The 57,671-nt window shown below is 43.5% G+C and carries 55 protein-coding genes and 2 pseudogenes (2 of these 57 cut by a window edge); 3 read left to right on the forward strand and 54 right to left on the reverse strand.

The features are described from left to right. The 49 genes and pseudogenes from P6N53_RS09945 to P6N53_RS10185 form a co-directional block, all read right to left on the reverse strand. Nucleotides 1–817, reverse strand: the 5' portion of a protein-coding gene (locus P6N53_RS09945; protein ID WP_304542700.1) for an HD-GYP domain-containing protein. 350 nt of this gene lie to the left of the window's left edge; the window shows 817 of its 1,167 coding nt (coding positions 1–817); its start codon is at nt 815–817; the stop codon falls past the left edge of the window. A gap of 269 nt (nt 818–1,086) precedes the next feature. Next, nucleotides 1,087–2,127 (reverse strand): stalk domain-containing protein, encoded by a 1,041-nt coding sequence (locus tag P6N53_RS09950; protein WP_304542701.1) that lies wholly within the window; start codon nt 2,125–2,127, stop codon nt 1,087–1,089. A gap of 142 nt (nt 2,128–2,269) precedes the next feature. Further along, nucleotides 2,270–2,674, reverse strand: a complete 405-nt coding sequence (locus P6N53_RS09955) for a coiled-coil domain-containing protein (RefSeq protein WP_304542702.1) — start codon at nt 2,672–2,674, stop codon at nt 2,270–2,272. A gap of 243 nt (nt 2,675–2,917) precedes the next feature. Then, entirely contained in the window at nt 2,918–3,160 is a 243-nt protein-coding gene (locus P6N53_RS09960; protein WP_304542703.1) for a TlpA family protein disulfide reductase, read from the reverse strand. 330 nt (nt 3,161–3,490) lie between these two features. Further along, nucleotides 3,491–4,093, reverse strand: coding sequence for a DUF3793 family protein (locus P6N53_RS09965; protein ID WP_304542704.1), 603 nt, complete (start codon nt 4,091–4,093; stop codon nt 3,491–3,493). A 436-nt stretch (nt 4,094–4,529) separates the two neighbouring features. Then, nucleotides 4,530–5,222 carry a DUF2325 domain-containing protein gene (locus P6N53_RS09970; RefSeq protein ID WP_304542705.1) on the reverse strand — a complete coding sequence of 231 codons (693 nt, stop codon included), beginning with the start codon at nt 5,220–5,222 and terminating at the stop codon, nt 4,530–4,532. Between the two features lie 74 nt (nt 5,223–5,296). Next, nucleotides 5,297–5,533 (reverse strand): FeoA family protein, encoded by a 237-nt coding sequence (locus tag P6N53_RS09975; protein WP_304542706.1) that lies wholly within the window; start codon nt 5,531–5,533, stop codon nt 5,297–5,299. Nucleotides 5,534–5,691: 158 nt separating this feature from the next. After that, entirely contained in the window at nt 5,692–5,904 is a 213-nt protein-coding gene (locus P6N53_RS09980) for a hypothetical protein (RefSeq protein ID WP_304542707.1), read from the reverse strand. Between the two features lie 20 nt (nt 5,905–5,924). Beyond that, complete coding sequence (locus P6N53_RS09985; protein WP_304542708.1) at nt 5,925–6,524, reverse strand: HMA2 domain-containing protein; 600 nt, start codon at nt 6,522–6,524, stop codon at nt 5,925–5,927. Continuing rightward, a complete protein-coding gene (locus P6N53_RS09990) occupies nt 6,521–8,626 on the reverse strand; it encodes a heavy metal translocating P-type ATPase (protein WP_304542709.1) in 2,106 nt (701 codons plus the stop codon). Before P6N53_RS09990 ends, P6N53_RS09985 begins: the two co-directional genes overlap by 4 nt. 18 nt (nt 8,627–8,644) lie before the next feature. Beyond that, complete coding sequence (locus P6N53_RS09995; RefSeq protein WP_304542710.1) at nt 8,645–9,148, reverse strand: HMA2 domain-containing protein; 504 nt, start codon at nt 9,146–9,148, stop codon at nt 8,645–8,647. 3 nt (nt 9,149–9,151) lie between these two features. Further along, nucleotides 9,152–9,457: an HMA2 domain-containing protein gene (locus tag P6N53_RS10000; protein ID WP_304542711.1), complete on the reverse strand. Its 306-nt coding sequence runs from the start codon at nt 9,455–9,457 to the stop codon at nt 9,152–9,154. Nucleotides 9,458–9,892: 435 nt separating this feature from the next. Continuing rightward, a complete protein-coding gene (locus tag P6N53_RS10005; RefSeq protein WP_304542712.1) occupies nt 9,893–10,144 on the reverse strand; it encodes a hypothetical protein in 252 nt (83 codons plus the stop codon). Between the two features lie 32 nt (nt 10,145–10,176). After that, nucleotides 10,177–12,072: a ferrous iron transport protein B gene (gene feoB, locus P6N53_RS10010; RefSeq protein WP_304542713.1), complete on the reverse strand. Its 1,896-nt coding sequence runs from the start codon at nt 12,070–12,072 to the stop codon at nt 10,177–10,179. 14 nt (nt 12,073–12,086) lie between these two features. After that, nucleotides 12,087–12,314: a FeoA family protein gene (locus P6N53_RS10015; RefSeq protein ID WP_304542714.1), complete on the reverse strand. Its 228-nt coding sequence runs from the start codon at nt 12,312–12,314 to the stop codon at nt 12,087–12,089. Between the two features lie 23 nt (nt 12,315–12,337). Continuing rightward, nucleotides 12,338–12,562, reverse strand: coding sequence for a FeoA family protein (locus P6N53_RS10020; protein ID WP_304542715.1), 225 nt, complete (start codon nt 12,560–12,562; stop codon nt 12,338–12,340). Nucleotides 12,563–12,597: 35 nt separating this feature from the next. After that, a complete protein-coding gene (locus P6N53_RS10025; protein ID WP_304542716.1) occupies nt 12,598–13,524 on the reverse strand; it encodes a methyl-accepting chemotaxis protein in 927 nt (308 codons plus the stop codon). 357 nt (nt 13,525–13,881) lie between these two features. Continuing rightward, nucleotides 13,882–14,715 carry an FAD/NAD(P)-binding protein gene (locus P6N53_RS10030; protein WP_304542717.1) on the reverse strand — a complete coding sequence of 278 codons (834 nt, stop codon included), beginning with the start codon at nt 14,713–14,715 and terminating at the stop codon, nt 13,882–13,884. Nucleotides 14,716–14,737: 22 nt separating this feature from the next. Further along, on the reverse strand, nt 14,738–15,742 hold the full coding sequence (locus P6N53_RS10035) for a 4Fe-4S dicluster domain-containing protein (protein ID WP_304542718.1): 1,005 nt from the start codon (nt 15,740–15,742) through the stop codon (nt 14,738–14,740). Nucleotides 15,743–15,759: 17 nt separating this feature from the next. Then, the gene (locus P6N53_RS10040) at nt 15,760–16,707 is read right to left on the reverse strand and encodes a 4Fe-4S dicluster domain-containing protein (protein WP_304542719.1); all 948 of its coding nucleotides are present in this window, start codon (nt 16,705–16,707) and stop codon (nt 15,760–15,762) included. Between the two features lie 11 nt (nt 16,708–16,718). Then, on the reverse strand, nt 16,719–17,141 hold the full coding sequence (locus P6N53_RS10045; RefSeq protein ID WP_304542720.1) for a hydrogenase iron-sulfur subunit: 423 nt from the start codon (nt 17,139–17,141) through the stop codon (nt 16,719–16,721). Between the two features lie 265 nt (nt 17,142–17,406). Then, nucleotides 17,407–20,430 carry a CoB--CoM heterodisulfide reductase iron-sulfur subunit A family protein gene (locus P6N53_RS10050; RefSeq protein ID WP_304542721.1) on the reverse strand — a complete coding sequence of 1,008 codons (3,024 nt, stop codon included), beginning with the start codon at nt 20,428–20,430 and terminating at the stop codon, nt 17,407–17,409. Between the two features lie 127 nt (nt 20,431–20,557). Beyond that, nucleotides 20,558–21,766 carry a (Fe-S)-binding protein gene (locus tag P6N53_RS10055; protein WP_304542722.1) on the reverse strand — a complete coding sequence of 403 codons (1,209 nt, stop codon included), beginning with the start codon at nt 21,764–21,766 and terminating at the stop codon, nt 20,558–20,560. 114 nt (nt 21,767–21,880) lie between these two features. Beyond that, a pseudogene (locus P6N53_RS10060) lies at nt 21,881–22,000 on the reverse strand (hypothetical protein); the annotation flags it as partial. A gap of 7 nt (nt 22,001–22,007) precedes the next feature. After that, nucleotides 22,008–23,033: a type I glyceraldehyde-3-phosphate dehydrogenase gene (gap, locus tag P6N53_RS10065; RefSeq protein WP_304542723.1), complete on the reverse strand. Its 1,026-nt coding sequence runs from the start codon at nt 23,031–23,033 to the stop codon at nt 22,008–22,010. Between the two features lie 193 nt (nt 23,034–23,226). Beyond that, nucleotides 23,227–23,673, reverse strand: a complete 447-nt coding sequence (locus tag P6N53_RS10070) for a hypothetical protein (protein WP_304542724.1) — start codon at nt 23,671–23,673, stop codon at nt 23,227–23,229. Nucleotides 23,674–23,817: 144 nt separating this feature from the next. Next, a complete protein-coding gene (locus tag P6N53_RS10075; protein WP_304542725.1) occupies nt 23,818–24,075 on the reverse strand; it encodes a hypothetical protein in 258 nt (85 codons plus the stop codon). Between the two features lie 40 nt (nt 24,076–24,115). After that, nucleotides 24,116–24,850 carry an NADH-quinone oxidoreductase subunit NuoB gene (gene nuoB / locus P6N53_RS10080; protein ID WP_304542726.1) on the reverse strand — a complete coding sequence of 245 codons (735 nt, stop codon included), beginning with the start codon at nt 24,848–24,850 and terminating at the stop codon, nt 24,116–24,118. A gap of 12 nt (nt 24,851–24,862) precedes the next feature. After that, nucleotides 24,863–26,365 (reverse strand): hydrogenase large subunit, encoded by a 1,503-nt coding sequence (locus tag P6N53_RS10085; protein ID WP_304542727.1) that lies wholly within the window; start codon nt 26,363–26,365, stop codon nt 24,863–24,865. Nucleotides 26,366–26,368: 3 nt separating this feature from the next. Further along, nucleotides 26,369–27,832, reverse strand: a complete 1,464-nt coding sequence (locus P6N53_RS10090) for a hydrogenase 4 subunit F (protein ID WP_304542728.1) — start codon at nt 27,830–27,832, stop codon at nt 26,369–26,371. A 6-nt stretch (nt 27,833–27,838) separates the two neighbouring features. Further along, the gene (locus P6N53_RS10095) at nt 27,839–28,453 is read right to left on the reverse strand and encodes a hydrogenase (RefSeq protein ID WP_304542729.1); all 615 of its coding nucleotides are present in this window, start codon (nt 28,451–28,453) and stop codon (nt 27,839–27,841) included. 18 nt (nt 28,454–28,471) lie between these two features. Then, on the reverse strand, nt 28,472–29,368 hold the full coding sequence (locus P6N53_RS10100; protein ID WP_304542730.1) for a respiratory chain complex I subunit 1 family protein: 897 nt from the start codon (nt 29,366–29,368) through the stop codon (nt 28,472–28,474). A 2-nt stretch (nt 29,369–29,370) separates the two neighbouring features. Continuing rightward, nucleotides 29,371–31,389 (reverse strand): hydrogenase 4 subunit B, encoded by a 2,019-nt coding sequence (gene hyfB / locus P6N53_RS10105; protein ID WP_304542731.1) that lies wholly within the window; start codon nt 31,387–31,389, stop codon nt 29,371–29,373. Nucleotides 31,390–31,762: 373 nt separating this feature from the next. Then, nucleotides 31,763–33,199, reverse strand: coding sequence for a sigma-54-dependent transcriptional regulator (locus P6N53_RS10110; protein WP_304542732.1), 1,437 nt, complete (start codon nt 33,197–33,199; stop codon nt 31,763–31,765). A 21-nt stretch (nt 33,200–33,220) separates the two neighbouring features. Continuing rightward, nucleotides 33,221–35,140 carry a PAS domain-containing sensor histidine kinase gene (locus P6N53_RS10115; protein ID WP_304542733.1) on the reverse strand — a complete coding sequence of 640 codons (1,920 nt, stop codon included), beginning with the start codon at nt 35,138–35,140 and terminating at the stop codon, nt 33,221–33,223. 143 nt (nt 35,141–35,283) lie between these two features. Beyond that, nucleotides 35,284–37,119 carry an aldehyde ferredoxin oxidoreductase family protein gene (locus P6N53_RS10120; RefSeq protein ID WP_304542735.1) on the reverse strand — a complete coding sequence of 612 codons (1,836 nt, stop codon included), beginning with the start codon at nt 37,117–37,119 and terminating at the stop codon, nt 35,284–35,286. Beyond that, the gene (locus P6N53_RS10125; protein WP_304542737.1) at nt 37,112–37,600 is read right to left on the reverse strand and encodes a 4Fe-4S dicluster domain-containing protein; all 489 of its coding nucleotides are present in this window, start codon (nt 37,598–37,600) and stop codon (nt 37,112–37,114) included. Before P6N53_RS10125 ends, P6N53_RS10120 begins: the two co-directional genes overlap by 8 nt. Before the next feature lie 28 nt (nt 37,601–37,628). After that, a complete protein-coding gene (locus tag P6N53_RS10130; RefSeq protein ID WP_304542739.1) occupies nt 37,629–38,639 on the reverse strand; it encodes a zinc-dependent alcohol dehydrogenase in 1,011 nt (336 codons plus the stop codon). Between the two features lie 15 nt (nt 38,640–38,654). Then, complete coding sequence (locus P6N53_RS10135; RefSeq protein ID WP_304542741.1) at nt 38,655–39,947, reverse strand: TRAP transporter large permease; 1,293 nt, start codon at nt 39,945–39,947, stop codon at nt 38,655–38,657. Between the two features lie 19 nt (nt 39,948–39,966). Further along, a complete protein-coding gene (locus P6N53_RS10140) occupies nt 39,967–40,452 on the reverse strand; it encodes a TRAP transporter small permease (RefSeq protein ID WP_304542743.1) in 486 nt (161 codons plus the stop codon). Nucleotides 40,453–40,526: 74 nt separating this feature from the next. Beyond that, complete coding sequence (locus tag P6N53_RS10145; protein ID WP_304542745.1) at nt 40,527–41,576, reverse strand: TRAP transporter substrate-binding protein; 1,050 nt, start codon at nt 41,574–41,576, stop codon at nt 40,527–40,529. Between the two features lie 181 nt (nt 41,577–41,757). Further along, nucleotides 41,758–42,513: a GntR family transcriptional regulator gene (locus P6N53_RS10150; RefSeq protein WP_304542746.1), complete on the reverse strand. Its 756-nt coding sequence runs from the start codon at nt 42,511–42,513 to the stop codon at nt 41,758–41,760. A gap of 110 nt (nt 42,514–42,623) precedes the next feature. Continuing rightward, nucleotides 42,624–43,820: a diphosphate--fructose-6-phosphate 1-phosphotransferase gene (locus P6N53_RS10155; protein ID WP_304542748.1), complete on the reverse strand. Its 1,197-nt coding sequence runs from the start codon at nt 43,818–43,820 to the stop codon at nt 42,624–42,626. Nucleotides 43,821–43,855: 35 nt separating this feature from the next. Then, complete coding sequence (locus P6N53_RS10160; RefSeq protein WP_304542750.1) at nt 43,856–44,707, reverse strand: class II fructose-bisphosphate aldolase; 852 nt, start codon at nt 44,705–44,707, stop codon at nt 43,856–43,858. A gap of 189 nt (nt 44,708–44,896) precedes the next feature. Next, nucleotides 44,897–45,643, reverse strand: a complete 747-nt coding sequence (locus tag P6N53_RS10165; protein WP_304542752.1) for a GntR family transcriptional regulator — start codon at nt 45,641–45,643, stop codon at nt 44,897–44,899. Between the two features lie 273 nt (nt 45,644–45,916). Beyond that, nucleotides 45,917–46,657 (reverse strand): M15 family metallopeptidase, encoded by a 741-nt coding sequence (locus tag P6N53_RS10170; protein ID WP_304542754.1) that lies wholly within the window; start codon nt 46,655–46,657, stop codon nt 45,917–45,919. 274 nt (nt 46,658–46,931) lie between these two features. Next, the gene (locus tag P6N53_RS10175; protein WP_304542756.1) at nt 46,932–47,465 is read right to left on the reverse strand and encodes a VanZ family protein; all 534 of its coding nucleotides are present in this window, start codon (nt 47,463–47,465) and stop codon (nt 46,932–46,934) included. A gap of 22 nt (nt 47,466–47,487) precedes the next feature. Beyond that, nucleotides 47,488–48,372, reverse strand: a pseudogene (locus P6N53_RS10180) (HAMP domain-containing sensor histidine kinase); the annotation flags it as partial. 458 nt (nt 48,373–48,830) lie between these two features. Next, nucleotides 48,831–49,496 (reverse strand): response regulator transcription factor, encoded by a 666-nt coding sequence (locus tag P6N53_RS10185; RefSeq protein ID WP_304542760.1) that lies wholly within the window; start codon nt 49,494–49,496, stop codon nt 48,831–48,833. Nucleotides 49,497–49,694: 198 nt separating this feature from the next. Between P6N53_RS10185 and P6N53_RS10190 the strand changes: the two genes are divergently transcribed. After that, complete coding sequence (locus P6N53_RS10190; protein WP_304542762.1) at nt 49,695–50,210, forward strand: nitroreductase family protein; 516 nt, start codon at nt 49,695–49,697, stop codon at nt 50,208–50,210. Between the two features lie 63 nt (nt 50,211–50,273). On the opposite strand, the gene P6N53_RS10195 is transcribed toward P6N53_RS10190, so the two are convergent. After that, nucleotides 50,274–51,032 (reverse strand): MerR family transcriptional regulator, encoded by a 759-nt coding sequence (locus tag P6N53_RS10195; protein ID WP_304542763.1) that lies wholly within the window; start codon nt 51,030–51,032, stop codon nt 50,274–50,276. A gap of 202 nt (nt 51,033–51,234) precedes the next feature. Here P6N53_RS10195 and P6N53_RS10200 point away from each other — a divergent pair, with 202 nt between their 5' ends. Then, nucleotides 51,235–51,780: a DsbA family oxidoreductase gene (locus tag P6N53_RS10200; protein WP_304542847.1), complete on the forward strand. Its 546-nt coding sequence runs from the start codon at nt 51,235–51,237 to the stop codon at nt 51,778–51,780. A gap of 297 nt (nt 51,781–52,077) precedes the next feature. Here P6N53_RS10200 and P6N53_RS10205 read toward each other — a convergent pair whose 3' ends face one another. Together P6N53_RS10205 and P6N53_RS10210 are read right to left on the reverse strand one after the other, a co-directional pair. Next, a complete protein-coding gene (locus P6N53_RS10205) occupies nt 52,078–52,794 on the reverse strand; it encodes a YwiC-like family protein (protein ID WP_304542765.1) in 717 nt (238 codons plus the stop codon). A gap of 125 nt (nt 52,795–52,919) precedes the next feature. Continuing rightward, entirely contained in the window at nt 52,920–55,631 is a 2,712-nt protein-coding gene (locus tag P6N53_RS10210; protein ID WP_304542768.1) for a cation-translocating P-type ATPase, read from the reverse strand. 189 nt (nt 55,632–55,820) lie between these two features. Here P6N53_RS10210 and P6N53_RS10215 point away from each other — a divergent pair, with 189 nt between their 5' ends. Then, complete coding sequence (locus tag P6N53_RS10215) at nt 55,821–56,567, forward strand: stalk domain-containing protein (RefSeq protein ID WP_304542770.1); 747 nt, start codon at nt 55,821–55,823, stop codon at nt 56,565–56,567. Between the two features lie 96 nt (nt 56,568–56,663). Here P6N53_RS10215 and P6N53_RS10220 read toward each other — a convergent pair whose 3' ends face one another. Next, nucleotides 56,664–57,221 carry an HPP family protein gene (locus tag P6N53_RS10220; protein ID WP_304542772.1) on the reverse strand — a complete coding sequence of 186 codons (558 nt, stop codon included), beginning with the start codon at nt 57,219–57,221 and terminating at the stop codon, nt 56,664–56,666. Between the two features lie 93 nt (nt 57,222–57,314). Continuing rightward, a protein-coding gene (locus P6N53_RS10225) for an MFS transporter (protein WP_304542774.1) crosses the window boundary here: on the reverse strand, nt 57,315–57,671 show its final stretch. It continues 864 nt past the right edge of the window; only the last 357 of its 1,221 coding nucleotides appear in the window; the start codon falls outside the window, past its right edge — the gene reads right to left on this strand; its stop codon occupies nt 57,315–57,317.

Consider the following 57,671-nt stretch of genomic DNA (forward strand, 5'->3'; position numbering starts at 1 on the left):
CCAGTTTACCGTTTTTATTTAAGATCGCTTCCGGGACTCCTATTTTACCGATATCATGCAGTAATGCCCCATATTCAATACTTTGAATTTCCTGATTACTAAGTTTTAGCCCTCTGGCAAGGGAAACAGCCAGCTTTGCCACATTTTTAGAGTGATTGCGGGTGTATTTGTCCTTGGCATCAATTGCTGTAACCAATGCTTCAATGGTTTTTAAAAAAACTTCTTTCTTACCATTTTCTAATTTTAAAAGGGTATTATGCAGTACCAATGCTGCCTGGTTAGCAAAGACAGAAATAGTAGCAATATCCTGGGGTAAGTAATTTGCCAAATGCTCCTGATCCCCAGAATTCTTCCTATGCATTAATACTAAAATTCCTATAGCCTTTCTTTCTACTATCAGTGGTACAGAAATAAAGGATAGTAGCTCAGGATCTGCCTTGAGCATCTCTCGGAAACAGCTACTGGTATTGTTTAATGAAATTACATCCTTTACTGCCCCAGACTTCCTTATAAATTCAGCTTTATCAAGAATGCTCTGAAATTGGCCGTCGCTTAGATCTCCTCGAACCAGCATAATCCTAGCTTCCTTGGTAAAATGATCCGTTAATAATACGCCACCGGCTTCACTCTTTGTAATTTGAATAGCCAAATCTAAAATCGCTGCTAGAGTACTGTCCATGTCATTGTTTTTAATCAGTGTTATTAAGACTTCATTTATAAACTGCATTTCACGAAGCCTTTTTATTAGTTCAGATTTATTGGTGTTGGAGTAAAAACTAGCATTTACTGCATTTAGTATTCCAGTTTGCAAAGACATTTCGGCACCTCTTTTTTCTCATGTGTTGTATTTCCCTTAAAATATTTTGGCTTAACCCACATTAGCTAGTTAAAATATACCAACTTATAGGGTAATGATAATGATAATCTTTATCGCTGTCAAGTTAAATATTTCACACTCCTAACAAAACTAACCCCCTAAATTAATTCTGGAGGGTTAGTTAATGTCGAAGTATTTACTCCGACATTTCAAAATTGAAAGTGGACCTATTATATCATCCTGTATATTTGATTAGTCATCCAACATTATTAAGGTGAATAGACTACAGTTACCTCATTTGAATTTTGGTTCCAGTATACACTGCACCCCATGTTTTCAGCTATGAACCTAATTGGGAGCATAATTCTCCCCGGTTCGACGACAATAGGCTTTACCTTTGTGTTGCTGGAGTCAATTAGCCTAGCTTGGCCATTTACCCTAGCTGTGTTATTTCCGATCCATAGTTCTATTACATTATTCTTCATGGTTATAGTAACCTTTTGCTGAGGATTATCCCAGGCTGCTTTGGCTCCAAAAGCCTCTGCCACATAACGTATAGGTAGGTAAGTTCGGGAGTCTCTAATGATTGGTTCGGTATCCATTGTTTTTTGCTTGCTATTAACATAATATGTGTTTTGACCTATTATCAGGCTGATGATTGTGTCTTGGTCACCAGTGGTGGCATTAGCTTCATTAGAGTAGGGTGACTCACCTGCGTTATTATATGCCCTCACCCTATAGGAGTATTTGATTTTATTAGCTAAGCTGCTATCAGTATAAGCTGTAACATTTGGACCAAGGGTCTTGATTTCCTTATAACCTTCACCCGGTCTTTTTCTCTCAATTTTAAAACCTGTTTCGTTTTTGGAATTATCTAACCAGGTCAGGGTAATTTGCAAAGGCGTCACAGTCTCGGCGGTTAATTTAGACGGTGCGACAGGGATACTACCCATAATGGCGCTTACCTCGTTGGAGAAGGACGAATTAATTTCGGAATTATAAGCCCTTACTCTATAGAAGTGCTTGGTGTTATTGTAAGGCTCAGAATCTATATAAGAGGTAGCATCCTCTTTAACCTTTGCTATTTCCGAATAGCTACTGTCTAAAGTTTTTCTTTCAATAATAAAACCTGTTTCATTTTTTGAATTATCTTTCCAGGTCAGCTTAATCTGTGATGCATCAAGATCAACTTCCGCCCGCAAATTAGTTGGTGCCGTAATTTTAGGCAGTTCGTCCTGTTTTGCCCAGATCGGATTGGTCATAAGACAAAAGGATATTACAACTAGTAATAGGAATGCAATTTTTTTCATCTTAACCCCCCTTTAACAAAAGTTGTAACCTATATAAAAACAAAAAACCTCTCTAAGAAATCGTAATTTCTCAGAAGGTTTCACCCACAGAAGTTCCCTCAGCTTTTTTATAAAAGTTGACTACTCATATCCGTATACCAGGTCAAAGCTTCTTTTCTTTAATAGTTAGACGATTATCAAGCTTTAGAATATCATCCCAAATAGCATTAACAGATTTGTTTAATTGCGTAACGTCCTTCTGTAGCTTCCTCTGACCTTTTTCTAAGTTAATTTGACCCCGTCTTAAGTCAAGTATGCCCTGCTCCAGGTTATCCATCCGCTCATTTGTGGACTGTAGCCCTTCTTCAAGGGAACGTTGTCCTTCTTCAAGGGATTTTTGCCCTTCTTCAAGGGATCGTTGTCCTTCTTCAAGGGATCGTTGTCCCTTTTCAATTGTATCGAGCTTTTCATTTATTGGCTTTAATTCCTGCCGTAATTCCTTACGAACTGTCTGCATTTCTTCCTTAATGATCCCTCTAAGCAACTCGGCAATTTCGTTATTCTGCATATTATTCTCCCCCCCCATTTCCTTAGGCTTCACTTCATCAATTAAGACCTTCTAATGTAATTATAGTATAAAATTACATAGAACTGGGGGAAATTCATAATTGTCTGTTCACCATTTTGGAGCATGTCCACCACTAATTTACTGCATAACCTCAGCAACAGGTCCAAATTTGGTGGCTTTTTTCAATACAGAAGTCCAAGGCTACTAATAATGAGAAACCAAAGTTTCCTGCCAGTAATATCTCTAAATCAGGCGTTTACTTATCACCTGTTCTATGGCTTTGCTGACTTCCTGACTGTTTAGCTCACCTAGCCACCGATGTAAAACATTGCCCTCACCGTCCAGCAGAACCAGTGCCGGAGGAATTTGCACTTTCATATCCTGGGATATTTTCTTTAATTGATCGTATTCAGTCTCACTATAAAGGGAAGTATCAATCCAGGCAAAATTAACTTGATCACGGTATTTCTTTTCTAGTTGCTGCACCACCGACCGGTGGCGGGATAAGTACTCCTTAGTACTGGGTCAGCAGTCCGATTACATCACCCCATTTTTACCAGTATGTCCAGGCATTGTGACCAGTACAATACCCCTGTGTGGCTATATCACCGCTGGTGCTGCTGGTTTAATGGTAAGTGAATATTGATATAATTATACCATGTCATATATGGAGGTGCAGTATTAGCCTCCTGATTATATATTACTGTCCCATAATCAATCTTGTGTTTGTCCAATTAGTCATTAACACTTCTTTAAGTATCTGGTTGAATAAAAATACTCAAATTCCAGCATTGGCTGGAATTTGAGTATTTAAACTTACATCTGCTCACAAACCTTATCTTGCTTAACAAGGGCAATGGCAACATTATTCCTCGCTGTGTCGTAAACATTGAACATATATTGGGCACGACGGGGATTTGAATAAACCTTCCAGTACCTGCACATAAGACATGCTTTACCCTTATGTTTAATAAAGCCTTCCACATCCTCAACTGGTATACCTAAAAATATACCGACCTCATGGGGGCAAAGCTCAGTAAACCTCGTCTTTAACACTTGCAGCTTCTGCTCCAGGGACATTGCTTCTTCATAACCCATGTTAGCCAGCACCTGCAGGCTGCGCCTGTTGCTGACATACCAATTGAGCATTTTCGTCCTATAGAATAGTACTAGCAAACTGCCATCTCCTTCTTTCAGCTCAAAATATTGCAGGTTTAGCTTTAGGGAGATCTCTTTTTTGTATTGTTTCCATAGGTTTAGGGTATCTTTTCCTCTGTTATTAAAAGAAATAAGGGACGATGGTTTTTTGTCTTTTAAAGTTGGCGCGGCCCGAAAAGCTATAACTGACAAAATATATTCTTTTCCCTCCAACCTGTTTAAGGCCTCAAAAAACTTGACCTTAAGCCCTTTATCCAGCAATACCAACACTCCTCATTCTGCCTATTTGCCATTATATCAACTACTTATATGATATTGATTATCATTATCATTGTCAATATAAAAGTATTTGTCCAAAAGAGGTAAATGCTGGCAGCTAATATATCTCCTGTTCAAAAACAAGAAACCCTTTTCAAGATTGATATTTCTTAAAAGGGTTCACCCGCAGAACTTCCTTTCAGGTTTTTGTAGTAAGAAAATAATATCTATCTTAAGTCGCCCCCTCCACGCTCCTTTACCTTGATCTCCTCTGCGCACTTACGGCACATGAATTTACCGTTGTCACTTGGCTGGCGACAGATGATGCATTTTACTTTTCGTGTAAACTTCCTGTCATTCACCCCTTTGATAAACTCTGGTTTAAGCAAGTAAAACCGCCTCCTCGGACCAAACTGAGCCAAACCAACATTATTGTTAGCTATCGGATAGCCTCCGTTATTCCCGTGATACTGGATGATGTTAGCATTTTAAAGGGTTTTCCGTGCTTTTTGCATAGCTTCTTGACACTTACGCAGGCATTATGGCTATTACAATCCACAGGACAGAGCACCAAATCACTTCTTTTTATTTTATTGTCAAGGACTCTTTCTCCGCCCTTCATGTATCCATCCAGGTAATCAAATTCCCCACCCTTTTGTTCAATTAAATCCTTATAAGCTGATTTAATTTTTGTTATGCCCCCAACAATTAGTATCCTTTTTGAACAAAGTTCGAAGTTTGTACAGTCCTTACTGCAGTTTTCAAATTCATCTGCTTTGTACTGCTGGGAGTAATATTGATCTTTTATTTCCCTTAATTTACATTGCAACTGGTCAATGATAAACAGTAGTTTTAGATTTTCATCCTCCAGACCTTTAACCTTAGCCTCATACTCACTCAAGTCCTCATCAACAGTATCCAGGATGGTCTTTAATTCTTCATTTTCTTGTTGCAGCTTCCGCTTTTCCTGTTCCCAGGAGCTATGGCTTGAGGGGTTGTTTGCTTTTGCCATTTCAAAGAGATTTAAGCAGTGACCTATCACAGGACAACAATGTCCAAGGTCACTCTCCCACAGCCGCAGTAGGTTATAGGTTTCTTCAAAGGAACTAGCTTTGGTTGTCTGTGATAGCATAGATATCATCTCCTTATACTGGTATGAGTCTGCCTTATGTACAAACTTCAATCTTCAGGTCAATTCCTATTCTCTTAACTATTCTGTAATTCCAGCTTAATCATTTCAGCCTCGTTTTTTCTTACTAATAGGTGATAACCCCTGATTTTAATTTCAATGGGATCCCCTAATGGCGCAAACTTTTTTACTTCTACCGACACTCCTGGCACCACGCCCATGTCAATGAGACGTCGATGAACCTGACCCTTGCCATTCACTGCTAATACCGTACCAATTTCACCTGGCCGCATCTGTCCCAAGGTTTTGACCATGAGAATAACTCCAATGGATAATCAATAATGATAATCATTATCATTAACTGGTTATATTTTAATGTAAATAACTGTGTTGGTCAACCCTATTTAGTAAAAAAATTCCCGGCAAGTCTAATACTGACTTAACCGGGGATTGCATGACCAAGCTGTAATATTTATGAAGGTGATACTTGTTTTTCCGCAATCAAATCTTCCAAGCGCTCCTTCTGCCTCATTAATTCCTCCAGTTGAATATCCCCTGCCTCTAACCTGGGGGCCTCCAGTAAAGTATTTATTTTATCCTTATTTTCGGTAATTACTTTATAGCCCAATACGCCGGTTACCAGGCCTACTCCTAGGCCAATCCAAAAGTCTGCTTTATTAAACATATTTTGACCTCCATATCCTTTTATAAGGTTGCACATTTATTGTTGTATTTTGGCCAGCCAAAGACGATCTCTATAAAATTTAAGAACCAGGTGACAAACATACCCATCAAGGCCCTATCCCGTTCCAGGGAGAAGATGCTGAAAAGGCCGGCCAGGGTATCCAGGTGCAGCGACTTGTTCCCGCAATTAACCATATCCCGGTGGCTCAAAACAGTATAGCCTGTAATCCCCGCCGCCAGGTATTCCAGATGATTTACCCTTTTATTGGGTTCCTCCACCCGGCTTTCATTACTCCTTCTTAAGCCATAGGCGGCTAAGAGAGAGGCCCCTGCCAGCAGAGACCAAAATAGGTCCTTTTTATTAATATCGGGGTTAGGGTATAGACTACTTTTATTAACTTTGTCTTGTGTAGCTATGGTGTTTAGGATTGCCGCCTGATCAATTAGTTCAGGCTCATAACAGATCAGCATTGTTTTAAGGACATGGTTAATACCCACCTGGGTAACACCCGGCAATACCTTCAGCGTTGCACCGAGGTTGTCCAATTCAACATTTTGTGTAATCAATAATCGCAGCCTTCCGGGTAAGGAGTGCCTGATTTCATAACCTTTACCACTCATCTGCTGTTCCCCTTTATCAGTATCCTGGTGCTGTTCAACACTACACCGATGGTGGCCATATTGTGGATTAGGGCAGATACCAGGGGATTTATTTTTCCCATGGCCCCAAGTAAAATGGCTGCTGTATTAATAGTAATGGTGGCAGCAAAATTCTGCCGAATGATACCCATGGTCTGTTTAGCCAGACTTAAAGTCTCGGGCACCGACAAGGGATCATCCACATTGATGGTTATATCCGCCGCCTCCACCGCAACATCTGTCCTGCTGCCCCCCATAGCCACACCAACATCGGCAAATGCCAGGGCCGGGGCATCGTTAATTCCATCACCTATCATCATCACCTGGGAGCCGCGCTGCATCCTTGCTACCAGCAGTGCCTTGTCCTGGGGCATAACTTCCGCCTGATAGGAGTCAATACCAAGATTACTGGCTGTTTGCATGGCTACCTTTTTACTATCACCCGTCAGCATTACCACTTCATCAATGCCTAAGCGCCTCAGCTTATTAATTGATTTTTTCATTTTTGGTCTGATGGGATCGCTAATAGCTAAAACACCCAGAACCTGTCCTTTCCTGGCTACATAAACCACATTACGCCCTTGCTCCCTGTGCTTTGCCTCTATAGTTTGAAATATTTCATTACTTACCTTGCTTTCATTCATAAAGGCAGAGCTGCCCACCAATACCAGTCCACCCTCAATAGCCTCAGTCTGAGGTAAATATGCTTTAATCCCCCTGCCAACAATTGTCTCTGTGCTGTCGTGGGGGGGGATTTGCCACCCCGCCTCTTTTACACGGGATAGGATAGCGGTAGCTAAGGGATGGGTTGAGTGGTATTCTGCCGCAGCCGCCAAGAGCAAAACTTCTTGCTCGTTGGCATCTCCGGTTGTTTCCACCTCCACCACCACAGGCCTTCCGGCGGTAATTGTGCCGGTTTTATCCAACACTACCGTGTCGATGTTGGATAGGGATTCAACATAGTTGCCCCCTTTGATCAGCACTCCCCTACTGGCTGCCCGTCCTATGGCAGCAGAAATAGCTGTAGAGGTTGATAGCTTTAAGCCGCAGGAATAATCAATAAAAAGCATATTTAACACACGCTGCCAATCCTTAGTTACCCCGTATACCAAACCAGCAGTTACAAAGGATAGGGGTACCAGCATGGTGGATATCTTATCCGCAAAGCTTTGAACAGGCGCCTTTCTGGTATGTGCCTCTTCAACCAGATGAACAATCCTGGATAGGGCTGTCTGATCGCCAACCTTTTCGACTAGAATTCTTAAAAACCCACTTTTTACAATGGTGCCGGCATACACCACATCATCGTTCGTCTTTTCCACAGGCATATACTCACCTGTAATGGAGGATTGGTCTACCGAAGCTTTGCCCTCAGTTACCCTTCCATCAACGGAAATCTTTTCTCCTGTATGTACACAAACACTATCACCAATCTGCAAAGATTCAACGGGAACCTTTACTTCTCGTCCCTCGGCATCAATTTTCCAGGCCATCTGCTGATCCAGTTTTAGCATCCTAGAAATGTGGCTGCGAGTTTTTTCAGCGGTATAGACAGTCAGCAGCTCTGCGGCATTAGATAGCATAATAATGGTCAAGCTGGATTCAGGCCTTCCTCCCAGGACTGAGGCAACAACAGCGGTTGCTGTCAGGGTGTCAGCATTTGGTCTTAAATCTGTAAATAAACTCTTCAGTCCGCTCATCAGAAAATTTCTAGAAATAATTAATACCAGGGCGCTTCTAGCAGCATACATTCCACAAAAGGCTGCCGGGCTTATCCTTTTAACCAGCTCCAATCCAGCTAAGCTTACTGCAGAAGTCAGCAAGCCATTCATGTTTTTGGATATTTCTTCTTTGAGTTCAGCATTACCTGGGACATTCTCCCTAGGGCTGATCCTGAATGCTTTTAAATACTTAACTACAAGTCCGGCTGATTTTGAAGTCATGCAGGCCACCTGTAGTATTCCTTGGTCATTTATATAGGCACTAACCACGTCCGGCAAGGACCTAAGCTTGGCTTCCAAAAGGGATTTCTGTGGCTTTGTTAATCCTCCACTTACTTTGATACATAACTTCGTATACTTCATTTAGTTACCTTCCATGAATTAGTGGGCTTTCTTCAGAAGATTATAGGACCACCACATCATTTGGGACCCGTTGGGCCATTGCTTCAACCTTATTGTTCTGCTTAATCCCAGGACTAAAAAAATTCCCGCTAAGGAAGTGGGTAAATCCAGGTTCCCTCCGGTTGTCCTGTATAAGGATTTATTTATATGACTAAAGATAAAATGGACCCTTTTTCTTACATTACCCTTTCCAGGAAAGCCGCCGAATTTTCTGAATACTTTGTCTACAGTTTCTTCTGGGCAACTATATGTTATTACTATTGAGCCGGTTAGTCTATTAAGGGTGACCTTGTTTATTTCTGTTACCTTTGTTAAGTAACTTTCAATCTTTTTGGCATAACCATTGTCCCACTTAATTCTGCCGTCATAATAGCGCCTTCTGCCAGAAATGCTATGTACTAATTTTATATCCCCATTACCAGCAAATTTGCGCATTTGTTCAGCCGCCATACTGCCTAGGGCTAGCCCTGCCAAATAACTCATGGGTCACCTCCTGTCATACCTGCTAACAATTAGCTTTTCTATCTCTTGCAGAAATTTATTGCCGGCCACAGCTTCGGGAGAATACTCAATCAACACCGTACCTGTTTGATGATTTACAGTAAAGCTCCTAATCTCCTTAAAGCCGCCTAAATAATTTCTCAGTTCCTCGGCTTTAGCTGGGCTATTGTATATTTGCCGGAAGTAAATTCTCACCCGTCCAGGTATGTAATGTAAAACTTGAACTCCGGCAACATGTTGAAGCATCTTTTTCCTTAATGATCCGCTTAACTCTTCCAGTATATTATTCATCCTGTCCCTCTCCTTCCTCAGATGCCTATGCAAACCCCTGCGGTAATGATGAATATGCACAAAGGATAATCCAGAGAAAATTATCCCTGCTGCTTTATGTCCCTTACTGCTAAGGGGTAAGGAGGTCAGGCAAAGGACCAGAGAAGCTAACATCCCTAGACTCAGCTTTGATTTTGAAGGTTCTAACAGGATCACCTACTCTTAGAGTTGATAATGATAATTATTATCATTATCAACTCTAATTATTCCATTAAAAAACAAATTCTTCCCATTGATGCCAGCTTTTCTAGCAGCATTTTTTCCCTGTATTATTTAATGTCTTAATATACTCTTCTAAAGCTATATCTAGGGTCTTAGATTTAACTTTCATCTCTTCGTGGATCTGTATAAGTTTTTCCACCGCCTCCCTTAATTCTGACAGGGCTATCACCTCACTTATACCTTTAATAAACGTGAGACAAACCGGCTAAGGGTATTTTTTTCTTCGGATTCATTCTGCTGATTTTCACCGTGACTTCCCTTGCCGCTGCAACTTCCTCCGCAACAACCATCTGAACTGCAACCGCCCGATCCACAACAACTGCCGTTTTTAATATTGGCTGCTTCTTTACGTAATCCCTGAATGGTAATGAATCCAATGCCCAGGGCCAAAATCCCTGTAACTAACATCCCTGTCATACTTTCCATATTTCACACCTCCAAAAAGGTATCCTTGCTAACTAGCCGCCAAATCCCAGCAGCATACCAATCTGATAAATAAGTAGAGAAACGATCCAGGCCAAGGCGAAGGGATAGCCTGCTGCAAATAAAGTCCACTTCCAGGAGCCAAGTTCCTTTTTTACTGTACCGATAACTGCCATGCAAGGAGTGTACAGCAGGGTAAAGACCATGAACGCATAGGCAGAAAGACCGGAGAACGCTACACTAATGGATGCTTGCAACTGGGCTGCAACTTCCACTGTTTCTTCAGCTAACTCACTGATACCGTAAATTACACCTAGGGTGGATACCACTGCTTCCTTGGCTAATATACCTGTTAGTACGGCAACACCAGTCTCCCAGGAACCAAAGCCGTGGAAGGCAAAGAGGGGAGCAATTATACCACCGATGGTAGCCAATAAGCTTTCTTGGATTTCTGCCGGTCCCGAAAGGTTAAAACTGCTTAGGAGCCAAATAACCACCGACATGCTGAAGATAATAGTACCGGCTTTGATTAGGAAGCCCTTGCCCTTTTCCCAGGTCTGAATTAAGACAGTTTTTAAAGTAGGAATACGGTAGGGTGGCAGTTCCATCAAAAATGGGTCTGCATCTCCCTTGAAGTAAGTGTTTTTTAAAATTAAGCCCATCATAATGGCAATAGCAATGCCAAGCAGGTACAGGGAGAGAACAACTATGCTTTCGCTGCCTGGGAAAAACAGGGCGGCAAACAATGCATATACGGGCAATCTGGCACCGCAAGACATGAAGGGTGCAATTAATATGGTCAACTTACGATCCCTTTCAGTATCCAGGGCTCTAGCTCCCATGATGGCCGGAACAGTGCACCCAAACCCAATCAGCATTGGTAAAAAAGCCTTGCCTGACAAACCAATCCTGCGCATGGCCCTATCCATAATAAAGGCAACCCTGGCCATATAGCCTGTTCCGTCTAGGAAGCTTATCAGTAAAAACAATGTGAATATCAGGGGTACGAAGACCAGTACACCACCAACCCCACCGATGATGCCATCGATTACCAGGGACTGCATCCATTCGGCAGCTCCCACTGCTACCAATGATCCTTCAACAACTTCGGTCATGGGACCGGCAATAAATTCATCCAATATGTCAGCTATTGGCTGGCCAATCCAACTAAAGGTAAACTGAAACATAGTATACATAATGGCAATGAATATGGGGATTCCAAGGAACCTGTTAGTTAGTATGTTATCTAATTTATCATTCCAAGTCTTGACACCCTCATTGATTACCAGGGATTGCTCTAGTACTTTATTGATGAACAGATAACGGGCTTCGATAATTTCTTCCTCAATTACATCGATATCTTGATTAGAATTTCTTATTTTTTCTAACTGGTTGATATGTTCGGTCAACATTGGACTGCCGGCAGACTTGTTTTGAGCCACAATTCCTGGGTCGAGGGAATCTATCAGCGGCTGTAAGCCATTTTTACTGGTGGCCACCGAGGAAATAACCGGCGCACCTAGATGCTGCCCAAGGAGTTTAAGGTTTATATCATAGCCCTTAGCCTTTGCCTCATCCATCATGTTTAGGTTAATGAGGGTGGGAATTCCCATTTCTAATAATTGTACTGTTAAATATAGATTTCGTTCAATATTCGAGGCATCCACCACATTAACCACCATATCGGGTTTTTCACCCGTCAGATAGTCTTTAACAATCTTTTCTTCCAAGGAATAGGCACTAAGGCTATATGTTCCCGGCAGGTCAATAATATTTATCTGTTTATTGCCTTTAGTTAGTTGACCAATTTTTTTATCAACGGTAACCCCCGGCCAGTTGCCGATATGCTGTCTGGCCCCTGTCAAAGCGTTAAAGATAGTAGACTTTCCAGTATTGGGGTTTCCTGTTAAAGCTATATTTATGGCTGACATTATGTAAATCCTCCTTAACCCAAAGTTACAATGATTTGTTCAGCTTCAGCCTTCCGAAAAGACAAGTTGTAGGATTTCACCAGCACCTCAATGGGATCACCCAACGGAGCCACTTTTATAACCTTTAACTTGCTCCCTTTCATTATTCCCATAGCCATAAAACGTCCCCTGGCCTGGCCTGTTACTTTAACACTGTCAACAATTGCTGTCTGTCCCGGCTTTACATCTTTTAACGTGATCATCTTTTAGAGCCCCCTTAATAGTATTATGGCCTGACCATGATATCTTTGGCCATTTCCTCACCAAGCATCACCTTTCCACCGCGAATGGCCACAACTAGGGGGCCTTGCTGACAACATCGGCAAACCTCCAGGGGAGTGCCTGGGATAAAACCCATCTCCTCTAGGTGACGCTTGCGCTGGGGACACCCTGCAATATCCTGGATAGTAACAACTCTTCCCTGTTTTATAAAGGATAATGGCTTAATCATAGGAACCTAACCTCCTTTAATAATAAATATTTAAGCTAGCCCAATTGCAGCTGCATTCTGGACAGCTTTGTTTGTAATTGCTGTACACAATTTGATTGGCTGGATAACACATTTGAACTCTGTCCACTAATATCAGCACATTTTTCAGTTACCTGCTTTATCTCCTCAGCGATGCACTGCACCCCGCCCATTCCAAGTTCCAAAGCTTCGGCACTGCCGCAGGCAGTTTCCACAGCTACCACGCTGGTACTCATATGTTCAACTATTGTCTGGCAAAGATTATTCACCTGGGATATTATTTGCATTCCACTTTGAACACCCTTAGACCCCTCAGACATTCCCTGCACCACAACTTCGGTGTTCTTTCTTACCTGACCCAGGGTAGCAGCTACGAAATCAACTGTATCTTTGCTTTTAACTGCTAATTTGCCAACCTCTTGGGCCACCACCGAAAATCCACGACCTGCCTCTCCGGCCCGAGCAGCCTCGATGGAAGCGTTAAGGGCTAATAATTTTGTTTGATCCGCGATGGATTTAATGGCCAGCAGCATATCACCCAAGGTTTTAATATCATCCTGGAGCCGGGAAGTAATCTTTATAGAGGCAAGTACACGCTCTTGAATTGCCTCCATCTCTATGTTAGCTGTTTGCAGGCTGGCCACGCCCTGTTCAGCAAATTCCTTGGCAATTTTTAAGGAAGAACTGGTATCACCCACCTGTTTGATAACTTCTGTTACGTGCTTACTTAATTCCTCCACCATACCCTGACTGCAAAGGGCTGTTTCTGTAGCCTCCGAAACCATGTTATGTATTTCTTCACCGGAGCAAACTAAACTATTGTTAAAATCAGCCATCTCACGGGTTATAGTATCCAATTCGACAACTTCTTTTATTCTTAATGACCCGGATAGTGTGCTTTTGCTTTCAAACTTCCCTTTAAAGGCCATTCCCAAAAGACCCAATATCTACATCTCCTCATTATGAAACCGATAATCATTATCGCTATTTAGTTAAAAAAAATAGATTTGTGCCTTGTTAACCTCTATCTTCACGAATAAGGTTATTGTTTCCAATTAAACTATAGCGATAACGATTATCGTTGTCAATATATATTTAATATTTCTTTCTTTTGTCATTACATTTACCACTGCTTAACTATATGATAATGATTCTCTTTATCAATGTCAAGGAAATATTATTAATAATGGCTCTTTAATTACGCTTTTCTTCTATTTTTATTCACCTAATCCCCCTAGATATAACCATAAACTACAAAACACACCGATATTATCGATGTGTTTTGTAATACCAATCTAGTTTTAATATTCGTTAGGCAGCTTATCAAGCTGTTCCTTGGTGAATACCGGGCCGTCCTTGCAGACATATTTGCTGCCCACATTGCAGCGGCCGCACATTCCTATGCCGCACTTCATTCTGTTCTCCAGACTCATGATGATCCGGTCCGGGGTAAAGCCGCACTCTACCAGCACAGGCAGGGTGAACTTAATCATTACCGGGGGTCCGCAGATGATGGCATAGTCGGTCTTGGGTGCCACTTCTTTGGTCACGGTGGGTATGAAGCCCACTCTTCCGTTCCAGCCTTCTACTTCACGGTCAATGGTGGTTACCAGGTTGATGTCATCCCTGGCATCCCAGGCTGCCAGCTCATCCTTGTACAGCAGCAGCCCCGGGTTTCTGGCTCCGTAGATTACGTTTAGGTCTCCATAGTCCCCGCGGTTGGCAGGGTCCAGGATGTACTGGATGGTTGAACGCAGGGTGGTAAAGGCAAAGCCGCCTCCGATGATGGTCAGGCTCTTGCCCTTTAGCTGCTCCAAGGGGTAGCTGTTGCCCAGGGGACCACGCACTCCTACCATGGTTCCTTCCTCCAGCATGTGCAGGGCGGTGGATACTACTCCTACCTTGGCCACTGAGAATTTCAGTATGCCCTTCTCGGTGGGGGAGGAGGCTATGCCAAAGGGCGCCTCTCCCTTGCCGTATACCATTAGCTCCGCAAATTGTCCCGGCTCGTATTTAAAGCTTTCTGCATCCTGCTCGTTTAAATACTCCAGGGTGAAGGTGTGTATTAGTTTGTCTGATGTCTCGGTGAAGTTCTTCACCAGTTTCATCGGCAGCGGTAGATAAGGGTTTCTCATCTCTTTTCCAACCTCGCTTCCGCTAGTCCACTGCCCGGACGTCTGCCAAGGCTTGGCGTATATCCAGGTTTACGGGACAGTTTTTGATGCACCTACCGCAGCCAACGCAGGCGGTGGCGTTGTATCTATCTACAAAGTAGTTGAATTTGTGCATGAGTCTTTGTCTCCACCGGGCTTTCCCTCCGGTTCTCGGGTTGTGCCCGGAGCCATGCAGGGTGAATAACGGGAACATGCAGGCATCCCAGTTTCTTACCCGGCAGCCGCTGCAGTCGGTGGCCTCATCCGCTATGTCAAAGCAGTGGCAGGTGGGGCATAGGTAGGTACAGGCTCCGCAGCCGATGCATTTTTCATGCAGGCTGTCCCAGTAGCTGTGCTCAAACATGCCGTTTAGTTTTTCTGCCAGGCCTTCAATATTAATGCTGCCATCGGCCTTAACTTCTGCCTGGAGTTTGGCGGCCTCTGCCTTGGCCTCTTCTCCTGCTTCGCTAAGTCCCAGTTTTCCCAGCAGTTCTTGTCCCTTTTCGCTTATGCCTTCTACTACGTAGGCTTCCCCTATGTCGGTCAGGAATATGTCGCTGCCTTCTTTGGCGAAGGGACCGCAGTCCATGCTGCTGCAGAAGCAGGTTATGCCTGGCTCGTTGCAGCCTAGTCCCACGATTAGGGTGTTGGCCCGGCGGGTCAGGTAGTATACGTCTTCGTATTGGTCGTTTTTGAATACGTTGTCTAAAAGCAGTATTGCTTTGACGTCACAGGGCCGCATGCCGAATACTATTGTCCCGGTGGCGTCGATGTTTTCTTTGGTCCTTACTCCTTCAGCATCAACTGTGTAGTTAAACAGTTCTTCGGACTGAGGGAAAAGGATTTCTTTACCCGGCTTTTTGGTGTTGCTATTGTTTAGACAGGCTTCTTCTCCGCCCTTGATGGCGCCATATTGTATGAGTCCGTCTTTTTCTACAGGCGCTATGACTCGGTATTCTCTTGCCAGTTTATCTAGTATTTTGGCAAGTTCGCCTTTGTTTAGGATCATCCTTTTTCACCTCATTTCTATAGCAAGAAGTCTTCTTTGTCTTCGAATTTGAAGGTGTTCAGGGCCGGGGCTTCTTCTAGGCTTATTCCTGCTTCGGCTCCAAACATTTCTTTGACGTCTTTTACCATCTTTCTGTTTAGGAAGGATAGCTTGATGCCCATGGGGCAGGCTCTTTCACAGGCTCCGCAGTCTACGCAGCGGCCTGCCAGGTGGAATACTCTTACTGCCTGGAACAGGGCGTTGTCGTCTACGCTTTGGGCGCTTTTACCGATCCATGCCGGTGCTCCGCAGTCTACGAAGCATTCGCTGCAGTAGCACATGGGACAGGCCTGGCGACAGGCGTAGCAGCGGATGCATTTGCTCATTTCTTTGGCTACGTAGGCTGCCCTTTCTTCGGCACTCAGTGCTTCGAAGGCTTCTACGTCGCTGTAGTCTGCTTCTTTTGCTGTTATTGCTTCGCCCAGTAGTTCGTCGAAGATTACTGGGGTGTTGTATTGGCAGGTTTTGCAGGAGCTAAACATTACGTCTGCCTTGGCCAGTGTCTGTTCAAAGTCTTTGCCCTTTACGACTAGGGCTTCTCCGGTGTCTCTCACTTCCAGGATGTCTTTGCAGCCCACTGCCTGGCAAATTTGTTTGCGGTCTACCATGCCTTCGCAGGGTACGCCGATGATATACAGGTTTTCTTTGTTGATTTGCCCTTCTTTGATTAGCCCCACTATGGCTCTTACGTCACAGCCCTTGGCTATTACTGCCACTTTGTCTCCACTCTTGCTGCGCACGAAGTTTGCCAGGTTGTTTTCGCAGGTTGCTCCCCAGATTAGGTTCTCGGCCTGCTCAGGGGTTCTGGCAAAGTATGGTGTGCTGCGGAGGGGCAGGCTTCCTTGAGCAAATCCCACCACCAGGTCTACTTTCTTTTCTTCCAGCAGTTTCTTGGCGGCTGCTTTTATGTTTTCGCTTAGGTTCATTCCCTCTCACCTCACTCCGCTTTTCTAAATATGCCCTTGTTCGGGCCTATGGCTTTTACTTTGTCTGTTAGGTCTCCTATCAGTTCTGCAAATCTTGCTCCTTCTGATGCTGATACCCAGGTGAAGTTTACTCTGTCACTCTCTACTCCCATGTAGTTCAGCATGTTCTTTAGTAGGGCAAATTTGCGGCGGGCCACCAGGTTGCCACTAACATAGTGGCAGTCTCCGGGGTGTCAGCCAGAGGTTAGTATCGCATCAGCACCGGCTCGCAGGCCTGCTATGATAAACAGCGGATTTATCCGGCCGGAGCAGGGCACACGCACTACCCGGACGTTTGGGGGGTATTGCAGTCGCCCTACCCCTGCCAGGTCTGCACCGGCATAGCTGCACCAGTTGCACAGAAACGCTACAATTTTAGGTTCTTGTTCGCCCATTTTCTTCCCTCCTGAAACAGCTTCTTTCCCTTTGTCTCTGTAGCTGCACTATGTGCCTTCTACAGTTTCTTCGGTATGCAGCTGTCCGTTTTCTTAAAGCCTATGGTTTTTGTTTTACTTCGAATGTTTCTTATCTTTTTTGTTTGTTTCTTACTAACCCATTTAACTTGTCTATTATCTTGATGTTCCAGGTGGTGCCAAGCACCACCCGAAACCTCTTTCCCTTTTACAGGACTAAAACCATCCCTCAAGTCCAGCAACTAGCTTAAGCCAGCGCCTGTACCATGGACATGATTTGTTCGTTGCTGCAGCCCTTAACGTTGATGGCTCCACAGCGGCAGGAGGAGGCGCAGGCTCCGCAGCCTTTGCATAGGGCCGGGTTTATTTCTGCTGCTGTGTTGCCCCTTTGGTCTGTTACCAGGGTGGCTGCCTTGGAGGGGCATACTTCTACGCATACGCCGCAGGCCGCGCACTTGCGCTGGATTACATAGGCTGCTTTGCCGTCGGTCTGGATGTTGGCTTTGGCCAGGGCGGTGGCTACACGTCCTGCTGCTGCTTTGCCCTGGGCGATGTTTTCTTCCAGGTTTTTGGGTCCGTGGGCTAGGCCGCACATGAATACGCCGTCTGTTCCAAAGTCCACAGGACGCAGTTTAAGGTGGGCTTCCAGGAAGAAGCCTTCTGCGTTAACCGGCACTTTGAATAGTTTGGACAGGCCGGTGTTGTCGTTTGGTACGATGGCTGTGGCAAGTCCAATGACATCCGCAAAGATTTCTACCGGACGGTTCAGCACGTGGTCGCTAAAGGTTACTTTGGTGCCATAGGCGGTTTCTTCTACCACTGGCTTCTGGTCGGTGCTGTAGCGGACAAAGATTATTCCCTTGCGCCGGGCTTCGGTGTACAGGTCTTCGAAGTAGCCGTAGGTTCTGATGTCTCGGTACAGGATGAATATGTTGGCGCTGGGCTTGGCTTCTTTTATTTTTAGCGCCAGCTTCACGGCCTTGGTACAGCAGATTCTGCTGCAGTAGGGGCGCTCGTTGTCTCTGCTGCCTACGCATTGGATGAATACGTAGTTGTTGGAGTTTTTAAGCTGTCCCTCTGCCAGCATGCCTTCTATTTCCAGCAGGCTGCGCACTCTGGTGTTGTGTCCGTAGAGGTATTCTTCCGGCTTGTATTCTGCCGCTCCGGTGGCGATGATGGCCACGCCGTGTTTTAGTTCTTCTCCGTTGCTGAGTTTGGTTTCGTAGTTGCCCATGAAGCCGTGTACGTCGGCTATTTCTACTCCGGTGTATACTTTGATCTTGTCATGGGTTGTTATTTGGTTAATTAGTTCTCCAAGGTAGGCTTGGATGTCTTCTCCACCCATACCGTGGTGTATTCTCTTGGCTATGCCGCCCAGTTCTGCTGCCTTTTCTACCAGGTATACTTGGTACCCCTGGTCGGCCAGGTTTAGGGCTGCGTTCATGCCTGCTACTCCGCCGCCGATGACTAGTGCATCGTGGTTCATGGGCAGGGTTACTGGTTGTACTGGCTCTAGGAGGGCTGCTTTTTTAACTGCCATCTTCACCAGGTCTTTGGCTTTTTCGGTGGCTGCTGCCGGTTCGTTCTGGTGTACCCAGGAGCAGTGGTCTCGGATGTTGGCCATTTCAAACAGGTGTGGGTTTAGTCCTGCTTCTTTCAGGGTCTCCTGGAACATGGGCTCGTGGGTCCGTGGGCTGCAGGAGGCCACTATGATGCGGTTTAGGTTGTTTTCTTCAATGGCTTCTTTTATCTGGGCACTGGCATCCTGGGAGCAAGCGTATAGTTTGTCGGTGGCGTATACTACTCCGGGTAGTGTCTTGGCATATTCTGCTACTCCCGGCACGTCTACTACGCTGCCGATGTTGATGCCGCAGTGGCAGACGAACACGCCGGTCCTTACTATTTCTCCCGCCAGGTCTTTTTCCGCAGGGTATTCTTTGGTCAAGGTCAGGGTGCCCTTGGCTTCGGCCAGTTGTTTTTGTACTTCTCCCGCTGCTGCGCTGGCCTGCATTACTGTTTCCGGTATGTCTCGCGGGCCGCTGAAGGCTCCGGCTACGTAGATGCCTTCTTTGTTGGTGGCCACGCCGGTCAGTTTTTGTACGTCGGCAAAGTTGTACTGGTTCAGTTCTACTCCTAGTCCCTTGGCCAGCTCTACTGCTGCTTTGTTGGGCTCTAGTCCCACTGATAGTACTACCATGTCGTATTCTTCTGTTATTATGCTGCCGTCTTCTAGGGCATATCTTATGCTTACGTTGTCGTTTTCTCCAGGGTCTAGGCCGTAGACTCTGCTGCGTACGAAGTTTACTCCATATTGGGCCTTGGAGCGCTCGTAGTATTTTTCAAAGTCTTTGCCGTAGGTCCTCATGTCCATGTAGAAGATGCTGGCATTTAGGTCATAGGGTGCGTGTTCTTTGGCGATTACTGATTGTTTGATTGCATACATACAGCATACTGAGGAGCAGTAGCCGTGGTTGATGCGGCAGTTTCGGGAGCCTACGCACTGGATCCAGGCGATCTTTTTGGGCTCCTCATGGTCGCTGGGTCTTATCAGGTGTCCTCCAAAGGGGCCTGAGGCGCTTAAAATACGCTCAAATTCCAGGGAGGTTACTACGTTTTTCAGTTGACCGTATTTGTATAGCTCCAGTTGGGCCGGGTCAAATATTTCAAAGCCTGGCACCAGCAGTACCGAGCCCACTTCTATCTCTATTTCTTCGTCCTGCATGTGGTGGTTGATTGCACCTGCCTGGCAGGCCTTCAGGCATTTGCCGCAGAGTTTTTCGTTGGCCAGGTTTTTGAATTTTAGGCATTTGTTGTTGTCTATGGCGTAGGCATTGGGGAAGGCCTGGGCGTATAGCTTGTAGATGGCTCTCCGTTTCCCCAACCCCTGGTTGAATTCATCGTCTACTTTTACTGGACAGGCCTCTGCGCAGCTGCCGCAGCCTGTACATTTGTCCGGGTCTACGAAGCGTGCTTTGCTCCGGATGGTTACCTTAAAGTTTCCTGGCTCTCCTTCCAGGCTTATTACTTCTGAGTTGGTCATGGTTTTTACGTTAAGGTGTCTCCCGCAGTCTACCAGCTTGGGAGACAGTATGCACATTGAGCAGTCGTTGGTTGGAAAGGTTTTGTCCAGCATCGGCATGGTCCCGCCTATGGCTGGCTCCTTTTCTACCATATACACGTAGTAGCCGGACTCGGCCAGGTCTAATGACGCCTGTATCCCGGCTATCCCGGAGCCTACCACCAGTACGGCTCCTATACTTTTAGCACTCATCTTAGCACCTCACATCCGTCTAACTTATTATCAAACTGACTTATTATCAAATCTTTTTCATAGACAAATCCCGGTCCTGCAATTTTGTCTGCAAGTGGAACCGGGATTATGAAAAATGATTGTCGGTCTATTCAGGGAGAACTAATGCGTTAACCAGTAACGGAGTAATATGGGTACATTTCCAGCCCTTTTTGTATTCCTTATTCATATCGTTAAACTGGTCAATACAGTTGTGGCAGGGAATGGCTACTACCTTGGCCCCTGTACCATCAACCTGTTCAATTTTTCTTTTAGCTTTAGCCATGCGCTCTGCCTTAAACTCCGGCATGGCCATACCGCCGCCGCCGGCACCACAGCAGTAGTTATACTGGCGGTTAGGATACATTTCGCGAAAATCAGAGCAGATAGCCTTCATCACGTTGCGGTTAGCCTCTAATACACCGGACTTACGGACCAGGTTGCAGGGATCGTGAACGGTGCAGGGCTCAGGGTTTTTAGTGGGGTCAACCTTTAATGTTCCATTTTTAATCCACTCATCATAAACTTCCAGCACACTGATGATGGGCAATTGAGGACCGTCCCAAAATTTTTCTGCCATCAATCGTGTTGATTTATAGGCGTGACCACATTCAGTTACTACGATTTTCTTTACACCTAGCCTTACAGCCTCTTCTAGGAACGGACGCTGTATTTCAATGAAATCATCGTTCTTGCCGCTGAACAGTCCTAGATTGGTGCAATCCCAGCGATGTAAGCCCAGGGTATAGTCAGCCTTAGCATAGTAAAACACCTTTAAGATTTCTTGCAATTCATGGGAGTAATATTTAATCTCCCGGGCATTTAGGCCAAAGATAAATTCCGCTCCCACCTTACCTACGTTAACCTTATAATTTGGATGGCCAAGCTCTTCTTGCAGCTCTTCTTCAATCCACTCAATGGTTTCCATATATTCGTCCGCAGGAACATCCATCTGGTTGCCAGAGTGAATATGCTCGTTAACTACCTTATCAATAAAGCCTGGTGTTGGAATGCCAAATTGTCCCCTCATGCCCCTGGTGATAAGTCCAAAATTGATACCCATGGGACATTCAACGGTGCAGCGCTCACAAACGTTACAATTCCAAATGAAGGGGTCCTTCAGGGCTTCTTCCCTCATGCCCAGCACAAGTTTTCTCAAAAACTTGCGGGGGTCATTATTAGGAATAATGTCAGAATATACACAGCCGGCAGTACACATACCGCAGGCCAGGCACTGGGTCCAATCAACGTTCTTAATTTTTTCAATTACCTCTTCCCTAAACTTAGGATCCGTGTTGGAGAAATCGATTTTTGACATATACTCTCTCCTTGCTGCTTCAAGCTGTTAAAATATTTACTTGCCTCTGTATCTTGCCTTTTGCCCTAATTTTACTTCGATGCAAAGTAATTATAATATTTAGTAATTAATTTAAATTGAATTCCCTACGCTCCCATCTATTCCTTTTGTTAATCTCTGGGTATTTGTAACGAAAAGGTCGTCACCCACTAATTATACATGCCTGACAAGGGTTTGAGTTAATTTTGCCCACCCCTACCAATTACAGCCCTTTTTGTGCCAGCAGCAAAGCCAGATCCAATACACGGTTGGAATAACCCCATTCGTTATCGTACCAGGAAACCACCTTGGCCATATTACCCTCTATCACCATGGTTGACAATCCGTCGATAATTGAGGAGTTGGGATTGCCGTTGAAATCCTTGGATACCAGGGGTAATGAACTAAAGGCCATGATTCCCTTGAGATTTCCTTCCGCTGCTTCTTGTAGTACAGTATTTACTTCTTCGGCGGTGGTGGACTTAGCCAATTCCACCACTAGATCCACAACAGAAACATTGGGAGTTGGCACCCTCATGGCAAAGCCATTTAGCCTGCCCTTCAGCTCTGGAAGCACTAGGGCGACAGCCTTAGCCGCTCCCGTGGTGGTTGGAATAATGGACTGTCCTGCTGATCTGGCACGCCGCAGATCACTATGGGGTAAATCAAGGATTCGCTGATCATTGGTGTAGGAATGAACTGTGGTCATGAGACCCTTAACTATGCCAAATTTCTCATGCAGCACCTTAGCAAAGGGAGCCAGGCAGTTGGTGGTGCAGGAGGCGTTAGATATTACGTGATGCAGGGCCGGATCATAGCTCCCTTCATTAACTCCCATAACAATGGTTGCATCCACCTCTTTAGCCGGAGCAGAAATAATAACCTTTTTTGCACCTGCCTGAATATGTTTGGCAGCATCTGGACCTTTAGTGAAGCGTCCTGTGGATTCAACCACAATATCTACGCCAAGCTCAGCCCAGGGTAATTTTGTCGGATCTGTTTCAGCACAAACTTTAATTTCATAATTATTCACCATGATGGTGTTCTCTGTGCAAACCACTTCTGCCGGCAGCTCTCCGTGAACTGAATCGTACTTTAACAAATGGGCCAGGGTTTGGGGATTAGTTAAGTCATTGACAGCCACTAACTCTAAAGCAGACCCTTGATCTAATAGTCCCCTCTGCAGCATTGCCCTAAAAACATTCCGTCCAATACGTCCAAAACCGTTAATGGCAATTTTAATGGTCATATATTTTCCTCCTACTTTGCAAGGTTCCGGAAAAAAACAAAAACAGACCCAATGACAGCTTTAATAATAACTGCCATTAGGCCTGCTCCATAATCTCCCGGCCTCAATTATATTTTATTTATTATATTATTCACAAGCCTTATGTTTTCCTGCATAAATCTCAAAATATCTTTAAAATATATTAATTCTCTTATTATTTTGCCCTAAGCTTTACTACCTGTGACTCCAGCCATTTTACATAATTTAGGTCCGATTTACTTTCAATAAATTCCTTATATAATTCATTACTCTGTCCCACTTCAAAGGGAATTTCGTTTTTACCTTCTACAAAAAACTCCACAATTTTATTCTCGGGATAAAAGAATGATTCACTCCATTTGACAAACTTTCCATCCTCACCTTCAAATACCGGTAATTCGAAGGTTTTATTGTATGCTTCAAAATTTGTCAAATCACAAACAATATGTAACATATCCTGCTTTTCGGCAACATATGTCAGACTGGCCATCATGCCATTTTCAAGTCCGGTGGAATATTCCCTTATATCTTGGTTGAAGGTGAGTGTTGGCTGCTTTTCCTTAAAAGCAATAAATGAATTATTATCCCTATTGATAATGTCCCAAAATTCTTTAGCCTGCATTATATCATCCCCTTCCTACTATAGTGTTACCTGTTTTGCATAAATCTACCATATGATTATACGGAAATTACCCCTGTTTGGGAAGCAGAAAGTCAAATAAAGGATAAAGGGCGGATGCGGCTCCGCCCTTTATCCTTTATTTGCTTAGTATAGCTCCTTTAGGGTATCCCCTACCAGTTCGTACTTCTTTATGCCGCAAAAGCCCATATTAACTGCAATATAATTGCCCTTAATACTTGTAGCGTATGGTATTTGAGCGCAAGATTTAGAGCAGCTTAATATTTCCTTCACCTTGGCATCCATAAGCCTGTTATTTCTACGTTTGAGTTCAATAACAAACTCACCAAACTTGGTAACCGCCCGGTCCTCTTTCCATATTAAATGGGTTGTTCGAGACTCCATCTTTCCTTTCCTCCTTGAATTACTTTATTAAAAATAACCGCTACATCCGGTCGAGGGCCAGCATTAACCCGTGAATTATGGCTTGAGGTCGCGGAGGGCAACCTGGCACGTAAATATCAACGGGTACCTGGGAGTCTACAGCTCCCCTAATGGCATAGCTCTCACCAAATATCTGTTCGCCGCTGCAGGCACATGCTCCCAATGCCATTACCAACTTGGGATTTGGTGTTGCCTCGTAGGTCATCCTTAGGGCCTGGGTAGAGTTCCGTGTAACAGGGCCGGTTACCATTAGCAAGTCGGCATGGCGGGGAGAAGCTACAAAGTCTATGCCGTATTGTTGGATGTCATAAATAGGATTGCATACATGGTTCATTTCAAAGTCGCAGCCGTTACAAGAGCCGATGTCCAGATGCCTGATGTGCAGGGATCTGCCCAAGGTTCGCCTTATTTGCCTCTTTAGCTCTGAACCAGAGTTTTCCCCCAAGCTGCCCCCTAGTTCAGCTAATTTGTAATTTGAGGTCTGTTTTAAGCACCCCGCTTCACAGTGTTCAACGCATAGACCACAAAAGATGCAGGCCCTTTGGTTAATCATTGGTAACCCTTGGTATACCTTAATAGCATTGGTGGGACATACATTAGCACAATGGTTACAACCCTGACAGGGTATATTTTGTTGAACCACCACCTCACCTCTGGAACGTTCCGGGGGTACTGCCTTTTCCCAGGGCTCTGTAACATTGCCTGTTGCTATAACCTTTCTCCATACCTTTAACATGACAATACCCTCCTATCTGTCAACACATGCATAGGACAACTCATAGCTTTTGTTTATTAGGGGAAAGTCCGGGATGATATTGCCTGGCGCTGCCACTGTGAGTGCCGGCCAGTTGGGATAGGCGGCAGACCGGGCATATAGACGATATATAGTATTGTCTTCCCCCACCATCAACCAATGTATATTATTTCCCTGGGGTGATTCGCACCAACCAAAACCACTGCTATAGGGCTCAATATCGGGAATAGTAACCTTCAGGGAACCCTGGGGCATCTTTTCCAATATCTGTCGGATTAGCTTCACAGTCTGGGCCACTTCGTCCACTCGAACCCATAATCTGGCCGCCACATCCCCGCTGGTGTAAACGGGCACATCAAATTTTAGGGAGGGATAACAGCCATAGGGAAAATCACGCCTGGTATCCATATCCACTCCCGAGGCCCTAGCCCCAACTCCTACTATACCTAAATCAAGGGCTGCCTCCCTTGGTACAATGCCGGTGGTTTCCACACGGTTGAGGAAGGCATTGTTTCCTTTAAACAGGCCTATCATCTCATCAAAATCAGGCACCAGTTGGTTCAGCATCTCAGTAATTTCAGACATTAATTCCTTAGTTATATCCAGTCTGACACCTCCAGGGATAACCATTCCCCGCAGGAAGCGATGTCCGGTGAGTGCCTCATTTACTCGCATGATATACTCTTTCATTCTTGCTCCTGCCATAATTCCGACAGCAAAGCCCATGCCGGCACATATGTTGCCAATGTCACCCACGTGATTATAAAGCCGCTCCATTTCACCTACCAGTGCCCTTAAATACTGTGCCCTTGGAGGAATAACCACGGCGGCAATATTTTCGACAGCCTGACAATAGGCCAATGAGTGGGCCACCGTGCAAATTCCCGAAATACGTTCAACCTGATAGAAGGCCCTTTCAATAGGTAAACCTTCTATGGCCTTTTCTATACCTCGATGAAGAAAAAACAATTTGGCATCTAGTCTGATTATGCCCTCTCCGGCCTGGCTAAAGCGGAAGTGTCCTGGCTCAATAATTCCCGCGTGGATTGGGCCAACCGGCACCTCAAATACCCCCTCCCCCTCTACACCGGCCATATTAAACTCTTTCTTAGCAATGGGTACGGGAGTTCTATTGGCAAAGTCCTTGCGAAGGGGAAAGATTCCCTCGGGCCAGTTCTCATGAAGGGCCAGAGGTCTTAGGTCAGGGTGACCCAGGGGCTCAAGGCCAAACATGTCATAAATCTCCCGCTCGTACCAGGCAGCCCCTGAGATTTTAGGAGTAATTGAGGGAAACTCTAATTTCTCCTTTTCAGCTAATACGGCTTTAAGAACCTCCATTTTCTTCCCTACGGAAAATAAGCAGTATATTGCAAAATAACCATTTAATTGACGTTCATCATTGGCGAACATGGACATAAGGCAGTTCTGTCCGCCTGCATACAAATCGTAGGCCGCTGTCCTTAATTCGGAAGCCGGAATAGTATTATAAGCAGTCATGTCCTACCCCCCTATAACAATTTCTGCTGCTTGGGTTAATATTTGGCTCATCGCCGCTGGCAAGTATAGTCCCCCAGCTATTATTAAACAGATAGAAAACCCAATTGCGGTGAGGGCTGAAGGGGAAATTCTAAAGCGACCTATTCCTTCCGGTGCATTTCCAAAGGTCATTTTTACACAATAGTTCATCACACCTGCAAATACTCCAGCCAGTAACAAGAGAATAAATCCTCCTAGGTACCACAGGCTGCTACTGAAAATAGACATTGCCAGCAAAAACTTACTTGTAAAAATATTCAGGGGCGGAGTGCCGGTAATGGCTAACACCCCAATAACAAATAGGGTTGCTACTATAGGCATTACCCTGGCTATTCCTTGGATCTCTTTAATACGTTTGGTCTTGTATTCTTGGGTAATTACACCTGCCAGATAAAATAGTGCAGACTTGGCAATGGCGTGGTTGATGATGTGTAAAAGTGCTGCATATACGGCCAGGTGGCTTCCAATACCAAAGCCAATGGTGATAATTCCCATATGCTCCACTGAGGAATAGGCCAGCAATCTTTTGACATCATGCTGCACCAGGACAAAGGGTATAGCAATCAAAATGGAGAGGATACCAAGACCAATGAGCACGGTATGGATAAATTCATTACCTATGCTGCCTTGAATAATGATCATATTGCGCACCAGGGCGTAGAAAGCACAGCTCAAGAGGGCACCAGATAAAAGACCGCTGACAGGTGACGGGGCTTGACTGTGGGCATCAGGCAACCAGGTGTGCATGGGGGCTAACCCGGCCTTGGTGCCATAGCCAATTAAAATAAATACAAAGGCCAGTTTAACAATGGCAGGATCAAGGCTGCCACTGATTTCCTTTAAATAGGTCCAGCTAAGGGCATGAGCCTCGCCACCAGCAATGACCTGGGAATAATAGAGAATCATGGTACCCAGTAAGGCCAAACAAATACCAACGGTACATATCATGACATATTTCCAGGCAGCCTCCAAGGCAGAACGATTGAAGTAGAATGCCACCAGCAAAGCCGAAGCCAAAGTAGTACCCTCAACGGCCACCCACATAAGTCCAAGGTTTCCTACCACCAGCACGCTGACCATAGCAAAGGTAAACAGATTTAGCAGTGCATAGTACCGGGGAACCAGCTTTGCAGCTACATGCCCTTCTTTGACTTCCCTCTCCATATAAGATAATGAAAATAAAGTGGCTGTAAAGGTAAGCAGGGCTACAACCAAAAGCAGTACGGCAGTTAGGTGATCCACGTACAGAAGCTCGGTGCTAAATTCATTAATCTTGGTAGTTTGATAGATAATGGCCAGCAGAACGCCGCTGGTTAGAGCACTACCAGCTAGATTGGTATAACCAATTACAGCAAGATTTCTCTGCACCAGGGTAAAAAGGCCGATAATGATTGGCAGAACTAAGGCTATTAGAATTAATTGATACATCAGTTATCACCCCTTCAGCTCATTTAATATACTGGTATCCGTGGTTTCAAAGGAGTGTTTAAGCCTTTGGGCCAGAATTACCAAAATGACCACAGCAACCAGCACATCAAAAAAGATACCCAGCTCAATGATTAAAGGTAAACCCCTGGTGATAGATAGGCCTAAGAGGTAGAGCCCATTCTCCATGGTAATAAGACCCACAACCTGCAAAATGGCCTGGCGGCGAGTCATAATCATCAATAAGCCTATAGCTGTTATGGCTACGGCAGCTGCCAATGTTTCTCCGGACACCAAGGGCAATTCCCTGCCCACAAAGCCATAGGAAGCAATGATTACCAATATTGCCAGCAGAAAGGATATATTAAAATTTGCTATCTCCCTTTCCTGCTTAAGCTGGGATGCAACCTTCCAAAGGGCATAGGGGATTAAGCCAACTTTAATTATCACAGTGAGGGCGGCAGCGATGTACATATGGAATTCACCTGTATTAATACCGATTATGGAACAGGCCAGAGCCACAATTACAGACTGAAACCCTAATATGCCAATGGCAGTTCTAAGACAGGATACTCTGGTCAAAAGAACCGCACCAGCCAGGAGCAGGATGGTCAATAATGTCATTATAATCTCCCTCCCATGTTACATGGCCATAATTGCCAATAGTGATAGGCAGCTGGTTGCAAGCATAAAACCAGGTATCCTAAAGAGGCGCATCTTATTAGTGCTGGTTTCTATAGCAGCCAGGATAAGAGCAATGATCAACACTTTAATTATCAGCCAGATAACAGGCGACACTGGGCCAACGGGATTCCAGGGAACAAAAAGGTTGATCAACAGCAGGATGGCAACAAGCTGCTTAATGGCGGAACCCCAAAATATTAAGGCAACCGAGCGTCCAGAATACTCTAATACCATACCTTCGTGAACCATTGTCAGCTCCAGGTGTGTGTCAGGGTTATCCACCGGGATTCGCCCAGTTTCAGCTACGATAAGAATCAAAAAGGCTATGGCTGCCAGTATGGCTGATAAGGACATGCCGGAGACAGCCGCTGCATTGGACATCTGGGATAATCCGGTTCCATTAGCCTTAATGGCCACGGTAAACAATGTGAGCAGCATAACCGGCTCAACCAGGACATTGATAAACATTTCCCGTGAACCACCCATGCCGCCGAAGGAACTGCCGGCATCCAGTGAGGCCAGGGCCAGGAAGAATCTCCCCAGCGCCAACAAATAAATCAGAACAAAGAGATTATCATACACGATACCTTGTTCTAGCATGAAGGAAGGCACAAGGGCCGCTGCCCCCAGGGCTGTAGCAAAATAGACATAGGGTGCTGCATGAAAGATCCAGGAAACAGTTGGGGAAAACACATTATCCTTTTTTAAAAATTTAGCCAGATCGTAATAAACCTGTAAGCAGCCAGGTCCCCGCCTGCTTTGCATTTTACCCTTAGCATTTTTAATAATACCGGCTATAAGAGGTGCCAGCATCGCCAGCACACCAGCCTTTAAGATCATTAGTAAAGCTGACATGCTTACCACCTCACTCCCAGTATTAGAATGACTACCGTAACAGCAAGTACATAGCCCATATAAAGCTGCAAATTACCTGACTGTATTGGTTTTATATAATTGACCAGCAGCAGAATTCCTTTTTTGACAGGTTTATATAGCCACTGATCAATTAAGTAACTGACCTGCAATTCCAGCTTAAGCTTTACCCCATGATAAGGATTAAGGGATTTATCTACTTTAAGATTTTGCTTGGGATGAACAAATATTTGAAAGGCCCGGCGAATAGGTTCTGCAAAACCAGTTGCAGTATATTCCATGCGGGAACTAGGGACGATGCCGCAGGTCCAGGTTTCACCCACTGAATTTTGTGGCCTGCCCCTTAAGTTATAGGCTAAAACAGCCCCAATTAATCCCACCGCCAGAATACCTACTATCACAGGCATGGCAATTACTCCGTTGGCCTGTTGGATATTGAAAGCAGCTGAATGCCATTGATGGTTAAATAGGCTGTTAACATCAATACCAGCATAGGGCGATAATACCCCTTGCAGGATCCTTAGCATCCCTTGGGGCCATACCCCTAAAATAACGCACATAAGTGATAACAGACCCATGCCCATTAGCATTGCCCTAGGAACTTCCTTTGCTCCTTCTGCCTGTTCACTGCGGGCCTTAGCTAAAAATGTTATCCCAAAGGCTTTAACGAAACAGGCAGCTGCCAATGCTCCCGTTAATCCCAAGAGGGCAATTAATATAACGGATGCTAACTGGGGAATCATGCCTGACACAGCCTGGGGTAGATAAAATAGTGACTGATAGGTTAGCCATTCGCTGACAAAACCATTTAATGGAGGTAAGGCAGAAATTGCAGCTGCTCCGGTAAGAAAAAAACCAGCCGTATAGGGCATTTTTTTGATCAGGCCACCCAGATGCTCGATATCTTTGGTGCGGGTTGCGTACAGCACTGAGCCTGAACCAAGAAACAGTAAAGACTTAAATACTGCATGGTTAAACACATGATACAGCCCGGCCACAAAGGCAAGGCCTGCTAATAGAGGTTGATTCTTACTCATGAAGACCATACCGGCGCCAATACCAAGTAGAATGATGCCGATATTTTCTACCGAGTGATAAGCCAGCAGGCGTTTAAGATCATGCTGCATCAGGGCATATAAAACACCGATAACTGAGGATATAATAGCCAGGAAAAGGACCAGTTCACCCCACCAAAGGGGTCCCACACCTAAGAATTCCAGAAAAAACCTGCACATCCCATAAATTGCCGTTTTGATCATAATACCTGACATTAGGGCCGATACATGGCTGGGTGCCGCCGGGTGCGCCTCGGGCAGCCAGATATGCAGAGGGATTACACCGGCCTTGGTCCCAAAACCAATTAGAGCACAGATAAATACAATATTACGCATGGTATCTGATAAAGGCGTACCCCTTAGCATTTCAAAATCCAGGCTCTGAGCTGACATAACTAAGATTAAAAATGCCGTTGTAATAAAAACTGTTCCAAGGGTGGTCATTAAAATGTACTTGAAGGCAGCCCTGGTGTTGCTGGTTCTGTCATATTCATGATTAACCAGGAAAAATGAAACCACGGTCATTAGTTCCCAGGCAACAAGAAAGTAAGCAACTTGACTAATGGTCAGCACGAGGGCCATTGATAATATGAATCCGTTATAGAGTGCTGCCATTAACCCTAGCCTCTGGTTATAGTACTCCCGACTATAGCCCATGGCATAGATGCTGGCTGCAGCTCCAACAACTCCTAAGGCTAAAAGGAAAAAAGCAGATAAATAATCAATTCTAATGTTCAGAGGTCCAAGGGGTAGTCCTAAATCGTAGCTATAGCTTAACCCCCCGGACATAAATACTTCTAAAGCACAGGCCACAATGGCCAAACAACCTAATAATGCGAAGCCGTGGGATAAAATGTTCGTTGTTTTTGGGCTGCCTTTTGTCAAACAGGGCAGTAAAATGCCTGGGGCAAAAAGCAGCAGCATCAGTAGATATATTGTTTCTATCACAAAAATTCACCGCCTTAGTGATTGGTTTGTAAAAGAATAAGGTGCTTTCTGATATGCTCAGGGCTGTGCTTGGTAATTATTTCACTAGTCATCCAACTCCTTTCCAAGGTTATACATCAGTATCTAGCAAAACCCGTGCCTAATTTTCTTGAGACGAAACTTTGATGTCACACTTGTATTAATCCGCAGGATTGTTGGAATTAATAGAATTTTTAAACTATAGGGGCCATCCCTTCCCTTAAAATTTGTGAGCAATGCGTATACGTTATTGTCGGAAAGTATGAAATTATTGCATGGTACTAATAAATAAATAACCCACCACTAAGTGATGGGTTAGCATATCTTCGAAAATAGCTGTGGCTGTTTAGGTATCTTATCTTTCCGAGTTTTTCTTCATCCTTTCAAGGCGGTAGTAAAGGGCCCGGACAGAAATACCCAGGTGGTGGGCTGCCCTTGTTTTATTGCCATTATATTTTTTAAGGGCCTCATCAACCAGGTCATCAATATGTTCATCAAGGTTAATTGGCTCGGGTGGCAAGCTTTTAAACTCTTTCTTCTCTACTATTTCTGTGGAAGTAAGATTATTTAGATGCTCTAATTTTAATTCCTGATCATCAAACATAAAGGACACCCATTCCATGGCATTGCGAAGCTCCCGTACATTACCGGGCCATTGGTAAGCCAATAGAAACCTTGCGGCTGATTCACTAATTCCATTAAATTGTTTGCCTCTTCGTTTTGAAAAGTCCTTTAAGAACATTAATGCCAGGGGGAGAATGTCATCTACCCTTTCCCGTAGGGGCGGGATAAAAATGCGACCTACCTTGAGCCTATAGTATAAATCCTTTCGGAACATACCTTCCTCAATTTGCTTTTCAAAATCCAGATTTGCAGTAACTATAATCCTAATATTTGTTTTTATCTTCTTTAATCCACCAACACGATAGAAACTTTTTTCCTCCAAGACCCTGAGTAGCTTAGCTTGTAATTCCAGGGGCAGCTCTATTATTTCGTCCAAAAACAAAGTGCCTCCGGCAGCAATGTCAAATTTACCCTTATGCCCCTTTACTGCGCCACCGGTAAATGCCCCCCCTTCATAACCAAACAACTCGCTTTCAAATAAAGTCGGAGAAATGGCCGCACAGTTTATGTCTACAAAGGGGCCCGGGTTTTCCATATTGCCATAGTGGATGATCGAGGCAATAACTTCCTTACCTACTCCCGTTTCACCCTGTATTAATACAGGAACGGTTCTATCTGTATGGTATTGCTGTGCCTGCTTGACTAGATTTTTCATTACATCAGAAAAAACGCCAATATTTTCTATTCCAGCTTGTTTGGCTACCAGTTGTTTTAGTTGGGTTAACTGATACTCTGCTTCCTCCGTGGCCTCTTTTACCTTTTGATCGAAGTGTTCCGTCAGTACCCTATTCTCATAGAGCAAGGCCTGGTGCTCCTCAACCCGCTCCAGGATGGATAATAGCTCTTCGAAGTTAATGGGCTTGGTTAAATAATCATAGGCACCTGCCCTAAGGGCGGAAATGGCTAAGGTGACGTCAACAAATCCCGTGTAAAGCACTAGATCTGCCTTTGGTTCTATATCTAATGATTTAATTGCCTCAATTAGCTCTATACCAGATATACCGGACATTTTAATGTCTGACAGAACCATCTGAAAACGGGTTCCCTTGTATACCTCCAAAGCCTCTTCCCCGGAATCACATTCTATTACTGTGTGGCCTTGTAGGGTTAAGTAGTTTGCCAAGAAGGATCTACTTTCCCGCTCATCATCCACCAGTAGAATTTTCACAGCTGCTCACCTCCTTGACAACTAACAACTCGGAAAGGAAATATGAATTATGGCGCCGCCGCCAGGATTATTATCCACCGAAATGGTTCCGTTGCTGGACATTACTATGGAGTGAACAATAGACAGGCCAAGTCCCATGGATTTATTAGCATCCTTAGTACTGAAAAATGGCTCAAAGATCTTTTGTGTTATTTCATCATTAATGCCTGGTCCATTATCACTAACTGTTAGATGTACCCTTTGATCCTCTACCCAGGTGCTAATAATGATCTCCTTATATTCCTGTTTACAGGGTTCTAATGCCTGGACAGAGTTCATCAGTAGATTTACCACAACCTCTTCAAAGCGAACGAAGCAGCCACAAACCGGCAATTCCGCCGATAGATTTTTGATGACTTTAATGCGCCTTGATAATACCTGATTATTTACCAGGGACAAAGCCTTTTCCACAACTTGATTCATGTCGCAGGGTACATACTCAAAGCTCTGTCTTGACTTGAGAAAGGAACGTAAATGATTAACAATGGAATCAATGCGATCCACCTGCCGCGATATGTTAGTTACATTTCTTACCATCTCCTGGAAAGATATTTCTTTACCTGAGCTATATAAGTATAGTATTGTTTCAGCTAATACCTTAATCGCATTTAGGGGTTGGTTGATCTCGTGGGCGATACCCCCACCAATAACAGCAAGGGTGGCTACTTTGGAAGCCCTCTTAGTTGCTTCCCTGGCTTCTGCTATTTTAAACTCAGCCTCTTTCTGTGAGGTTATATCCCGTCCCACAGACTGGTATTCTACTATCTCACCATGTTCATTCAGGATGGCCCGGTTAACCCACTGGGCCCAATGGACTATGCCATTATTGTCAATATACCTTGGTTCGGTGATGACAACAGGGTTTTCCGGGGTTAATGAGTATATCTTCTTGTGTATTTCTTCACGATCATCGGAACGAATAAAGGTCATAAAATTTTGACCCACAATTTCATCCGCCGGATGCCCTACATATTTAGCAAAGGAGCCATTCACAAAGGTCAATGTACCATCTGGTTTAAATCGTCTAATCAGCTCAACCTGATCTTCAACGATGGCCCGGTACCTGGCTTCACTTCTTTTAAGACGTTCTTCCACTTGTTTTTGGTTGGTGATATCCCTGCCAACGGATTGATATTCAACTATTTGCCCCTGCTCGTTAAAAATAGCCCTATTGGTCCACTGCTGCCAAACTACTTCCCCATTGGGCCTAATAAAACGACGTTCTGCTATGGCCACAGGGTGATCCTTGTTCAGGGAGAATATCTGCCTTTTGACTGTATCTCGATCCTCCACCGGGAATAAATCCATGAAGTTTTGTCCCAGCAGCGCCTCCATAGACTTGCCATAATATTTACAAAAGGCGCTATTCACAAAGGTCAGAGTACCATCTGGTCTGAATCGTCTGATAAATTCTATCTGATCCTCCACCACTGCCTGGTAACGGGCCATACTCTCCTTTAAAGCAAGTTCTGTCTGCCTATATTTAGTAATGTCTCTGGCTATGCCATGCCAGCTGCCGCCGGCAAGCACATTGATAGTTAATTCACATAAGAAAATAGATCTATCCCTTCGCTGACACCATAGCTCCTCTGCAAATGTTTTTCCTTCCTTTATTCTAGCAAACAGCTCATGGACCTGATTTAATCCTTCCGGGGCAATTAATTCCTGAAAATACTTCCCTATAAGTTCTTCCCTTTGATAACTAAACATTGAACATATCCTTGTGTTAATGTCAATGAGGCGGTGTTCATAGTCTGTTACAAAAATACCCACAGCAGCTTGATCCACTAAAATGCGATACAGTTCATTGCTTTGACTTAATGATTCTAATTTATGTAATATGTTTTTTCTCCGAGAACCACAGGGAGTGATTTTAATTTTTCTTCTATAGCTTTTTGGCATATTCCATTACCCCTTATAAGGTATACTAATGTGGAATATTAGGCCAGATGAAGGTAAATACCTCTTTAATGACAAATATTTTTGTAATTAATTTGAAAGAAAAAGAAAAACCAGCCTATTTAAACTGGTTTTTCGATGACAAATTATTTTCTTGTCTCATGCCAAATATCTACAATTCCCAATTCCGACAGTCTCTTTTCTGTAGGAATGCCATTGTTATCCCAGCCCATTAGCTCGTAAAACTCATCCAGCATGGGCTTAAGTTCCACAACCTGCCCGGCACTGGGACCCGAAGGCATCTTTTCCTCTGTCATGCGCCTGGGTAAGGTATCATCCTTACGAGAGAAGCCCTCCCTTACATTAAACAACCTTTCCAGGTTAGCAATCCTTTCACAAATCAAAAAGCCCTCTTCTACACTATAATCAATACCTGTAACAGCCTTAAACAAGGCTAAGCCCAGCTCCATGTTCATGCCATTTCTTATTGTGGCACAAACACCTAGGGAGTCCACCAGGGCCATCTGGGCCTGTACCTCACGTACTAGGGCACCTTTACCCTGGTATTGGAATCTTCCTAATCCATCACCAGCCGTTTCTGCCCCCATAGTTGGAGCTATCATGTGGTGGGCACCCTTGGGAGAAATGGCATAGGTTAGTCCCATTCCCTTACAGCCCCTCGGCTCGTAGGTGGGGAATTCCATTCCCTTTACCTGCATGGCTAATTCTGAAGCACCCAGGCTTTCTGCAGCTCGCTTGCTGCCTTCAGCCAGCAGGTTGCCAATGCCCCTGCGTTCACCTATCATTTCTAATATTTTAACCAAACTTTGACCATTGCTAAAGTTTAGCTCTAGGCCTTCCAGTTCCTCTGCTTTGATTATACCGCGCTCATAGCACTCCATGGCAAAGGATACAACTGCACCGGCAGACATGGTATCTAAACCATATAGATCACATATTTCAGTAGCTTTAACCACTGCGTCCAGGGACGACACTCCGCAATTGGCACCTAAAAGACCGGCAGATTCAAATTCAGGTCCTTCAATAAGGGTATTAGCCCAAAGTCCATTTTTAATCTTACCTACTTTACCACAGCCTACCGGACATCCATAGCAGGAGGCATCCACTGTATAATAGTTTTCTTTCATGTACTCGCCGGTAAGTGATTGGTAACCTTCAAAATAACCAGTTTGAAAGTTCTTTGTCCCCCAATAACCCTTAGCATTAGTCCCGTCTGTCATCTCAGGCGTACCATATGCACGGCGAATTTTACATTTAGGACTATTGGCTAGGTTCCGATAAACTTTTTGGGTAAGTTCAGCTAATTCCTGTGGATTAGCTGCTTCAACAGCATTAGTTCCACGGATGGCAATGGCCTTAAGGTTTTTTGAACCTAGGACAGCCCCTGCACCGCCACGGCCAAACTCCCGATGATAGTCGGCCTGAACACAGGCAAAACGGGTTAGCTTCTCACCGGCCGGCCCAATGCAGGCTACACGAATTAGGGAATCCTTTAATTCAGTACGAAGGGTGGTCTGGGTATCATGGGTAGATTTTCCCCAAAGATGAGCAGCATCCCTTATTGTTACTTGATCATTATCGATCCAAAGGTAAACAGGTGTTTCACTGGCACCTTCTATGATAATTCCGTCATAACCGGCAAACTTTATTTCCGGGGCTAAGTGTCCGCCGCACAGGGAGAAGGAATAGGTGTTAGATAGGGGGGACATGAAGGTAACGTTGGCTTTATTAGCCCCAGGTACCATTGTGCCGATTAAGGGAGAAGTTAGAAAGATCAGCTTGTTATCCGGTCCAAGGGGCTCAATATGGGCAGGCAGCTCCTTAATTAGCAAGGCAGCTCCCACTCCACGACCTCCAAAATATCTGGCAAACAGTTCTTTTGGTGTTTCCTCCCTTTCTGCTGTTCCCTTAGTGAGGTTTACCCGCAGCATAACTCCGGTCAATCCCATAACCTTACTCATTATCCTTCACCCCCTTGCGGCATAAGCATTTTCTTACAGCTTCCTCACGAATAGCCCGATCTGTTATTTCCAATGGTAAATAATCAATTGCACCGGCAGGGCATTGGGCCACACACTGGGGATTCCCTTGGCAAAGGTCACAAATTATTACAACTCTTTTTTCTTTATCTAGGGCAATTGCAGCATGGGGGCACGACCTCATGCACCTGCGACAACCTACACATTTTTCTTCATCAACTGCAATTGCGCCGGTTAAGGGATCCTTTGATAATGCTCCAAATTTACAGGAAGCGATGCAGGGACTATTTGGGCACTGCTGGCAAACCACCGGTATGTTTAGATAATCAGTTAGGGATTTAGCTAACTTGATTCGTGAACGAACTGGGTCTACCTTACCATGGTGCCTATAGGCACACCATTGCTCACAAATACGACAGCCCAAACAACGCTCTGGATAGGTCACTAGTACCTTTTTCTTCACAATTATCCCTCCAAAGCATTTATAGATTTTATTTATTTACCTGAATAATTACCTTGGTACCCTTTTGTGAATTTAATGCCTCATCATAGGCCTCTTTAGCTTCACTGAGAGAATAAATTCTCTCAACCAGTATGGATTTAAATACTTCCTTCATGGGGGTACTCATAATCTGAGCAGCTATTTCTAAGTCCTTTTTGGTATACATCTGGCTGCCAATAATATAACTTTCCCTCTTACACATTTCAAAAATATTTAATTCCAGTGTTCTTTCAAAGGTACCTAATATAACGATTACCTCCGGTGCCGGATCTGTAGTGACCAGCATATCCAATACCTTTTTATTGCCGGTGCATTCAAAGGCCACCGGCCTTGTGTCCTTAATGGGTATATCCTTAATACCCTGGAATACTTTAAAGCCTATTTTTTCAGCCAGTTCTTTACGATTGGCATTTATTTCTACCATACTAACATTCATACCAAGCTTTTCCCTCAGGTATAGGCCGATCAGAATACCGATGGTGCCGGCACCTGTTACAATAGCTTCTTTAGTGCTAATCTTAATTCTTTCTAACAGACCCACACAATGTACTACAACAGCCAGGGGTTCTAGTAATGAAGCCTCCAGCAAATCACAGCCTTCCGGCAGCTTTATTAAATTTTCTATGGGTATGGAGACTTCCTCGGCTAAACAACCAGTAACCTGGAAGCCGACAACTTTACGATTCACACATTGGTTGGGATAGCCCAATTTACAGTACTCACATTCCTTACAACCAATGAGTGGTACCACGGCAACCTTATCTCCCACTTGCAGGTTGTCTTTATTATTGCCTATTTGTGTTATGATTCCTACGGCCTCGTGGCCAAGCACCGCAGGTGGTTTAACCTTGGGATGTTTCCCTTCGTACACATGTAAATCAGATCCACAGACACCACAATAAACTACCTTAATAATGGCACAGCCCTCTTGCAAAGCTGGGGCAGCAGATTCAATTATTTCAAACTCGAAGGGCCGTACAGTTAATGCTTGCCTCATCATAATTTCCTCCTTGTTCTAGCCTGCATAATTGCCCAATAACCTTGGTACAAAAAGAATGAGATCGGGCATAAAAATGAAAGCTACAGTGATAGCCACCAATACAAGCATAAAGGGTAAAGCTCCCCGAGACGCTTCTTCTAAGGATAATTTGCCAATAGTCATGGCAATAAAGACATTGGCACCCAGTGGCGGTGTCAGCAGGGCCACCTCATTGGTGAGAACCCACAGTATGCCAAAGAAAACTGGATCTATGCCTAGCTGTATAATTACGGGTAAAAGAATTGGCACCAGGATAACTATGGTTGACAGAGTCTCCATGAACATGCCAAGCATGAAGAGCATTAAACAAATCAGCAGCAAGATTACTTCCGGACTATTACTTATTGAAAGCATAGCTGCGGCAACTGTTTGAGGTACCTCATAGAGGGTTAAAAATCTACCAAAAAGTACTGATACACCAACGATAATCATGGACGTACCGGAGGTAATATTGGTTAGCTTGATGCTATCCCAAAGACCTTGCAGGGTTAACTTTTTAAGAATAAATCTACCTACAAATAAGGCATAAAAACATGCTACAGCAGAAGCTTCTACCGGAGTAAATATTCCTGAATAGATACCCCCTAGAATTATTACCGGAGCCATCAGGGACCAAATATTTTGCCTGAAGATTTGAATTATTTCTTTTGTGGTATAGGTTTTATCCATACCCTTGTAACCACGTTTTCTAGCGATAAAGTAACAGGTCAGCATTAGTGCCGTACCAACTATCGCTCCTGGCAACATCCCTGCCATAAATAATGTACCAACTGATACATTGGCCATAACCCCGTAAATAATCATAGGATTACTTGGCGGAATTAAAATTCCCAGGGTGCCGCCCGTCGCACAAACGCCCGCACCAAATTTTTTGTCGTAGCCAGCCCTGAGCATTGCCGGCAGCATTAGTGTACCCATGGCAGCCACCGTTCCCGGTCCGGAACCAATCATTGCCGCAAAAAACATACAGCCCAGAATGGTAACAAGGGCCAAGCCACCCCTGATCTTACCAACAAATATTTTAGCAACATCAATTATTTGGTCTGCCATGCCGCCGCGTTCCATGATAGCACCTGCGAATATAAAGGCAGGTATGGCTAAGAGGGGAAACATATCCCCTACCTTTACCATATCCAAAGGAACAATATCCAGTGGTATATGACTAAAGGTCAAGACAAAAATTGTAGAAATTCCTAAAGATATGTATATGGGTACACCCAATAAGAGGGTCGCAAACAGGACAATCCATATTCCCCAGGTTTCAAGCACTTTATAATCCCCCTATCCCCTACGCGGTCTTATCCTTAATGATTCCGAAGTCAGTCAGCATTCTAATAAACATCCTAACAGTTACGAAGACAAAGGCAATTGGTACCATTGCATAGACATACCGCATGTCCCAGCTGAGAATGGGAGATATTTGAGGGAAGTCTTTCATTTCATAAATAACCTTAAACCCTAAATAAATAACAAAGCCATTAAAGGCAAAGGAAATAACATATTGAATGATTTCTAATACCTTTTTGAATTTTCCCGGTAGAATGTTAACTAATAAGGTTACTCGAAAGTGGGCCCCTTGCTTGGCTCCCAGGGCTGCAGCAAAGTACACCATGGTTAAAAAGGCAAATCTCAAAAGCTCCTCAGACCATGCAATGCCTGTTCCGAAAACATACCTTGCAATAACCTGAATGAACAACAGAGTGATAACCGTACAAAACAATACAGAGGCTATAATTTCTTCAATATTATTAACCACTAATTTAAAGATTCTCATTTTATCACCCACTTGCCACTAGAATATTGTTATAGAACCTTCACCGGGAAGGTTCTATAACATTTTAAATCAACTTATGGTTTTTCCCTTCCAAGAACTGCCATAGCCTTATCTAAGATAGTAGGATCGGGCAGTTCCCCGTAGAATTTTGGCCAGATAGACATGGCATTTTTCATCCACTGTTCTTCATCAGAAGGAGGTCCGCTAATTTGTAAACCCTTGGCCTCTAGCTCCTTTTTCAGATCAGCTTCCGTTTTTACCATCAGATCACGGTTCTCTTGCATAACTTCCTGACCGGCCTTGGTGATAGCTTCCTGAATGTCTTGTGGTAGGCCTTGGAACCACTTGTCATTGACAATAATGCAACCTAACCAAATCTTGTAATGCAGCTCGGTTACATAGCTTTGTACTTCATACATTTTGGACTGATAGATACTGGAGTAGGGGTTTTCCTGGCCATCCACTACCTTTTGCTGTACCGCATTGAAGGTTTCATCCCAGGCAATGGGCACCGGCTCAACACCCCAGGATTTGAAGGCTTCAACAACATATTTGTTGTTTGGCACCCTAATTTTTAAACCTTTTAAGTCTTCCATACTATTAACGGGTCTTTTGCTATTTGTTAAATGACGGAAGCCTTGCTCCAGCCAAGCTACACTTCTGGTACCACTTTCTTTAATCTGCAGTTCATTTAGGTCATCAGTAATAGAATCTACTACTTTATAAGTTTCCTCTCTGCTCATAAATAGATAAGGGAAGTCATAAACACCGATTGAAGGGGAAAATTGTGTCATGTTACCGGCGGTAATCATAGCCATTTCTATGATACCCTTTTGTACGTCAGGAACGTTTTTCTGTTCACTGCCTAGTTGACCACCAGGATACAATTTTACTTCAATTTGACCATTACTATATTTTTCCATTTTTTCTTTCATTGATTTAGCGGCTTCATAGGCTGGAACGCCGTCTATGGCAGCATCGGGAAGACTGTATTTAATAACTATTTTTTCTCCGGTCTCTTTCTTTCCGCCGGATTCTGTTGAGGAACTGCCGCAGCCTGAAAAGATCAATGCTGCTGAAAGTACCATGGCTAACACTAACAACATCTTTTTTGCCTTCAACATTTTCAATCCTCCATCCAAGTAATTAGATATCATACCTCATACCTCTATGTAGTTCATTTTACCACCCTGCCACCCTTCACCCCCCTTATCTTTAAAATGGGGCCGGAAATTTTATCTAACAGAGTCTGCCCTAATTTTGTATTTATTAATTAACTAGTAATTCACTGAGGCTTAACTAAAGTTATTTTTCTTCAGCTATAATTCCATTTTCAAACTCAATGGTATCGTTATTTAACAAAACCCTATACCGATACCTGTCTGCCCGATAATAGTTCAGTGAAACCTCATAGGGCTTACCCTGGGAATAGACTACCCGCTGCATTACCAGCATGGCTGCTCCCTCTGAAATACCTAACTTATTTGCTTCCTCAGGTCCCGCCAGAGTTGCGTAAATATCCTGGTGGGCCTCTTCCAGGCGAATGCCAAGCTCCTGCTGGGCAACCTCATAAGTCCCCCGACGAACCAAATCATGCTCTGATAATTTTTTCCCGACAAACACTGGCCAAAAGCTTTTGACTAATACCACGGGAGTATTATCCATTAGTTGGATTTTTTCAATTAGAAACACCTTTTTTGTTTTAAAAACCTCAAGCCCAAGATCTTCAAACTCGGATATTTCGACTTGATCGACCCTGATTAATTTAGAGCTTGGTTCATATCCCTTTTCCCTTACCTGGTCAAAAAAACCCGTAAGCTTACCAAGGGTTTCAACATATTGCTTTTTAATAAAAGTTCCCTTGCCTGGCTTTCTTTCCAGCCAACCTTCTCGAACCATTTCATCAACAGAGCGGCGTACCGTTGTACTGCTTACACCATAGGCCTTCATTAGCTCCTTATCGGTGGGAAATAGTTCTCCTATACCCCATTCGCCGCTCTGCAGTCTCTTTCGCAAATCATTAGAGACTTGAAAATGTAAAGGAAGTTGCGGATTTTTCATAATGTTTTAACCTCACATTTTTGTGCATATATGTAATATTGCAATATTACATATATGTTAAAAACATTATAAAGTCCAATCCAAAACCAGTCAATTGAAACTTTATAAAATTAAGACTTTTTCAAAAATTGGTTAAGGGTAATGTAATTTGGTTCCCACTGCCCCACCAAATTTTTCAACCATTCAATAAACTCCTGTGTAACCTGCTTCCTCTGAATGTCATAGAACTCTTTGGGCATTGTTTTCTCTTTACCCCCTACCTCTAAAAGTGGGTATGTAGCAAAGTTTAGTTCTTTTTCTGAGCAGTCACCAGTTATATTTATCATGCAGCCACCTAAACCGGCAACGGCGGCACGAACAGCCACCCTACCATTCAAATAGGCTTCCTGTTCATCCACCTCAGATCGAGCAGGTGCAAAGCACCTTTGGACCATGCCAAGATCCTGAGCCCTGGCACGAACCTTTAGCTTCCGGGCTATAAGGTCAGCAAGATAACTTGATGCACCGCCAAATACTTGGCTGCCCTTTTTAACATCGGCAAAGGGACTACTTCCAATAGGATTATGATCATGGTCTTTAAGCCCTTCACCAACCACTACGGTAGCATAGCCTAATAGCTTAATCACTTTATCAACTTCTTCCAAAAACTCCTTTTCATCAAAGGGAATCTCCGGTAGATAGATTAGATGTGGAGCCTTGTCTGAATATTCTTTAGCCAATCCTGTGGCAGCAGCAAGCCAGCCTACATTTCTTCCCATAACCTCCAGAACCCTTACCTGTTCAAAGGTACGCATGGCATAAAGATCTAAGCCTACATCCAACGTAGCCTGGGCCACATATCTGGCGGCACTTGCATAACCCGGCGTATGGTCCAGGCCAAAGATATCGTTATCGACAGTCTTAGGCACACCAATAACCTGAAGATTTTTTCCCAATTTCATGGCCTCTTCGGAGATCTTCCCGGCAGCAAACATAGTTCCGTTGCCACCTATTTGCAAGTAATAACCAGCCTGGAGTTTCTCTAACTTGATTGGGATTTCCTTGAAATCCGACGGTGTTAAATGCATGCGACTAGAGCCCAAAAATGCCCCAGGAGTATTCCTTAATTGTTTTAGTTCCAAATCATCAAATGAAGAAAGCTTTATAAATTTTCCATCAAATAGTCCATGAAAACCACAAATACAACCAATAACCTCTTTAATTTCCGGGTAGTTTCGCGACTCCTCAATGATTCCAGCCAGCGTACTATTAATTACTGCAGTTGGCCCTCCGGTTTGGGCCACAACCAGTGTCCTTAATCCGGGCACCAGTTTTTCACCTCCCTTTCAATCTAACTGGTTAGTTAAATTGATTTACGCCAATCAGAATCAAAGAACCTAAGTTTTTCATAAACCAGATCGGATACCGCCTCTTTACAGGCCTGTGGAACACCGATCATATCATAGGAATTGGGCTTATGCTGATGTGTGGCGATAAATGCCTCAATGTAAGCTTTTTTTACTTCTGTTCCGATATTTATCTTTTTAATACCATGCTCTACAGCCAAGGCAAACTGGTTTTTTGTTAAACCTGTCCCACCATGAAGAACTAAAGGTATTTTACTTTGCCCCTCACATTCTTTTAATATGTCAAAGTTCAAATTTGGTTCTCCATTGTAGAGACCATGGGCGTTGCCGATGGATACTGCCAATGCATCCACTCCGGTAGCTGCAATAAATTCTGAAACCCTTTGGGGATCAGTCATCTTACTGTTCTTAACTTCTTCACCGTCTTCGATTCCGGCCAGAGCACCTAACTCACCTTCCACAGATACACCTAAACAGCGTGCTGCTTCTACAACCTTAGAGGTTAATGAGATATTCTCTTCAAAGGACAGGTGCGAGCCATCAATCATGACAGCGCTAAAGCCCATTTTCATAGCTCTAAGACAAACACCAAAATCCTTGGCATGATCCAAAAATACCACCACAGGCACTGCAGCCTTTTCTGCCAACTCCACTAATATTTTCCCAATATACTCATTACCTGGTCTTGCCAGAACAGGTCCCCCTACCATGGCAATAACAGGTAGATTTGCTCTCTCTGCCCCCTGAATAATCCCTTGCGCCGTATAAAGATCATATGTACTAAAGGCACCCACAGCACAATACTGGTCCTTTGCTGCTAAAACTTCACTTAATGTTACCAGCGGCATTTAATCACTCCCATTGTCCTTAATTGATTTAGTATGGTAACCAAAAAATTAATTTCTGTAATATTGCAATATTACATATTTGCATAATTGCGTAATGGCTTTATTATATTGTGAATATTCACTTTGGTCAATAAAGTTATTTGCATTTCTATTTTAAAAATAAGAGGGTAGCTCATAAGAGCTACCCTGCTAAAATAATATTCCATCCTCAATATTAACTGCTTCATTTTTCAACACTACTCGATATCGGTATCTATCTGCCCGGTAGTAGTTGACCGATAACTCGACGGGCTTATCACCTAAAAAGGCCATTCTTTTCATCATCAAAATTGGATCTCCTGGCTGAAGTTCCAAATATTCAGCTTCCTCAATTCCAGCAATTGCAGCTGATATATACTGATGAGCTTCCTGCAGCTTAATTCCTAATTCTTTTTGAATAATTTCGTAGGTCCCTTGATTAGTCAAATTATATTTAGCTAATTTTTGGCCTATTTCTATGGGCCAAAAGCTTTTTACCAGTACAATAGGGTTTTCATCTACAAATTGAACCTTCTTAATAAGGAATAGTCTACTTGAATTAAACAGACTTAGCTCGGAATCTTCAAATGTGTCTATATCAACTTCCTCAAGCTGCAAAACCTGCGAGCTTGGACGATACCCCTTATCCCTAACTATATCAAAAAAACCGTTAAGCTTTCCTAATGTCTCAATATACTGCCTTTTAATAAAAGTTCCCTTACCAGGTTTTCTTTCCAGCCAGCCCTCACGCACTAGTTCGTCAATTGCCCTACGTACTGTGGTACTGCTTACATTAAAGATTTGCATCAATTCTTTATCACCGGGAAAAAGTTCACCAACAGCCCACTGGCTGTCTATAAGCTTCTTTCTTAATTCATTTGAAATCTGGTAATGTAAAGGCAGAGGTAGATTTTTCATAATTTCCTCCCCAAATTATGCAAATATGTATAATTATCAATATGTTTATTAATTATACCATATAAATACACAACCTTTCAAAAATAGCTTAATCTGCAGATTTCCCAAACCTTTGAGGTTTGCTAATTTTATTAGATAATAAAGGGACTAACCTCAAATGAGATTAGTCCCTCAGATTGTCAAGAAACTACCTATCTTCGGGTTTTAGTAATCCCTCACGACTCCTCTCTCCGCAGTGGACAGCGCTTGTATAAACCTTATCTTTTCTTAACCTTATTGTTGTTCCAAATATTCTTCCAGCGTAATGCCCTTGTCCATAATCTCTTTCGCGTGTGGCGTTCCTACATAGCGGTAATGCCACGGTTCAAACGGAACACCCGTCACATCCTCCTTACCTTTAGGATAGCGGATAATGAACCCATACTCCGCACAATGCTTAGCAAGCCACTCAAATTGTGGTGTCAATTCAAAGCTTTCGTTTCCGTATGCGATTACATCAAAGGCAAGCCCAGTCTCATGCTCACTCTCGCCGGGTTTTGCCGCAAATCCATCTGCGGAGATGGAGAAAACCATTTTTTGTTCCCCACGTGAACGGTATCCGCTGGTAATGATGAAGCCCCTCACACCGTCCTTCTGTGCCGCCGCAAACATCGCATCCATTGCTTGATAAACGTCTTCACTAACTTCAATGTCTGTTTTCGCCAACTGAAAATGCTTAATTCTTTGGTTATAGAGATTTACAAGCTTTTCAGGTCGATAATCTTTCGGCAGAGGATTCTTAGTGTTTATAAGCAAAATATCTTCCGATGATTTGCTTGTATATGGAGCGTTTGTTGATGACTTGCTCAAAGGAGGTGCGCCCACATGCGGATTGTCCGTCAAAAATTCATCCCTTGGCTGTACTCCGTCATTTGATCTGTTCCTATCGCGTTCCGAGTCAGCATATTTAACAAAGGAAAAAGTCGCCACGCACAATACTAAAATAATCACCACAATATAAACAAAACGTTTCAATATAGCAGTCTCCTTTCACCATAATGTGGAGAGCCTGGGTGATATTCCGCGCCAATGCACGGGCAATTCCGATACGCGGCTACTCGCCGCTTTTGCTCAGATAGTCGGATTCAGCATACATGCTCATGAATCGGAATTCGTGTTCACCATGGTTATTATTATGGCAAACCCATCTGTATTTTCCCTGTAGCCAACCTGTAGTTTGTCTGTGGCGGCGAGAAACCAAAAAAAGGCCGGCAGAGATAACCCTGCCGGTCAAAATAATAAACTATAGCTACATCACTGGTGGACGCATCATGACAAAGTGACTGAGATAAAACAGATAGGCGAAACGCCATACTACCCAAACAGTCACTACCAAAGCAAGCATATTGACAATCTTAGCAGTACTGCTTTTGAAAATCTTGAATAAAATGTCACCAATACCGATGCCGATTATCCCTCCAAGCGTGTTGTCCAATATGTCGGTTACGTCGGTTATTCCCATTGCAAAAATGAATTGTATAACTTCAAACGATAAGGATAAACCGATAACAGTAAGAGCTTTTTTCATAAAAGGCCATTCGCTTTTCAACATGCGGATATAGATGCCCAATGGTATAAAAAGAAGTATATTATAAATAATTTCACGCAAGACTATAACACCATTTTCATCGAAAGACCCCTGAAACGGCATTAAGTTGATTACTCGCACCCCGTCTGATAACTCAGAATAAAATGGCAGTTTGAAAAGAATAATCCCTGTCAAAACCAGTATATATACAAGGAACAATAAAATTGTAAGAGTTTTTTGTTTTTCCAGTTTCAATGATTTTTCTCCTTATGGCTGTTTACACCTTCGATAAGTTCATCCAGAAAAGAACACCGTCCGAGGTATTTTTTAAAGTGAAGTCAATGTTCATGGCCTCCAGGGTTTTCCGCACGATGGTCAGCCCCAAGCCGCTCCGTCCGTTTTTCCGGCTCCGCGCTTGTTCTACGCGGTAGAATGGGTCAAACAGCTTCGGCAAAATCGCTTCGTCAATCCTTGCTCCTGAGTTCAACACACAAAGGCGATATTGGTCAGTCGCATATACAGTCCATATCCGAATCTCGCTCCCTTGAGGGGTATTCTGCACCGCATTCAATATGATATTGGAAAGCGCCTTTTTCAACATTTTGGGATCGGCAAGACAGGTCTGCCCAGCAGGAATATCCATTACGATACGTTGACCGTTTACCTCAGACAATGTTTGAAAGTCAGGCAGCAGGTCGACTACTGCCTGTCTGATGTCCAGTTTTTCAGGAACGGGTACAATTTTTCCGTCGTTAAGGCTGACAATCTCCAAAATCTCCGATATGGTTTTACTCTGTGTGTCCATCATCTTCACGCATTCACGCAGGTATTTGGGGTGGTCTTTGTAATCGCCTACATTTTCGAGCATTCCCTCTAACAAAACACTTGTGGCTGCGATTGGTGTTTTTAACTCATGGGAAGCCGCCGAGAAGAAATATCGCTGTGTTTCCTCTAATTCACGCTCCCGCAGGATTTCGTCCTCTAATTTGGAAATGGTTTCTTTCAGCTTTTCATACATGGAGTGAATGTCGCGGGCTAATGTGCCGAGTTCATCTTTACGCTCCGGCGCGGGCGGAACCTCTTCAAGATTCGCCATCTTGCTTGTATTATCCGTCAAAATTTTGATTGGCTTCGTTATCTGCCGGGCAAAAATATACGCGCCTATAACGCAGACGGCAAGCATGGCGGACAACATAACTAGCACACGCTCTATCAAGTTACCATATCTCAATGAAAATATATCATCTTTGACGACGTGAAGCGAATAACCGCCGTAAAGATACACCAATAAATCGGATTTTCCGCTGCTGGTGTCAAAATCGTCAAAATTGCCGGATTCATTGCCGGGGGTCATATAGACGATGTTGTTGTCCGTGTCTGTAATGTAGAACTGAAAGGATTGGTTCCTGTTATGAAACTGATTCGCCAGCTCGGTAATATCAGCAGTCCCCGGCGGCGTCCGGTCAATTAATTGCTTAAATGCGCCGCTGATTTCCCGAAGTTGTTGTCCAGAATAATATGCCATAATTTGTGTCGAAAAAAGGACTCCCGTCGCACCGACTAGCAACCCAGAGAAAATTATCGTATAAATGAATACCTTGATGAATATTCCGATTTTCTTCATGTCCTTTCTTCCTCCAAGCGATAACCCACACCGCGAACAGTCTTGATAATATTATCCGGTAACTTGGCCCGCAGGTTTTTAATGTGGGTATGCACGGTGCTACCGTCACCGTCAAACTCATAGCCCCACACACGGGATAAAATCACCTCATGAGATAGGGTTCGGCCTTTATTCTGAACCAGCAGCATTAGGATTTCAAACTCTTTGAGAGTCAAAACAATTTCCTCGCCGTTATAGGTAGCCTTGAAATCTTCCGGTAAAAGCGTCAGCTTGCCGCAACGGACTTCCTTTGCCAATGCACCGCTTCGCCGGAGCAGGGCTTCCACGCGTTTCAGCAAAAGCTGAATCTTGAATGGCTTTGTCACATAATCATCCGCTTCCGAGTCAAAGGCCTTGATTTGATTCTCATCATCGGAAAGCGCGGTCATCATCAGAATAGGAGTATTGTTATTCTTGCGGAACTCCCGCAAAAGTACATGCCCGTTCATTCCCGGCAGCATTATATCGAGAATGACCAACTGATAGGTGTTGTCGTAAAACTTGGTGTACGCTTCGTCGCCGTCCAAGCAGGCATCCACCTTATATCCCGCCTCGGATAAAAAGGCTTTGACTGTATTGCAGATATGCTCATCGTCCTCGACTAGCAGAATGTGAATATCCATATCCTCGCCTCCATGATTTATTATATTACTTCTTCCTGTAGTTTACCTGTAGTGAGGATCATGTCATTCTGCGCCTTCAGTATAACGTCTCCATTCTAAAATAGCTTAATCTGCAGATTTCCCAAACCTTTGAGGTTTGCTTATGTTATTATATCAATAACTATTTATGGAAATTTACCTATAGGCGAGGTGGTTTAATTGTCCTTTAAAGAATTAATCAGCAAAAGATATAGCGTACGGTCATACAAACCTGATCCTATTAGCGAAGAATTACTGGAGCAAGTGCTTGAAGCTGCCTGCTTAGCACCAACTGCTGTTAATAAACAGCCCTTTAAATTTATCGTAATTCATACCGAGGGTAGGCAAGAAGAGCTAAAACCAATTTATAAAGGCTCCTTCTTTACTGAAGCACCTATTCTTATCTGCGCCTGTTTAATAACTTCCCAGGCTTGGTCCAGAAAATACGATAATAAAAATTATGGTATCGTAGATGTAGCAATAGCAATGGATCATTTGATTTTAGCAGCCACCGAACTTGGTTTAGGGATATGTTGGATTGCTGCCTTTAATCCTAATGTGGCTAGACAAGTACTGAATTTGCCTAATACTGTTGAGCCAATCGCCTTTACACCTTTAGGCTATCCCAATGACTCAATGGGCCTGAGGGTAAGAAAACCATTAAATGACCTAATTATCTATGATAAGTGGCAATAATAAAGGGACTAACCTCCTATTGAGGTTAGTCCGCAGATTGTCGAGAATCGGCAGTAGACAGTGCTAAAATTCAGTATATATTTTAACTGCATCACGTAAAAATTCAGCGGTTCCCGGTTGTTCCTGATCATAATATGCGGTAAATCTTTGGTCATCTACATACATTTGGGTGACTCCTAAATGAGCTTCTTTGGTATAACCGTCCCAAAAATAGCTTAGCCATTGTCGATGTAAATCTGCTGCTTGTTGGGCCAAGGGGCTGCCAGGATCACCAGTTTTAAAAGCCTTTTGAAGCACCTCCATAACCTCATTGCTCAGTCTTGTGACCTCATCATATTGTTCCTGGGACATATTTAATACCTTTTGATTAGACCTGTCAACAGTCTGGTCACCATACTTTTCACGTATCTCATTACCGTATTTTTTTTCGTTTTCTTCTATTACCTCTTGTTTAAAGCCTGCAAATTTTTCTTTATCTTTCATTGTTGCTCTCCCCTCCGCTGACTCAATAGTTTTATCAATATTTGTAATCAACAAATTCAATTGGTTCCTTTTTTGGAGAAGTTTCTCCCGGTGTTCCCTTAAAGTTTTGGTTCTATTAAAGGTGGGATCAATTAATATCTCCTTGATAGTTTCGAGACTCACATCAAGTTCCCTATAAAATAGAATTTGCTGCAATCTATCAACCTGGGCCTGACCATATATGCGATAACCTGATGAATTTATTCTTGCCGGCTTTAGAATCCCCAGTTCATCATAGTATCTCAGGGTCCTTGTACTGACGCCCGCCAGTTGACTTAGCTTTTTTATGGTATATTCCATCCTCTCACCTCCTGCTAGAGTCAACTATACACCTTGACGCAGCGTCAAGGTCAATTGGTCATTTTTAACTATAATAAGTATTTTTAAAGGATTTTATTATTTTCAAATGGAACACTATATAGCAATGCTAGAAAATGAGGTGACATACATAGAAATGATAAATTTAAAAATTTTCTCCGACTATGCTTGACCCTTTTGTTATATCGGCAATGGTATTGTCGAAAGCTTAGCTAAAGATTACCCCTTGAATATTGAGTGGCTAGGTTATGAACTTCGCCCCGAAAGGCCACAGGAAGGCGAGCTATTGAGCAGGTTGTTTCCGGATTTTGACCCTGAGGCTGCTAACCAGAGATTTAATAAAATTGGTGCGGAGTTCAACCTGATTTTTAGACCAGTGAACTTTTTACCTAATACCAGGTTAGCCCTATTAGCAACTGAATATGCTAAAGATCTGGGTGTCTTCAAAGAGTTTCATAACGGGGTGTTCAGGGCCTATTTTACAGAGGGTAGAAATATTGGTTGCAAAGAGGCAATCCTGGAAATTGCCTTGTCCCTTGGTATGAATATAAAAGAAACTGAAGCTGCCTTGAGTAATCCTAATTACTTGACACGGCTTGAGCAAAATCGCCAATCCGGCATTCCCTGGCAGGTTACAGGTTTACCAACCTTCATTATTAACGAAGAGAAACGAATTGTTGGCGCCCAGTCATTAGCTTCTTTTAAAAGAACATTGGAACAATTTTTATAGTTAAAGCCACCTGAAGGTGGCTCAGTATGCTGAAAAAGATTCAACTGGGTTTTAATAATCCCGAACAGTGACATTCGAAGCAGTGAAAATAGCGCTTCGCGAAGCTGAGGATGCGAAAATGGGTGAGCGGACATGGATGTCCGCGAAAGCCTGAGGTAAACACGATGTTTACTCGAAGGCGGCCCATTTTCGCCCGAAGCGAGCGATTATCGCTGTCCACTGCGGAGATAGGAGTCGTGAGGGATTATTAAAACCCGAAGGTAGTTTCTTGACAATCTGAGCTACCTGAAGGTGGCTTTAAAAATATATTATTAAGCATATTGTAAATATTATTGAATTAATAATTTCTATTTTTCCTATTGCCAGCGGAGTTAAGCTGCGTCCATAACAAATAAATGCCCTTACCATACTTGGAAGATAGGCTACCAAAAGAAGCCCACTTCCAGAAATAATAGATAATATTATTAATATCATTAAATGGTAGCTCCAGGATAAATATTTGTAGCTTATATTTCTCCTTTCACGCAGCATGGTTTTAACAAAAAACACACTGCCCATGAAAAATATTACACAAAATAACCAGGCCAGCCAAAGTTTGTTGCCAAATCCCCCCAGAGACAAATAGCCACTGGCTACTACCCCCAAAGACAAGATTGATATAGTGCTAAAATTACTGAGCATTCCCCTCTCTTTTTTTACTTGAATAAAGTATATATTGACAAGCAGCAAGGGCACTACCAAAAGCCCCAGCCATAGAATCCCAGGATATTTCGCAATTGGCACCGCCAAACCAAATATTGCCAAGGCACCATATATAATGGACCACTTTTTATAATCATCTACACCATTCCTTGCCCCTATGATATTCAGCAAACAATAAGCACAAAGAAAAAGGAACAGAAGGCCCAGGAAAAGGGGCAGATGAAGCCAGCTTTGCTGACTTAGTCCTAACCCAACTATAAAGGGAACAGCCAGCATTGCCCATACTCCATGTTCCTTGGGTAATATTATCATTATTAAACTCACCTCAATTCAAAGTATAACTTTCTATAGTAAAATAAACAGTGATGTAGATTACACAAGCTTAACAACAAACAAATAGGGAGTGCATTCCCAGTGGAGTGCACTCCCTTCATTTCTTATGCCAAACCTTCTTTTTTTCTAATGATAAATTTATATAGTTCCATTATTACTAGGATAGATGATGCAGTGAGTAGGAGATATACCCAGGATTCTGCAGATATTGGTGCCACCCTTAAGACCCTCTGCATGATAGGGATATGCATGGCTGCCACATGGATGCTTAAGGCAACAAGAATACCTATCATCAAGACCTTATTTCTGCTAAAGGGAATCTTGAACACCGAAATATATTCGGAACGACAGTTTAATGTATGGAAGTTACCAAACAAAACCACCAGTAAGAATAGCATATTCCTGGCCTCTGCTTCCGGCCAACCTCCTTCTAACAGCCAAAACCAAGCTCCAAAGGAAATTATGCCGATGGCCACTGAGGAAACTAATGTCTGGCGTATCATTTGCGGATCAAAAACACCTTCGTTAGGCCTGCGGGGTGGCCTCTTCATAGCTCCAGGTTCCCCTCCCTCGAAGGCTAAGGCAACGTCTTGAATGCCGTTTGTTACCAAGTTTAGCCAGAGCAACTGCACGGCCAGCAGAGGTATGGGCAGTCCGGTAAAAAGGGCCAGTACAAATAATAGAATTGAAGCGGCACCTGCTGAAACTAATAAATAAATAACCTTGCGAATATTGTCATAGGCATATCTGCCCTCTTCTATCCCTGCCACCAAGGAGGCAAAATTATCATCGGTTACTATGATTGAGGCGGTGTCTTTGGCCACATCTGTACCAGAACCCATGGCTACACCCACATTAGCCTTGCGCATGGCAGGGGCATCATTAACACCATCACCTGTTACCGCAACAAAGTGTCCATTCTTTAACAAAGCATCAACTATTTCTAGCTTTTGCATGGGGGTTACGCGGGCAAAGACATGGGTATTGGCTATCTTTTTAACAAATTCCTTACTTTCAGGGGGACCAATTTCCGATAATTGCATACCTGTTGCAACATCTTCCCACTCCTTAGCTATACCCAACTCCCTAGAAATGGCCAAGGCAGTTGCAGGATGATCCCCCGTTATCATCACAACATCAACCCCTGCCCCTTTACACTTATCTACTGCTTCTTTAACCTCCGGACGAAGCGGGTCGATTAAGCCAATCAACCCGAGCAGAGTAAGCTTAGGTAAATGCTCCTCCTGGTACTCTTCCCTCTCCTGTTCTATCTCCCCACTGGCGACAGCTATCACCCGGTAGCCCTTTTCAGATAGTATATTAACTTCTTGCTCTATAGCCCCGGGATCTATGCTTGTGGGACCCTGTTCGGTAAGAATACTCTGGCACCTAGGCAATAATACTTCAAGGGCACCCTTTAGGGCTACCTTAATTCTACTCTCTTCTCTATAAAAAACTGCAGCATACCTTCTCTCAGATTCAAAGGGTATCTCTCCGGCCACGTTTATTTCCTTTTTAATTTCATTGGGATCATAACCCATTTTATACCCAAAGGCTAATAGGGCTACGTCCACCGCATCTCCAGAGTGCTCCCATTGCTCTCCAGCTTGTTTTAATCTGCCTTCATTACAAATAATACCCGCCTTGGCCAGCTCTTTAAGCCGTTGCTCGGCAGCCCCACTTGGTTTCTGGTTCTGCTCATCAGTTACTTTCCCTTCACCGGAATAGCCTTGACCAGTAACTTGATATTGTTCTCCTGGAGCCAAAGCTACCATTTTTACGGTTTGCATGTTGACTGTAAGAGTACCTGTTTTATCACTGGCAATACAGGTGCAACTGCCCAGTCCCTCTACAGCAGTTAATTTACGGACAATGACATTTCTCCCAGCCATCCTGCGAGTTGCGATGGAAAGGGCTACCGTGATTGCCACGGGCAGTCCCTCTGGAATAGCAGCCACCGCTAGGGCCACGGCTATGAAAAATATTTCGTCATAGGGCATGCCCTGTAGGAATGATATAACTGATAAAAGGGATACGGCAACTAGTATGGCATAGCTGATAATTTTCGTAAATCTCTCCATGCGGATAACCAATGGGGGTTTAGTACTTTCTGAAAAGGTAACGGTTTTGGCAATTTTCCCCACTTCGGTTTCCTGTCCGATATTGACTACCAATCCTAAGCCACGGCCAGCCATTACGGTTGACCCGGCAAACAACAAGCTTGTTCTCTCAGGCAGAGCAGTCTCAATGGCTACAGAATCGGGGTTTTTATCCCTGGCTATGGATTCTCCTGTTAAAAGAGATTCGTCTACTGTAAGCTGGTTACTCTGAATCAATCTTATATCTGCAGGAACCTTGTTGCCAGACTCAAGCAACACCACATCTCCTGGCACTAAATCCTCAGCGTTGATCTCCTGCTCCATGCCATCTCTTCTAGCTACTACCACCACTTTTAATAAATTTTGAAGGGCAGCCGCACTTTTCTCTGCATTCCATTCCTGCACCGTGCCAATGATTGCATTTAAAAGCACCACGCCAAAAATAAAGATTGCATCAACTATTTCTCCCAATAGGACAGATATTACTCCCGCCACAAGCAATATGTAAATTAATGGGCTTAGAAACTGGTGCAAAAAAATTCCCACCAGTGTAGGAGGTTCCTTCACTTGCAAGATATTACTGCCGTATCTTTGCCGCCTCTCGTTAACTTGATTTTCATTAAGGCCATTTAGATTTGTGTCAAGTTTCCTCACAACTTCTTCTTCTGTAGTAGCATGCCAATGCTTTACAGGTAACAGTTCAGCTTTATTTTCCATCCAGAAATAACGTCCTCCTAACAGTTTTACATCCTAGGATAGTATGTACATTTCAACAAGTCAAAAATTCTCTTGCCCAAGTATATTTAAGACTACCTGAATATTTTTATCAAACATTCAGCTTATCTTCAGCAAGGATTAATTTTAGCATGGTAAATTTATCTTTATTATAATATTGGAGGCTATATGATGAAAAGAATATTTGTTACCCTGCTTTTATCAATGTCACTTTTTTTATTCATTTCTGCCAGTGCAAATGCAGCAACAATCAGCAAAGCAATCGATGTTAATTATCAGGACATTCAACTTTTAGTAGACGGCAGTGTTATAACTGTGCAACCAGACGAAGAACCATTAGTTTATAACGGCAGAACCTTTGTTCCTATCAGACTGGTGGCAGAGGCGTTAAATCTTAGTGTGGAATGGCTTGCTACAGAAAAAATTGTTATGATAAATTCCCTATCCACCTCATTGGATGAGCTAGATCAAAAGCAAATTGAAATTGATAATCTCAAACTTCAGCTGTCACAAAAAGAAAGCGAGATAGAGGATTTAATAGACAAAATAAGTTCCCTTGAAGATGAGGATAATATCCAAAATAGGATAGAGGATCTAGAGAATGATCTAATATACGATTACGATTATTTACAAGACGTTGGTATTGAGGATATTAGTCTTGATGGGGATAAAAATGAGCTTTATGTATATATGGATGTTGATCTGGGCTATTACGACTATGAGTGGGAATCCCTTAGGGACGGAGATATTGAAGATTGGCTTGATGATTTAGTTAGTGATATTCAATATGAATTATCAGAGGATACCGAAATAATAGGTAGAATAACCGACACTGATAGCTCTGATATTCTGGTTAAATTTTATAAATACGGTGATGACTCCCTTGAAGTAGCTTATTACGATGAGGATTACCGCTAACCTATTGGCAAGCTAAGCAACTACTTAGCTTGCTATTTTGCTGCTGGGAATAATTCCACTCTGTATTTCCATGGGGACAGGCGATTCAAATTTTAACTAATACCAGAAATCAGGATATTTTATTTGGGAAGAACAATTGTTTACCAGTACAGCAATAAGAACTAACATAAAGGCCCCTAATCCCACCGGAGCAAGGATATATGAAAAATCCTGACCCGTATAAACAGCCACAAAGGCAGTAGCCCCACCTGGAGGATGTAAGGTATGGGTAAGGTTCATTATAAAAATAGCTAAGCTGACTCCAAGGGCAATGGTCCACCACTGACTACCTATAAGTTGGTAAACTAACACCCCGGCTGCAGCCGACACCAAATGACCGCCTATTACATTTCTAGGCTGGGCCATAGGCACGTGACAAGCTGCATATAAGAGTACAGCTGTCGCCCCAAGGGATGGTACCAACAAGGGAATGTCATAATAAAGGTTTAGTAAAGAAATCAACCCTATACCTAAAAAGCTCCCCAGGGCAGTTATTATATGGCTTTTATAGCTTACTTGTTGAAAGACCGGGCAATTTCCGCCCCTCATTTTACAAAAATACTCGGATATAATGTTCAAATACTGCTGGGTTGAGGTATTTTTTGCCTTTTCCATATTAATAGGCACCTCCTAGACCTAGTTTAATACAGTAGTTGAAAAATGGATGTTAGCTATATCACACTAGAAATAAAAAATTCCCCTTCTCCGTTACAGCGAAGGGGAATTTAACTTAAGCCTAGCTAAAATGAATACATATATGGTAGCTGTACCAGCTAATATTGCAGCCATTAAAAGGAACCCAGCTTGATAACCATAAAAAGCTGCCACCATTCCCACCACTGGAGGACCTGCCACCTGCCCAAGATCCATTAGGGTACTAATGATACCTAAAGAAGCTCCAACCTCCCCTTTTCGGGCTATATCTGCGGCCAATGGACGGGTGCTGGAGGTAACCAAAGCAAAACCTAATCCAAAGCCAACGTTCATAATGCCAATAAATAAAATATTTTTACAAAAAAACAACCCACCCACAGCTAGGGAACAAAGCATAAGACCTGCTAATAT

The organism is Desulforamulus aquiferis, from assembly GCF_030577015.1.
Classification (GTDB): Bacteria; Bacillota; Desulfotomaculia; order Desulfotomaculales; family Desulfotomaculaceae; genus Desulfotomaculum; species Desulfotomaculum aquiferis.

Bases quoted from the DNA above. Each gene is read 5' to 3' on its own strand.
- P6N53_RS09950 (WP_304542701.1), bottom strand. From the start codon at position 2,127: ATGAAAAAAATTGCATTCCTATTACTAGTTGTAATATCCTTTTGTCTT.
- P6N53_RS09955 (WP_304542702.1), bottom strand. From the start codon at position 2,674: ATGCAGAATAACGAAATTGCCGAGTTGCTTAGAGGGATCATTAAGGAA.
- P6N53_RS09970 (WP_304542705.1), bottom strand. From the start codon at position 5,222: ATGCTATCACAGACAACCAAAGCTAGTTCCTTTGAAGAAACCTATAAC.
- P6N53_RS09975 (WP_304542706.1), bottom strand. From the start codon at position 5,533: ATGGTCAAAACCTTGGGACAGATGCGGCCAGGTGAAATTGGTACGGTA.
- P6N53_RS09980 (WP_304542707.1), bottom strand. From the start codon at position 5,904: ATGTTTAATAAAGCAGACTTTTGGATTGGCCTAGGAGTAGGCCTGGTA.
- P6N53_RS09985 (WP_304542708.1), bottom strand. From the start codon at position 6,524: ATGAGTGGTAAAGGTTATGAAATCAGGCACTCCTTACCCGGAAGGCTG.
- P6N53_RS09990 (WP_304542709.1), bottom strand. From the start codon at position 8,626: ATGAAGTATACGAAGTTATGTATCAAAGTAAGTGGAGGATTAACAAAG.
- P6N53_RS09995 (WP_304542710.1), bottom strand. From the start codon at position 9,148: ATGAGTTATTTGGCAGGGCTAGCCCTAGGCAGTATGGCGGCTGAACAA.
- P6N53_RS10000 (WP_304542711.1), bottom strand. From the start codon at position 9,457: ATGAATAATATACTGGAAGAGTTAAGCGGATCATTAAGGAAAAAGATG.
- P6N53_RS10005 (WP_304542712.1), bottom strand. From the start codon at position 10,144: ATGGAAAGTATGACAGGGATGTTAGTTACAGGGATTTTGGCCCTGGGC.
- feoB (WP_304542713.1), bottom strand. From the start codon at position 12,072: ATGTCAGCCATAAATATAGCTTTAACAGGAAACCCCAATACTGGAAAG.
- P6N53_RS10015 (WP_304542714.1), bottom strand. From the start codon at position 12,314: ATGATCACGTTAAAAGATGTAAAGCCGGGACAGACAGCAATTGTTGAC.
- P6N53_RS10020 (WP_304542715.1), bottom strand. From the start codon at position 12,562: ATGATTAAGCCATTATCCTTTATAAAACAGGGAAGAGTTGTTACTATC.
- P6N53_RS10030 (WP_304542717.1), bottom strand. From the start codon at position 14,715: ATGAGAAACCCTTATCTACCGCTGCCGATGAAACTGGTGAAGAACTTC.
- P6N53_RS10035 (WP_304542718.1), bottom strand. From the start codon at position 15,742: ATGATCCTAAACAAAGGCGAACTTGCCAAAATACTAGATAAACTGGCA.
- P6N53_RS10040 (WP_304542719.1), bottom strand. From the start codon at position 16,707: ATGAACCTAAGCGAAAACATAAAAGCAGCCGCCAAGAAACTGCTGGAA.
- P6N53_RS10050 (WP_304542721.1), bottom strand. From the start codon at position 20,430: ATGAGTGCTAAAAGTATAGGAGCCGTACTGGTGGTAGGCTCCGGGATA.
- P6N53_RS10055 (WP_304542722.1), bottom strand. From the start codon at position 21,766: ATGTCAAAAATCGATTTCTCCAACACGGATCCTAAGTTTAGGGAAGAG.
- gap (WP_304542723.1), bottom strand. From the start codon at position 23,033: ATGACCATTAAAATTGCCATTAACGGTTTTGGACGTATTGGACGGAAT.
- P6N53_RS10070 (WP_304542724.1), bottom strand. From the start codon at position 23,673: ATGCAGGCTAAAGAATTTTGGGACATTATCAATAGGGATAATAATTCA.
- P6N53_RS10075 (WP_304542725.1), bottom strand. From the start codon at position 24,075: ATGGAGTCTCGAACAACCCATTTAATATGGAAAGAGGACCGGGCGGTT.
- nuoB (WP_304542726.1), bottom strand. From the start codon at position 24,850: ATGTTAAAGGTATGGAGAAAGGTTATAGCAACAGGCAATGTTACAGAG.
- P6N53_RS10085 (WP_304542727.1), bottom strand. From the start codon at position 26,365: ATGACTGCTTATAATACTATTCCGGCTTCCGAATTAAGGACAGCGGCC.
- P6N53_RS10090 (WP_304542728.1), bottom strand. From the start codon at position 27,832: ATGTATCAATTAATTCTAATAGCCTTAGTTCTGCCAATCATTATCGGC.
- P6N53_RS10095 (WP_304542729.1), bottom strand. From the start codon at position 28,453: ATGACATTATTGACCATCCTGCTCCTGGCTGGTGCGGTTCTTTTGACC.
- P6N53_RS10100 (WP_304542730.1), bottom strand. From the start codon at position 29,368: ATGTCAGCTTTACTAATGATCTTAAAGGCTGGTGTGCTGGCGATGCTG.
- P6N53_RS10115 (WP_304542733.1), bottom strand. From the start codon at position 35,140: ATGCCAAAAAGCTATAGAAGAAAAATTAAAATCACTCCCTGTGGTTCT.
- P6N53_RS10120 (WP_304542735.1), bottom strand. From the start codon at position 37,119: ATGAGTAAGGTTATGGGATTGACCGGAGTTATGCTGCGGGTAAACCTC.
- P6N53_RS10130 (WP_304542739.1), bottom strand. From the start codon at position 38,639: ATGATGAGGCAAGCATTAACTGTACGGCCCTTCGAGTTTGAAATAATT.
- P6N53_RS10140 (WP_304542743.1), bottom strand. From the start codon at position 40,452: ATGAGAATCTTTAAATTAGTGGTTAATAATATTGAAGAAATTATAGCC.
- P6N53_RS10145 (WP_304542745.1), bottom strand. From the start codon at position 41,576: ATGTTGAAGGCAAAAAAGATGTTGTTAGTGTTAGCCATGGTACTTTCA.
- P6N53_RS10150 (WP_304542746.1), bottom strand. From the start codon at position 42,513: ATGAAAAATCCGCAACTTCCTTTACATTTTCAAGTCTCTAATGATTTG.
- P6N53_RS10160 (WP_304542750.1), bottom strand. From the start codon at position 44,707: ATGCCGCTGGTAACATTAAGTGAAGTTTTAGCAGCAAAGGACCAGTAT.
- P6N53_RS10165 (WP_304542752.1), bottom strand. From the start codon at position 45,643: ATGAAAAATCTACCTCTGCCTTTACATTACCAGATTTCAAATGAATTA.
- P6N53_RS10185 (WP_304542760.1), bottom strand. From the start codon at position 49,496: ATGGATATTCACATTCTGCTAGTCGAGGACGATGAGCATATCTGCAAT.
- P6N53_RS10195 (WP_304542763.1), bottom strand. From the start codon at position 51,032: ATGGAATATACCATAAAAAAGCTAAGTCAACTGGCGGGCGTCAGTACA.
- P6N53_RS10205 (WP_304542765.1), bottom strand. From the start codon at position 52,794: ATGATAATATTACCCAAGGAACATGGAGTATGGGCAATGCTGGCTGTT.
- P6N53_RS10210 (WP_304542768.1), bottom strand. From the start codon at position 55,631: ATGGAAAATAAAGCTGAACTGTTACCTGTAAAGCATTGGCATGCTACT.
- P6N53_RS10215 (WP_304542770.1), top strand. From the start codon at position 55,821: ATGAAAAGAATATTTGTTACCCTGCTTTTATCAATGTCACTTTTTTTA.
- P6N53_RS10220 (WP_304542772.1), bottom strand. From the start codon at position 57,221: ATGGAAAAGGCAAAAAATACCTCAACCCAGCAGTATTTGAACATTATA.